The organism is Arsenicicoccus sp. UBA7492, from assembly GCF_002479615.1.
In the GTDB taxonomy this organism is placed as follows: Bacteria; Actinomycetota; Actinomycetes; order Actinomycetales; family Dermatophilaceae; genus Arsenicicoccus; species Arsenicicoccus bolidensis.
Genome location: NZ_DLOE01000044.1, coordinates 1 through 44,341 on the forward strand (window position 1 = coordinate 1; position 44,341 = coordinate 44,341).

47 protein-coding genes and 1 pseudogene are annotated in these 44,341 nt (G+C 69.5%); 29 read left to right on the forward strand and 19 right to left on the reverse strand.

Going from position 1 to position 44,341, the window contains the following annotated elements:
- Positions 1–88 precede the first annotated feature (88 nt).
- The 12 genes from B4E97_RS13310 to B4E97_RS13365 form a co-directional block, all read right to left on the reverse strand.
- Positions 89–493 carry a pilus assembly protein TadG-related protein gene (locus B4E97_RS13310; protein ID WP_286960187.1) on the reverse strand — a complete coding sequence of 135 codons (405 nt, stop codon included), beginning with the start codon at positions 491–493 and terminating at the stop codon, positions 89–91.
- Entirely contained in the window at positions 493–936 is a 444-nt protein-coding gene (locus B4E97_RS13315; protein WP_286960188.1) for a TadE/TadG family type IV pilus assembly protein, read from the reverse strand. Before B4E97_RS13315 ends, B4E97_RS13310 begins: the two co-directional genes overlap by 1 nt.
- Positions 933–1,361: a TadE/TadG family type IV pilus assembly protein gene (locus tag B4E97_RS13320; protein WP_286960189.1), complete on the reverse strand. Its 429-nt coding sequence runs from the start codon at positions 1,359–1,361 to the stop codon at positions 933–935. Before B4E97_RS13320 ends, B4E97_RS13315 begins: the two co-directional genes overlap by 4 nt.
- 8 nt (positions 1,362–1,369) lie before the next feature.
- Positions 1,370–1,558 (reverse strand): hypothetical protein, encoded by a 189-nt coding sequence (locus tag B4E97_RS13325; RefSeq protein WP_286960191.1) that lies wholly within the window; start codon positions 1,556–1,558, stop codon positions 1,370–1,372.
- Between the two features lie 155 nt (positions 1,559–1,713).
- Positions 1,714–2,607 carry a hypothetical protein gene (locus B4E97_RS13330; RefSeq protein WP_286960192.1) on the reverse strand — a complete coding sequence of 298 codons (894 nt, stop codon included), beginning with the start codon at positions 2,605–2,607 and terminating at the stop codon, positions 1,714–1,716.
- Complete coding sequence (locus B4E97_RS13335; RefSeq protein WP_286960193.1) at positions 2,604–3,467, reverse strand: type II secretion system F family protein; 864 nt, start codon at positions 3,465–3,467, stop codon at positions 2,604–2,606. The genes B4E97_RS13330 and B4E97_RS13335 overlap by 4 nt, the downstream gene beginning before the upstream one ends.
- Positions 3,464–4,912, reverse strand: a complete 1,449-nt coding sequence (locus B4E97_RS13340; RefSeq protein WP_286960194.1) for a CpaF family protein — start codon at positions 4,910–4,912, stop codon at positions 3,464–3,466. Before B4E97_RS13340 ends, B4E97_RS13335 begins: the two co-directional genes overlap by 4 nt.
- Before the next feature lie 194 nt (positions 4,913–5,106).
- Complete coding sequence (locus B4E97_RS13345; protein ID WP_286960196.1) at positions 5,107–5,943, reverse strand: hypothetical protein; 837 nt, start codon at positions 5,941–5,943, stop codon at positions 5,107–5,109.
- Between the two features lie 7 nt (positions 5,944–5,950).
- Positions 5,951–6,694, reverse strand: coding sequence for an SAF domain-containing protein (locus tag B4E97_RS13350; RefSeq protein WP_286960197.1), 744 nt, complete (start codon positions 6,692–6,694; stop codon positions 5,951–5,953).
- A gap of 27 nt (positions 6,695–6,721) precedes the next feature.
- Positions 6,722–7,264, reverse strand: a complete 543-nt coding sequence (locus B4E97_RS13355) for a hypothetical protein (RefSeq protein WP_286960198.1) — start codon at positions 7,262–7,264, stop codon at positions 6,722–6,724.
- Positions 7,261–8,160 (reverse strand): ParA family protein, encoded by a 900-nt coding sequence (locus B4E97_RS13360; RefSeq protein WP_286960199.1) that lies wholly within the window; start codon positions 8,158–8,160, stop codon positions 7,261–7,263. Before B4E97_RS13360 ends, B4E97_RS13355 begins: the two co-directional genes overlap by 4 nt.
- Before the next feature lie 486 nt (positions 8,161–8,646).
- On the reverse strand, positions 8,647–9,429 hold the full coding sequence (locus B4E97_RS13365; RefSeq protein ID WP_286960200.1) for a sigma factor-like helix-turn-helix DNA-binding protein: 783 nt from the start codon (positions 9,427–9,429) through the stop codon (positions 8,647–8,649).
- Between the two features lie 256 nt (positions 9,430–9,685).
- Here B4E97_RS13365 and B4E97_RS13370 point away from each other — a divergent pair, with 256 nt between their 5' ends.
- The 8 genes from B4E97_RS13370 (at position 9,686) to B4E97_RS13405 (ending at position 19,108) form a co-directional block, all read left to right on the forward strand.
- Positions 9,686–9,919 carry a hypothetical protein gene (locus tag B4E97_RS13370; protein WP_286960202.1) on the forward strand — a complete coding sequence of 78 codons (234 nt, stop codon included), beginning with the start codon at positions 9,686–9,688 and terminating at the stop codon, positions 9,917–9,919.
- Positions 9,920–10,150: 231 nt separating this feature from the next.
- Complete coding sequence (locus B4E97_RS13375; RefSeq protein ID WP_286960204.1) at positions 10,151–11,038, forward strand: conjugal transfer protein; 888 nt, start codon at positions 10,151–10,153, stop codon at positions 11,036–11,038.
- 15 nt (positions 11,039–11,053) lie between these two features.
- Positions 11,054–11,398, forward strand: a complete 345-nt coding sequence (locus B4E97_RS13380) for a hypothetical protein (RefSeq protein WP_286960205.1) — start codon at positions 11,054–11,056, stop codon at positions 11,396–11,398.
- Positions 11,395–11,997 (forward strand): hypothetical protein, encoded by a 603-nt coding sequence (locus tag B4E97_RS13385; RefSeq protein WP_286960206.1) that lies wholly within the window; start codon positions 11,395–11,397, stop codon positions 11,995–11,997. The genes B4E97_RS13380 and B4E97_RS13385 overlap by 4 nt, the downstream gene beginning before the upstream one ends.
- A gap of 3 nt (positions 11,998–12,000) precedes the next feature.
- A complete protein-coding gene (locus tag B4E97_RS13390) occupies positions 12,001–14,550 on the forward strand; it encodes an ATP-binding protein (protein ID WP_286960209.1) in 2,550 nt (849 codons plus the stop codon).
- On the forward strand, positions 14,547–16,844 hold the full coding sequence (locus B4E97_RS13395; RefSeq protein ID WP_286960210.1) for a hypothetical protein: 2,298 nt from the start codon (positions 14,547–14,549) through the stop codon (positions 16,842–16,844). Before B4E97_RS13390 ends, B4E97_RS13395 begins: the two co-directional genes overlap by 4 nt.
- The gene (locus B4E97_RS13400; protein ID WP_286960211.1) at positions 16,841–17,479 is read left to right on the forward strand and encodes a hypothetical protein; all 639 of its coding nucleotides are present in this window, start codon (positions 16,841–16,843) and stop codon (positions 17,477–17,479) included. Before B4E97_RS13395 ends, B4E97_RS13400 begins: the two co-directional genes overlap by 4 nt.
- Before the next feature lie 6 nt (positions 17,480–17,485).
- Positions 17,486–19,108: a peptidoglycan DD-metalloendopeptidase family protein gene (locus tag B4E97_RS13405; protein ID WP_286960212.1), complete on the forward strand. Its 1,623-nt coding sequence runs from the start codon at positions 17,486–17,488 to the stop codon at positions 19,106–19,108.
- Between the two features lie 708 nt (positions 19,109–19,816).
- Here B4E97_RS13405 and B4E97_RS13410 read toward each other — a convergent pair.
- The 5 genes from B4E97_RS13410 to B4E97_RS13430 form a co-directional block, all read right to left on the reverse strand.
- Positions 19,817–22,174 carry a heavy metal translocating P-type ATPase gene (locus B4E97_RS13410; protein WP_286960213.1) on the reverse strand — a complete coding sequence of 786 codons (2,358 nt, stop codon included), beginning with the start codon at positions 22,172–22,174 and terminating at the stop codon, positions 19,817–19,819.
- A 147-nt stretch (positions 22,175–22,321) separates the two neighbouring features.
- Positions 22,322–22,600 carry a hypothetical protein gene (locus tag B4E97_RS13415; RefSeq protein WP_286960215.1) on the reverse strand — a complete coding sequence of 93 codons (279 nt, stop codon included), beginning with the start codon at positions 22,598–22,600 and terminating at the stop codon, positions 22,322–22,324.
- 121 nt (positions 22,601–22,721) lie between these two features.
- Positions 22,722–23,633, reverse strand: coding sequence for a F510_1955 family glycosylhydrolase (locus tag B4E97_RS13420; RefSeq protein WP_334139080.1), 912 nt, complete (start codon positions 23,631–23,633; stop codon positions 22,722–22,724).
- Positions 23,633–25,126: a multicopper oxidase family protein gene (locus tag B4E97_RS13425; protein ID WP_286960217.1), complete on the reverse strand. Its 1,494-nt coding sequence runs from the start codon at positions 25,124–25,126 to the stop codon at positions 23,633–23,635. The genes B4E97_RS13420 and B4E97_RS13425 overlap by 1 nt, the downstream gene beginning before the upstream one ends.
- A gap of 27 nt (positions 25,127–25,153) precedes the next feature.
- Positions 25,154–25,393: an SHOCT domain-containing protein gene (locus B4E97_RS13430; RefSeq protein ID WP_286960218.1), complete on the reverse strand. Its 240-nt coding sequence runs from the start codon at positions 25,391–25,393 to the stop codon at positions 25,154–25,156.
- Positions 25,394–25,558: 165 nt separating this feature from the next.
- Here B4E97_RS13430 and B4E97_RS13435 point away from each other — a divergent pair, with 165 nt between their 5' ends.
- From B4E97_RS13435 to B4E97_RS13505, 15 genes and pseudogenes are all read left to right on the forward strand, one after another.
- Positions 25,559–26,284, forward strand: a complete 726-nt coding sequence (locus B4E97_RS13435) for a response regulator transcription factor (RefSeq protein ID WP_286960220.1) — start codon at positions 25,559–25,561, stop codon at positions 26,282–26,284.
- Entirely contained in the window at positions 26,284–27,402 is a 1,119-nt protein-coding gene (locus tag B4E97_RS13440; RefSeq protein ID WP_286960221.1) for a sensor histidine kinase, read from the forward strand. Before B4E97_RS13435 ends, B4E97_RS13440 begins: the two co-directional genes overlap by 1 nt.
- A gap of 167 nt (positions 27,403–27,569) precedes the next feature.
- Positions 27,570–28,214, forward strand: coding sequence for a transposase (locus B4E97_RS13445; RefSeq protein WP_286960222.1), 645 nt, complete (start codon positions 27,570–27,572; stop codon positions 28,212–28,214).
- Between the two features lie 6 nt (positions 28,215–28,220).
- Positions 28,221–28,436: pseudogene (locus tag B4E97_RS13450) on the forward strand (transposase); the annotation flags it as partial.
- A 1,318-nt stretch (positions 28,437–29,754) separates the two neighbouring features.
- The gene (locus B4E97_RS13455) at positions 29,755–30,717 is read left to right on the forward strand and encodes a hypothetical protein (RefSeq protein ID WP_286960223.1); all 963 of its coding nucleotides are present in this window, start codon (positions 29,755–29,757) and stop codon (positions 30,715–30,717) included.
- 261 nt (positions 30,718–30,978) lie between these two features.
- Positions 30,979–32,925 carry an FtsK/SpoIIIE domain-containing protein gene (locus B4E97_RS13460; RefSeq protein WP_286960224.1) on the forward strand — a complete coding sequence of 649 codons (1,947 nt, stop codon included), beginning with the start codon at positions 30,979–30,981 and terminating at the stop codon, positions 32,923–32,925.
- 32 nt (positions 32,926–32,957) lie between these two features.
- On the forward strand, positions 32,958–33,320 hold the full coding sequence (locus tag B4E97_RS13465; protein ID WP_286960225.1) for a hypothetical protein: 363 nt from the start codon (positions 32,958–32,960) through the stop codon (positions 33,318–33,320).
- A gap of 27 nt (positions 33,321–33,347) precedes the next feature.
- Positions 33,348–33,593: a WhiB family transcriptional regulator gene (locus B4E97_RS13470; protein ID WP_286960226.1), complete on the forward strand. Its 246-nt coding sequence runs from the start codon at positions 33,348–33,350 to the stop codon at positions 33,591–33,593.
- Positions 33,590–33,919 carry a hypothetical protein gene (locus tag B4E97_RS13475; RefSeq protein WP_286960229.1) on the forward strand — a complete coding sequence of 110 codons (330 nt, stop codon included), beginning with the start codon at positions 33,590–33,592 and terminating at the stop codon, positions 33,917–33,919. The genes B4E97_RS13470 and B4E97_RS13475 overlap by 4 nt, the downstream gene beginning before the upstream one ends.
- A gap of 208 nt (positions 33,920–34,127) precedes the next feature.
- Positions 34,128–35,102: a helix-turn-helix domain-containing protein gene (locus B4E97_RS13480; protein ID WP_286960230.1), complete on the forward strand. Its 975-nt coding sequence runs from the start codon at positions 34,128–34,130 to the stop codon at positions 35,100–35,102.
- Positions 35,099–35,338 carry a WhiB family transcriptional regulator gene (locus B4E97_RS13485; RefSeq protein WP_286960231.1) on the forward strand — a complete coding sequence of 80 codons (240 nt, stop codon included), beginning with the start codon at positions 35,099–35,101 and terminating at the stop codon, positions 35,336–35,338. The genes B4E97_RS13480 and B4E97_RS13485 overlap by 4 nt, the downstream gene beginning before the upstream one ends.
- 177 nt (positions 35,339–35,515) lie before the next feature.
- On the forward strand, positions 35,516–37,330 hold the full coding sequence (locus tag B4E97_RS13490; RefSeq protein WP_286960232.1) for a hypothetical protein: 1,815 nt from the start codon (positions 35,516–35,518) through the stop codon (positions 37,328–37,330).
- A gap of 67 nt (positions 37,331–37,397) precedes the next feature.
- Positions 37,398–37,556: a hypothetical protein gene (locus B4E97_RS13495; protein WP_286960233.1), complete on the forward strand. Its 159-nt coding sequence runs from the start codon at positions 37,398–37,400 to the stop codon at positions 37,554–37,556.
- Positions 37,553–39,229, forward strand: a complete 1,677-nt coding sequence (locus B4E97_RS13500; RefSeq protein WP_286960234.1) for a hypothetical protein — start codon at positions 37,553–37,555, stop codon at positions 39,227–39,229. Before B4E97_RS13495 ends, B4E97_RS13500 begins: the two co-directional genes overlap by 4 nt.
- 2 nt (positions 39,230–39,231) lie before the next feature.
- A complete protein-coding gene (locus B4E97_RS13505) occupies positions 39,232–40,542 on the forward strand; it encodes a GmrSD restriction endonuclease domain-containing protein (RefSeq protein WP_286960235.1) in 1,311 nt (436 codons plus the stop codon).
- Positions 40,543–40,615: 73 nt separating this feature from the next.
- Here B4E97_RS13505 and B4E97_RS19230 read toward each other — a convergent pair whose 3' ends face one another.
- Complete coding sequence (locus B4E97_RS19230) at positions 40,616–40,708, reverse strand: Lsr2 family DNA-binding protein (protein WP_422652880.1); 93 nt, start codon at positions 40,706–40,708, stop codon at positions 40,616–40,618.
- Positions 40,709–40,798: 90 nt separating this feature from the next.
- Positions 40,799–40,948: an Lsr2 dimerization domain-containing protein gene (locus B4E97_RS19235; protein ID WP_422652881.1), complete on the reverse strand. Its 150-nt coding sequence runs from the start codon at positions 40,946–40,948 to the stop codon at positions 40,799–40,801.
- Between the two features lie 235 nt (positions 40,949–41,183).
- Here B4E97_RS19235 and B4E97_RS13515 point away from each other — a divergent pair, with 235 nt between their 5' ends.
- The 6 genes from B4E97_RS13515 to B4E97_RS13540 all read left to right on the forward strand — a co-directional run bounded on the left by B4E97_RS13515 (position 41,184) and on the right by B4E97_RS13540 (position 44,276).
- Entirely contained in the window at positions 41,184–41,516 is a 333-nt protein-coding gene (locus B4E97_RS13515) for an Lsr2 dimerization domain-containing protein (RefSeq protein WP_286960236.1), read from the forward strand.
- Between the two features lie 85 nt (positions 41,517–41,601).
- On the forward strand, positions 41,602–42,657 hold the full coding sequence (locus tag B4E97_RS13520; protein WP_286960238.1) for a hypothetical protein: 1,056 nt from the start codon (positions 41,602–41,604) through the stop codon (positions 42,655–42,657).
- Positions 42,650–42,868 carry a hypothetical protein gene (locus tag B4E97_RS13525; RefSeq protein WP_286960240.1) on the forward strand — a complete coding sequence of 73 codons (219 nt, stop codon included), beginning with the start codon at positions 42,650–42,652 and terminating at the stop codon, positions 42,866–42,868. Before B4E97_RS13520 ends, B4E97_RS13525 begins: the two co-directional genes overlap by 8 nt.
- 2 nt (positions 42,869–42,870) lie before the next feature.
- Positions 42,871–43,308, forward strand: coding sequence for a hypothetical protein (locus B4E97_RS13530; RefSeq protein WP_286960242.1), 438 nt, complete (start codon positions 42,871–42,873; stop codon positions 43,306–43,308).
- 174 nt (positions 43,309–43,482) lie between these two features.
- Positions 43,483–43,755, forward strand: coding sequence for a hypothetical protein (locus B4E97_RS13535; RefSeq protein WP_286960244.1), 273 nt, complete (start codon positions 43,483–43,485; stop codon positions 43,753–43,755).
- A 74-nt stretch (positions 43,756–43,829) separates the two neighbouring features.
- Positions 43,830–44,276 (forward strand): metal-dependent hydrolase, encoded by a 447-nt coding sequence (locus tag B4E97_RS13540; protein WP_286960246.1) that lies wholly within the window; start codon positions 43,830–43,832, stop codon positions 44,274–44,276.
- The last annotated feature ends 65 nt before the right edge of the window (positions 44,277–44,341 follow it).

Sequence of the window (44,341 nt, forward strand, 5' to 3'; positions counted from 1 at the left end):
GGGACCAACCGGGCACCCCACACGCCCCGAGCGACGGTGCCGGTGCGGGTGCGGTGTCCTGGCATGATCGCCTCCAGGTCGTGGGTGGTCAGGTGCGGATGGTCTCGGTGGTGGCGGTTCCCTGCATGGCCTTGCCGCCGATGGGCAGGAAGCGGGGGGACCACGGGACGCTGGTGGTGATCACCACGTCGCGTCCCTGTACAGAGACGTTGCCAGAGACTCCGATCTGGGCTAGGTAGTCCTGGGCGGCGGAGGCGCCTTCGCCGGGGTCGACGTCGGCGAGCTTGCCCTCGATCGCGGCAGGTGTCAGGTGTTGTCCCGCGGCGCGGGCGGCCTCGTTGGCGGCCAGCTGCGCCATGCGCGCGGCGCGGATCTTGCTAGACCCGTCCGCGACCAGGCCGGCGATCATGAACAGCGCGCCGACGACGACGGCGAACCAGATCGTGCTCGAGCCTCGCTCGTCGACGAGGATGCGGCGCAGCCTGGTGATCATCAGCTCCTCCCCCGGTAGGTATCGATCACGCTCGTGTACCGACCCGTGAACGCCTTGGTCGAGGGCAGGCCAGGTACAGGCAGGTCCCCCAGCTCGGCGTTGCACGTCACGGATACGGCCACTAGCGCGGTCTGCCCCGGCTCAGTGCCGAACCCCGAGGTGTCCACGCTCACTGACCGGTTGTCGCAGGAGACGCCATCCTGCGCAAGCTGCGCGGCGGCCGCCGCATCGGCGGCGCCCTGGGCTTCTCCCCCGGTCCGTGAGATCGACGCCGCCCGCGCGGCCATGAATGCGGCCGCATCGACGGAGGTGTTGGCCTTGGCCATCCGCCCGAAGGCAATCATCAGTGGGATGAGCAGGATCACCGCAGTCACGGCGATCGCGGTCTCCACGGGACCGAACCCGTCCTCGCGACGCAGTAGCGCTACCAGTCGGGAGGTCATGGCTGGGTGATCCTCTCGGCAGGCCCGGCTGCCACCACATCGATGCGTGGCATGGGGAAGCCGGGCACGAGTGACGGAGCGTCAGCGGTGACGCGTGCCGTGACCAGATCACCGCGGCTCACGCTTACGGAGATGCCTCGGAGCAAGCCGGGCGCGACCTGCTCGATGTTCGACAGGGCGGCGGCTTGCCCCGCTCCCCCATCGGAGTCCATCGTCCGAGCAGCCTCCACCCCGACCTGCGCGGCACCAGACGCCACGGCCCTGGCATGTCCGTACAGGCCAGCCTGGATGATCACGAAGGTCAACAGCAGCACCGCCGGGGCGATAACCGCGGCCGATGCCGGCCCGTCTCCCCGCTCGTCCCTGAGGGATCGGCGAAGTCGCGCCACCAGACGTGAGGGCGCGAGCGCGGAGAGGTGGGGCATGGGTCGGCTCAGAAGTGGGCGTACTTGGCGACGGCGGCGGTGATGAGGCCGACGAGGGTTACGCCGGCTGCGACGCCGCCGGCGATGATGACGGCGTTGTCGGTGGGGCCGTCACCGGTTTCGTCTGTGGCGGCGGCCTGGAGTCGGGAGTTGACGGTCATGGCGGCGGCGGTGACCTTGGCGCTCAGGTAGTCCATGGGGTGCTCCTTGTGAATGATCCTGACGGACTCCTTCATTCAAGGTGTCGTGTCAAGAATTTCCGGGGTGCGGCCACAGAGGTTGAGGCCACGTAGGGGAATTGTCACATGTTGACGTGGTATGTGCAGGGGGCGGGCGTGCTGGCCGAGGGCCCTTAGGAGGCGAGGGAGACGGCGGCCGGGAAGATCAGCAGGATCAGCAGGACGCCGATGAGTGCGGCGGTGGGGATCTGCATCGCTGTGGTGGCCTTGGCGGCAGCGACCTGCTCGACGGTGAGCATTCGGTCGCGCAGGCTGGCCGCGCGGGCCATCAGCCCGCCCGTGACGCCGGCACCGTCGCCGGCCAGCCGCGTGATGTCGGCGACTTCGCGCAGCTCTGGCATCTTGAGTCGGTCGGACAGGTCGTCCAGCGTGGCCCAGGGTGTCAGACCGGCGTAGCGGGCCAGGCGCAGCTCCTCGCGGATCCGCAGGAACATCCAGGCCTCGCTGACCGAGGCGGCTCGCTCCATGGACGCGACGATCCCTGTCGACGCTAGGCGCTGGATCGCCACGAGCCGCAGGTAGGAGATCGTCGCGAACGCGAAGTTGCGGCGGGCGTCTCGGGCACGGTTCCGCACCCGCTGATTCGGGACGTGCCACAGCAGGAGGGCCAGGACGATGCCCTCGAGGGGAAACACCGGCCACGGCAGGGGCAGGTCCAGGACGACCGAGAAGAGCCCCAGCAGGCCGGGGAAGACTAGGCCGATCAGCGCCCACAGGGTCTTGTCCGTGTAGAAGCGCGTCGTGGAGATGCCTAGCAGGTCCAGATCGGCCTTGGGCGTGGTCACGCCGGGCAGGTTGGACAGGTGCTGGGAGGACCAGCTGCCCATCTTCTCCGACCACGACGTCGGCACGGCCTCCTCGCTGCCCCGGAAGATCAGGTTCCGCGGAGCCAGGTTCTCAATCGCGTCACCCGCCCGAGCGTGACTGGGCCAGAACTCGCGCACCACCAGAGCCAAGCCGAGCCCTACGACCAGACCGCACAGCGTCAATGCCATCAGTGTGGTCATGACAGCGTCTCCCGCGGAGTGACTAGGAACCGCTCCGGGCTCGCCACCACCGACGCGGCTCTCATCCACGCCAGGCACCCCGCGAACAAGCTGGTGATCAGCGCGAGCGCGAGCTGGCCGATGGGGGTGGTGTAGACGCGGCCGTAGGGGGTGAAGAAGATGACGCCGATGGCGATGAGGATCATGATCACGGAGACGGCGCGGCAGGTGGCGAAGGCCTTGGCGTGCTCGATGCTGATGTCGCGTCGGGCGCGGACCTCGTCGGCGACCTCGATGGCGATGGCGTCGAGGCTGCGGGTGAGGCCGGCGCCGGAGACGTTGGCGGACATGACCAGGGCGGAGACGACGAAGTCGCCGATGGGTGAGTCGAGGTCGGCGGCGAACTGGTAGAGGGCGGCGTCCAGGGGGCGCCGGGCTTGGATGCGGGACACGAGTCGTTCGACGTCGTCGCGGATGAGAGCAGGGGCGCTGGGCAGGGTGGCGACGATGGCGGTCTTGAGCTGGGGGTTGGCGACGAGGAGGCCGTGGAGGGCTCGGACCCACTCCTCGATGGCCTCGAGGTGCTCTGGGGTCTCGCGGGGAGGAGGTGACAGGAGACGGGGTAGGCCGATCGCGACGAGGGGGGCCAGGACCAGGAGGATGAACCAGCCCTGGGTGGCGGCCATGACGATGGCGAAGACAAGGGCTGTGGACCCGAGGATCTTCTCCAGGCGGGTCAGGCGTGTCCAGGTGGGGCGGGGCCTGGGGCCGGCAGCGGCCGCACCGGAGGGTTTGACGTCGGTGGGGGTAGCGCCGATGGCAATCATGAGCAGGCCGAGGACGATGAGGACGCCGATGAGGGCGCCGGCGAGGGTGGTCATCGCAGGGTGCCTCCCATGGGGATCTTCAGGTCGAGGGCGTTGGGCCAGCGGGATGCGGTGGGGGTGAGCCAGCCGCGGTTGAAGCCGTGGCGCTCGAGGTCGCGCAGGCATTCGGGGTCGTCGCCGGTGGCGGTAGCGCGGCCGTCGGCGCCGCGGTCGAATACGGCGGTGTAGGAGATGGGGTCGCCTTCGTCATTGCCGGACAGGGTGAGCTCGTAGATCTGGTCGATGAACCGGTGGACTCCCCCGCCGACGTGGTGCTCGTCGACGTAGGCGCAGTGCACGATGAAGTCGACGTTCTGGGCGATGAGGCGGCGGGCGTAGTCGACGCCCACGTTGGCGCGGGCACGGGTGACGAGGGTGACCATGCGGTCGACGGTGTCCCGGGCCGAGCTGGCGTGCATGGTGGAAAGGGACGCGCGGCCGCCCTGCATGGCCTCGAGCATGGCGACGACCTCGTCACCGACGACCTCGCCGACCACGATGATCTGCACGTTCTTCTGCAGGGACAGCTCGACGAGACGGATCAGGCTCATCTCACCAATGGGCTTGCCGTCGGCGCCGATCTCACCCCCCTCTTGGGCCTCGGCCGCCCAGACGCGGTGGTGACGGTGGGGCATCTGGTGCATGAGCAGCTCGTACTGAGCCTCGATGGTGGCGATGCGGATGCTGGGGTCGAGAGCAGCCAGCACGGCGCGGGCGAGGGTGGTCTTGCCGGCCGCCGGGTCGCCGGCGATGACGATCGTCTTGCCAGCGCGGACGGCGGCTGCGATGAACTCGCGCAGGGCGTCGTTGATCGAGCCCATGGACTGCAGCTGGTCAAGGTCGGTGTCCACGAACCGGTGCTTGCGGATCGTGACCGATGGGCGGGGGGTTATCCATGCCTCGGCCGCGAGGCGGGACCCGTCAGGCAGGGTCATGCGCAGCTTCTTGGTGGCGATGGAGAAGTCCTTCTCCCCCGTCACACTCATGCGGGCCATCTGCTGCAGGTCAGCGATGAGCTGCTCGTCGGTGTCGGCGACGGCCGGGCCGCGCTCGAGGCGCCCGTCAGCGAACTGCAGCCAGACGTTGTCGCAGCCCTCGATCTCGATGTTCTCGATGCCCTCGCGGTCCAGGAGGGGCTGCAGCCGCCCGGCACCGAACAGTGCGTCCCACACGGCCTGCGCCATGGCCTGGCGGGCGTCGTAAGACAAGGCGGGCTGGCCGGCATGGACGATGCGGTTGGAGTAGTCAGTGATCTCTCCGGCGATCAGGTCGCGCATCATGTCGCCGTGCACGTCCGCGTTCAGCGCGGTACCGGCACTGACCCGCGCCTGGAACGCCTCGGTGACGGTCTTGCGGACCGCCTGCACCTCGGTGTAGTCCGGCACGATCGCGTCCTCATCGACCTGCACCACGCCCGCGGCCCCCGCCTCCGCGGCGGCGTGCTGGATGGGCTCTGCCACAGGCGGGATGCTGGGCTGGGGACGGGAGACCTGCGCGGCCTTGCGTAGCCGACCGGGAGCAGCACCGGCCAGGCCTCGCGCCTGCGGGCGCCGGGCAGCCTGAGTGGCCGAGGCTGCCCGGGCCGCGAACAGCGGCAGGGATGTGGGACTGGTCTGGTCCTGAGGCGCTGGGTCGACTTTGGGGGTCTTGGGCGTCACGCCGGATCTCCTTCGAGCGACATGATCGAGCGGGACGTGGCGGCGTGCTCGTGGGCTGCATCGATGAGGTGCCGCACGGTACGCACGTACGAGCGGCGGGCGTGCAGCCGCCCGGCCTTGAGCCCGTTGGAGTAGACCGCAGCCTGCCGCGCCCGGTGCGGCAGCGTCGCGACCACCCGGGTGGGATCGGCGACCTCCCGCACCTCCCTGCCCGCATACGGAGCCACTCCGAAGTCGTGCATCCCGAAAGGCCACCACCGGAACTCGCGCGGACCACCCTGGACTGCCACCACCCCCAGCCGCTGCGCCGTCCCGGACGCCGTCAGACTCTCACGCAGGTCAGGCAGCGCGATCGCGAGCGCGTTGAGGGATTGGAGGTTGGTGCGGGTGAGGACGAGGATGGTGTCGGCGGTGTCGACGAGGGCCCATGGGGAGTCGGCTTGGGTGATGCGGCCGGCGTCGATGAGGACGTCGGTGCCGGTGTCGGCGATCTGGCGCAGCGTGGAGGCCAGGGCTGGCCAGACGGGCATCATGGCGACGGACTGCTGTCCGGAGCCGATGGCGGGTAGGACCCAGCGTTGGGTGAGGCCGGGTAGCTGGAGGGTGGAGGTCCAGAGCCGGTCGATGAACTCGCTGGCGGGGTAGTTGGCGAGGTCGAGGACGGAGCGGTCGTGGCGCTGGGCGCCGTCCCAGAGGCCGGCGAGGATGGCGGAGCCGCCGGTGGGGTCGGCTTCGACGATGAGGGTGGGGCGGGTGGTCAGGTAGGCCCAGGCCAGGGCGGTGGTGGTGACGCCGGGTGAGCCGGTGATGGAGGTCAGTGCGTGGATCGCCATGGGGGCGTCACTTCCCGGTGGTGGAGTCGAGGACGAGGGTCAGTGCTCCGGTGCCGCCGGCGGTGGCGGCTTGGCGGGCCTGGTCGGCGGGCAGGAGGACGTCGACGGTGCGGATGCCGTCGCGGTTGGCGTCGCCGACGCTGACGATGCTGCCGGCCCAGGCGGAGCCGGGCTTGATGGTGGAGGCGGTGTTGGTGTTCTGGCTGTTGGCGGAGACGACGATGTGGACCTGGTCGCCGGCCTTGAGGCCGAGCTGGGGGTACTGGCCGGGCTTGACGCCGATGCCGACGACGCTGCTCCCGGTGCCTGGCACGATGGCGTCGACGATGCTGGAGGGGTTGAGGATGGTGCCCGCGTCGATGCGGTTGGTGACGGTCTTGCCGACCAGGGAGGCGCGTGCTCCCTCGGGGAGGGTGGTGGCGCCGTCGACGGTGCCGATCTGGACGGGCTTGAGGTCCTCGAGGGTGATCTTGTGACCGGGGTCGAGGCGGTTGGCGGTGACCAGGACGCTCTGGGGGGTGCCGCCGCGCTGGGCCAGGTAGGCGCCGCCGAGGCCGCCGAGTGCGGCGAGGGTGACACCGAGGGCGATGAGCGCGGGGCGTCGACGCTGTCGGATGGTGGGGGTGGGGGCGGCGGGAGGCTCCGGCTTGCTGCTCGCTGGCTCCGTTGCCCCGCTGGTGGGTGGGGTCGTGGGTGCCGCGGCCTGGTGTGGGCCGTGCGGCTTCCTGGAGGGCTTGTGGGAGGGCGTCATCGCGTCTCCTGGTCGTGACCGGGTCGGTCAGGTGGGGTTGTCGCTGAGGTAGGCCCGTAGCGCCACCGAGATCATGTGGCTGCGGTCTCGGGCCCCGGTCTGGGCTGTGAGCTCGTTGAGCTTGGTGGTCTGGTCGATGGTCGGGTACAGGGATAGGAGGGCCTTGTCGGTCCTGTCTTGGTCGGGGATGTCGAACAGGCCGCCGTCCTGGGGTGGCTTGTGGCCATGCAGGTCGGCTGTGACGAGATCCTTTAGCTGCGTGTGGGTCGCGTTCATGGCCATGAGGACCAGCGCGGTGCGGGTCACGCGCAGCTGGGCGCAGCGCAGCTCGATCGACCGCTTAAGGTCAATCGGGTAGAACACCGTGATGCGGCTGGTGAGGACCTTGTCGGCCTGCTTGCTGGCTGGCTCGTCGGTGGGGTGGGTCCTGGCGGAGGTCTTCGTCGTGGGGGCGGTTTTGCGGGCGGGTGCGCGCAGCTCGTCGGCGGACGGGACGCGTCGCGGAGCTGAGCTGCTGAAGGCACCCTTGAGGTCTCCCAGGCTCGTGTCGAAGCCGGCGTCGCTGGTCATGCTCGTGCCTCCTGCAGCTGGATCGCGCCCAAGATTTCACGCGACAGTGACATGTAGTCCCCCGCGAGGTTCTGTGCTGAGCGCGGGACCCCATTGGCCTCGACCTCGCCGCGCAGAACCTTCAGCCCGTCCTGCACCATCCCGGCCAGCTCCGTCGCTGACAGGCCACGGGCCCGGCTGTCCAGGGCCGCGGCTCCGGCGTGACGGATCACCGCCTCGAATACCGGTGCCACGTCGCCGAGCTCGTCCTGCAGGAATGTCCGCACCCGCGCGCGCATCTTGCTGGCGTTGGCGTCGACGTCGAAGAGCGTGAAGCCCAGGATCGTCAGGTGCGGGTTGAGCTCGCGGGCCAGCTTGTACTCCTCGGCCAGCAGTGCGATGCCCTTGAAGCTGGAGGAGTCGGCCTGGCACGGCACCACCACGTACTGCGCCGCCGTGAGGGCCTGACGCTGGATCGTGGTGGAGAACGGGGGGCAGTCCAGCAGGATGAAGTCGTAGTCGTCGGCGACGTCCGTGAGCGCCTCCGCCAGGCGCGAGTCGGCGATGTCGTTCAGGCGTAGCGCGAACGCCAGGTCCTCCCCCGCGACCGGTCCGCTGTTGATGACATCGAGGTTCTCGCGCACCTGGTGGATGGTCGGCCGCAGGGGCTGTCCGGTGACCAGTGCGTTGAACAGGGTCTCGCCCTGGTCGCCCTGCCCGGTGGAGGTGTAGCCGAGGTTCTCCCCCGCGTTGTCCTGGGGGTCTAGGACGACCAGCAGCACCCGGAGCCCGTTCGCGGCCAGGATGACCCCGAAGTTGCAGCTCACGCTCGTCTTTCCTACGCCGCCCTTGCCGATGGCGAACGCCACCACGCGGGCCTGCTGGTGTAGCCCAATGACCGGATCACCTGTCGGCATCCTGCCCTCCATCCCTCGTCGTGAACACGTGCGCTTCACTGTATGGCACACCTGTAGTGAGTGCAATGACTGGCACCTGGTGGCACACGGCGTGACAAGCATGTGATCAACCAGGGCATTAGCCAGGTTGGTTCCTAGATTGTTTACGTGTGACGCGTCAAGGGACGCATCCGTACTGACGACATGTGGGACGACAAGGTGCAGAGCAGGTGTGGCACACGGGTCAAGGACCGTGGGACAACACAGGGGGGCAGCGAGGGTCTCAACGTGGGGACTATCAAGTGAGGCGCCTACGCGGACGCACAGGGCCACGACATCTGTGACCACGATTAGGGCAACCAAGGTGGCGTACTAGTGGGCACACTGGTTGACACACCGGTAGTCATACCTAGTTAACCCACTAGTTAACCCACTAGTTAACCAACTAGTTAGACCTCTAGTGAGACTGCTGGCGAGTGCTGCACCCCGGCCACGCAGGCCAGGGGCTCACGCAGCCATGTCCGCTCGCACGGCCTCAGCCAGTTTGCGCACCGCCCGACTGTGCCGCTGACGGACCGCTGCTGCGGACAGACCCAGGTGCTGGGCGATGGCCGTCAAGGAGGCAGGCATCGGCCCCAGGTGAGCCAGGGCCAGAACCTGCGCGTCAACCTCGGTCAAGACCCCCCGATCTTGCGCCCACGTGATCACCGCCGTTGCGTCGGTGGACGGCACGCCGTGCCCCAGCGACGCAACGACGTCGACTCGCTGGTCGTCCAGGCGTCCCTGAAGCTGCGCCCGATGGATCCGCTCGTCCAGGTCGTCGCTCGCCGGCACGTCGGCGCGCCTGGCCGTCGCCAGCCGCTTGAGCGCATCCATCTTCAGGTTCGCTGCCACGCGACCGGTCCGGTGCAGGGGGTAGCGGCGGATGGTGACCCACATGGCCTCACAGGCCGCTGAAGCGCTGTCCTCCAGCATGCGCGAGCGGGCGGTGCTGGCAAGCCACTGGACGGTGCCGAGCATGGTCTGCAGGGTCGCTCGTGCCGCGGTGTCGTCGCCGGCGGCGGTCAAAGAGAGCAACGCGTGCAGGATGGCATCGCGGCGGGTGCTGTCGGCATGGAGGATGAGGTCGAGGAGCTCTTGCAATGTGGTGGGGCCCTCGAGGGCTGGGTACGTGGCCCACGTGGGGGAGGGGTAGGGCCGATCGGCGTAGCTGGTGACCCACTCGGCGTTGAGGTGGCCGAGGTAGCCGGCGCGGATGTATCGGTGGGCGATGGTGCTGGGTGCGGGCATGGCGGGCGCTCCTGGCGGGCGGTGACTGGTGTCGTCACCGTTGCGAGAGGCCCCGGGTCGTGTTCCTGTGCGCGGGGGATCGATGGGGTGGGCCGCGACCTGTACGTACAGGAAGAAGTGCGCTGGTCAGAGCCATCGAGTGGGCTGAATGGGTGAACCTGGCGGGCGGGGTAGGGGTGGCCGTGTCACGAATGGCCGACTGGGGTGGCTTACACGGAGATGTAGGGATTCGCCACCACCGACCTCCGAGGTGCTCATGCCAGACATCACCGACGACCTGCTGCCGGCGGACGAGATCGACGTGTTCCGGGACTCGGCGCTGGTGGTGGCGGTGCGTCAGGAGTGGGACGAGCTGCTGGTGCAGGCGCTGGTGGCTCCGGGGCTGGGCGTGGAGGCCGCACATCGCGTCGTCTCGTATGTCACTGGTCCGCGGCTTACTGAGGCGACGGAGGCGCTGAGCCGCATCGCCTCATGGACCCAGGAGAGCTGAATGACCATCGCGGACAAGATCCGACGCTCGCCGTCGGACCATGAACAGCGGCGAGGGCTCGCAGGAGACCTGGCGGGCCTGGGGAGCCCTCGCCGCGACGATGCGCCATTGGAGGGCGCGACGCGCCGTTCGTTGCTCAGACGGCGCAAGGACGAACGAGCCCCGGCGGAGCCGAGCCTGGCGGCGACGTGGACGACGGGGTCGAGGCTAACCACGCGGACCTTGCGGTGGGTGATCGCCGGGTCGATGCTGGCGGGACCGACCGCGGTGGCGCTGCACTTCCTGGATGCGCAGGCGCCCCCCGCCCCGGTGGCGGCCACGGGTCTGGACGAGCGACTGATGTCCAGGCGCAGCGTGGCCTCGGAGGTGGCTGCTCACTGGGTGCAGCTGTGGCTGACGACGCCCCAGGAGCGCGCTGACGACCTCGCGGCAGTGTTTCCCGGGCCGGTGCACCTGCCGAAGACGGCTGCGACGGTGGCCAACGTGCGGGTCCTCGATGCGTTGCCAGCCGCGCCCGGCGCGTGGGCGGTGACCGTCGGGGTGGACGTGACCCCGCCAAACCAGCCCGTCGTGCGCCGGTACTACCAGGTGCCGGTGGCGGTCTCGGGGGAGGCTGGTCAGGTGTCGGCGGCGCCGGCCGCGGTCCCGGCACAGGTCAGCGGACCGAGATCAACCGATGCATCCCAGGGCGCCTACATCGCAACCGTGTCCACCACGTCACCACTGGGGCAGACCGTCTCGGCGTATCTGACGTCGGCGCTGACCGGTCAGGGTGACGTGGCTCGGTACGTAACGCCAGGGCGTCCCCTTCAGGCCATCGCCACCGGGCCCGGTGTTTACGCCTCGGTGCAGGTCCAGTCGATCCAGGCCTCGCAGCGGGTCCCGGGCGCCGTCGACGACGCCACCCCGCCCGAGGGCGACACCGTGCACGTCCTCGTCCAGGCCGTCCTTGCCGAGAAGGGCGCGCCGCAGGGGGAGGGGCGGGCCACGACCTACCCCCTGACGCTGCGCGCCCGGGACGGCCGCTGGGAGATCTCAGCCATCGACGCCGCGCTGTATCAGCCCGACGACGGCACCCGCTCGGGTGCCTCCACCTCGAGCGCCACCTCGGTGCACTGACCCAAGGAGTTCCTCATGCTCACGACCATGACCATCACCGCCTCCCGCGTCCCGGCCGCCGACCTGTTCGGCACCAGCACCAGCCTCGGCGGCAAGTTCGAGACGGCGTGCATTGTCATCGCGGGCGCGTTCGTCGCCTTCTTCCTGCTCAAGCAGATGACCAAGATCAACACCGTCATGGGGGGTGTGATCGCGATCGCCGGCGCGTTCCTGCTCTTCTGGCTGCTGGACAACGTCAACAACGCACAGCTGCGCAAGCCCCTCGACGACACGGTGAAGGACAACGTCAAGGGGATGAGCCAGGTCCACCCGGACGGTGACCGGGCCACGACCTTCCTGCAGACCGGGAGCAGCGCATGAGCGCCCCCACCGGCGACACCCTGCGGTGGTACACCCGCGGCCTGCGGATCCCGAAGTTCATCGGCCGGCTGGCCACCGGCGAGTTCATCAAGGGCGGCCCCTACCCGCAGAACCAGGTCGCGACCTTCGCCGCCGTCGTCGTCCTCGGCATCTGGTCGATGGACCTGTGGGGACCCCTGGTCTCCGACGGCGACTACGCGTTCTTCGCGCGATACGGCGCCTTGATCGTGCTTGCTGCGGCGCTCAGCATCGCCGTGCGCGCCATGCCCCAGACCGCGGTAACCCCGGTCGCCATGGCCTCCGGCGCAGTGCGTAGCGCCACTCGCCCCAACCGTCAGCTCTACGACCGGCGCCCCCTGACCTCGGGACGCAGGAGCACGGTGCGTGTCGCCGCGACCGTCACCGACCTCGACCTGCAGACCTGGCTGCACGAGCAGCAGACCCCCCAGCCCGATCACGCAGCCCCGACTGCCCCGACGGGCGCACCAGCCCACCCTCAACCTGCCCCCGAGCCCACACCTGCCCCCACAGCGACGCCTCGGCACCCCACCCGCGTCGAGGACAAGCTGGCCGCGCTGCTCGTGGCTCAGAAGGGATGAAACGTGAGCAAGCACCCGCTGACTGATCTGGCCGGCCACCTGATGTGGACCCGCGACGGCACTGTGTGGGCCACCTGGCGCATCAAGCCATTGGCTTACAACAAAGCCCTCGATGACAAGTACGCCGTCATGAAGCTGCACCGGATGCTCGTGCGGGCCATCCAGGGCGAGGCGCTCATGTACTCCACCCTCGTGCAGGAAGACCCTGTCAGCGTCATCGACCGGATGATCGCCGACCTCGACCTGGAGCAGGTGCCCGCATGGGTAACCGAGTGCGAGGCCACCCTCGACACGCTGTCAGCTATCCCCCTTGGCCAGCGCCACCACTGGCTGTCAGTGCCGCTGAGCAACACCGGATCCCAGCGACTTACCACCCCCGCCCGCGCCGTCATGCGCAACCTTCGAGAGGCTCTTGATCTGCCCCTGGACCGGCCCCGCCCAGAAGACCTAGCTGCCCGCGCACTGCAAGCCGCCCAGATCGAGGACCTGATCCCGGCACCTTTTGAACCCACCCGGGTCAGCGTCGCCGAGCAGATCTGGTACCAGACGCACTGCCAGCGCCGCGGCCAGCTCGATATCCCCCTGCCCGAGCCCGGCAGCACCAGCGAGGAGCTGCTCGAGCTCGCCGGGATACACCTGCCCAGGCCGATCTTGGACGAAGGCGCCCGCAGCGACGAGACCACCGCCTCGCGAGCCAACCTCCTGGCCCAGCGCGTCCTAAAGATCTCCGACGCAGCAGCCCTCGACACCCTCGACATGGCCCCCAGCTACCAGGCGCTGATGGCCGTCTCCGAAGCCCCCGTCGGCGGCCTGATCTTCCCCGGCAGCGAGGTCCTCGACGGCCTGGACAAGACCGGCCTGGACGTCGACTGGGCGATCCGCCTGCGCATCAACAGCCGGGACAAGGTCCTGGCCCGCAACCGCAAGGCCGTCCGCTCCCTCAACGAGCAGTACCTCCAGCGCGAGCGCGAGACCACCACGGGGCTGCATGACCTGCGCCTGGCCGCGGAGCTGCTCACCGAGTACGACGAGCTGTTCGCCAGCGACAAGTTCGAGGTCGAGGTGGAGCACACCATCGTGATGGCGGTCGCTGCGGCCGCGACGGGGGAGGACAGCACCCCGGAGCAGATCAACGCACTGGCCCAGGACCAGGCCAACGCGCTGGCCAAGCTGATGTACTCCACGTCCGGGATCAAGCTGGAACGGCTGCCTGGCCACCAGGAGGATCTGTGGTGGGCAATGCAGCCAGGTACGCCTCGCTCCTCGATCGTGCAGGCCTACCGGCAGTACACCAGCAGCGGGCACTTCGCCAAGCTGGTCCCTTACGTGTGTTCCCGGCTCGGCGGCAGCTCGGGCCCGGTGCTGATGCTGGACATGTCCAGCAGTCGGCCCCGCCCGGTGCACATCGACCCGTCCGGCTACCCCGAGCTGGACATGTCCGGATCGATGCTCTGGGTCGCCGAGCTGGGCGCCGGCAAGACCGTCGGGCAGAAGACCGTGTGCAGTCACGTCGTCGACCAGGGCGGGCAGTTCTGGGCCGTCGACAAGTCCGACGATGGTGAGTGGGCCCGCTTCGCTGCCACCTTCGACTCGCATGCGATCGTCGACCCCTGGGAGCCCGCCTGGTCCATGGACCCCTTGCGGATCATGCCGGTGGAGACAGGGTCCGACATCGCCCGCAACGCGCTGGTGCAGCTGCTGGACCTCAACACCCAGGACCGCACCGGCCTGGACCTGGCCCGCGTCCTGAGCCCGGACTTCCTGACCAGCCGGGGCCTGGACGGGCTCGGCGACCTGACCCGCCACCTGCTTGAGACCGACGAGCCCGGCCTGTCGGCCGGCAAGGACCTCGGCGAGCGCCTGGCGCTGTGGGCCGATAATCCGCTGGCGCGGGTGTGGTTCGACCAGGGGCTGCCGCCGGTGCCGTTGGAGGTGGATGCGACGGCGTGGTTGACGCGGGGGCTGGGGCAGCCGACGGCTGACGAGCTGGCGAACCCGAACCTCTTTCGGCAGTTGCCGGTCGAGAAGATCTTTGGGCGGGCCTACTACCGGCTGCTGACGGGGTTGGCGCGACGGCTCTGCTTCGCCGATCGGTCGCGGCCGACGGTGTTCAACATCGATGAGCTGTACGACTTCACGCAGAACCCGGCGAATGTGGTGGACCTGCAGCACTTCGTGCGTCAGGGCCGGCGGCCCAAGGCTCTGGTGTGCGGGGGCACTCACGACGTGGGGGACACCAATGATGAGGTGCTGTCGGGGTTGATTCCGACCCGGATCTTGATGCGGCACCGTGATGGTGCGCTTGCGGCGCGGGGGCTGCGGTGGCTGGGGCTGGACGAGGCGGACCCGGAGTTCGCGATGCGGCTCAAGCAGGTGCGTGAGGACATGTCGCCGGTGCTGGGTGAAGCCGGTGTGCCGGCGGGCCGTCGGGGGGAGTGTCTGGTGCGGGACGCGTTTGGGAACATCGGCTTCGCGAAGGTGCTGCCACCGAGCAACCCGCGTCGTCGGGTGGCGGTGCTGAGCACTCCGCCGAAGGCATCGGTGCGGCGATGAGCGTCGTGGTGGCCCGTCTGGTGGCGGACCTGGCCAGTGTGCGGGTGCGGGTGCAAGGTCGTGCTCGTCGTGCGCGGCGGCACGCGCGTGCTCGTCTGGCGGTCCGGGTGCAGGCCGTCGTGGGTGCGGTGCTGGTGCTGAGCGTTACCTCGTCGGTCGCGGCGTATGCCGCGGACGGTGCGACCCCGGCCGGGAATCCCTTCCTGGATGCGTTCTTGGTGAAGGACTCGCGGGGGATCTCGATCAGTCAGTACGAGCTGTCGATCGGGGGGGACGCGGGGTTCAACCCGGTTGCCGGGGCGATCCAGGGGACCGCCGGGTTCTTGCTCGGGATGGGGTGGGACATCTATCGGATGTGCGTGGCGGTGTCGCTGTGGCTGTTCGACTTCGCGCTCCAGTTCAAGCTGCTGGACGTGTTCCGGCCGTTGGCGGCGCAGATCGCGACGGTGCTGGCCACGACGATCGGCAAGGTCGGGATTGTGGCCGGGCTGACCGTGGTCGGGTTCATCTTCGGGGTCGTGGCCATCAACCAGGGCCGTACGGCGCTGGGCATCGCGGAGATCTTCATGGTGATCCTGTTCAGCTGGGCGGTCACCTCGCCGCTGGCCAACCCGGTGACGATGATCGCCGGCGGCGGGGGCACAGACGGGTGGCTGCGCAACGCGGCAGACTCCGGGATCGCGCTGTCTTCTCAGATCACCTCCGGTGGGCAGAACACCACCACGGACCCGGAGGCGCTGAAGGCGCAGACCAGTGGGCAGCTCGTCGACATCTTCGTGCGGGCACCGCACCAGCTGATCAACTACGGTGCGGTCCTCGACAAGGACAGCAAGTGCGTGGCGGTGTACGACCAGGTGCTCAAGGCGGGGCCCTATGGGACCGAGCCGACGGCGCGGGACAAGGTCGGGGCCTGCAATGAGGGGTACAAGAAGGCGGCCGACTCGCCCCAGCAGGGGTTGCTGGGGCTGTTCACGGTGGGTCTCAGCTCACCGGTCCTGATCCTGCTGGTCGTCGTGCTCGCGGTCGGGTTGACGTTGCTGACCATGCTGGCGCTGTTCGAGGCGTCGACGTTCGTAGTGCGGCTGCTGAAGGGCATCATCCCGGGCGCCTCGCGCACCGAGGCCGTGGAGGCGATCGGGGTGGTGCTGGTCGTGTGCATCACGATCGTGGCCAACCTGTTCGCCATCGGGGTGTTCAACGCGGCCATGAAGGCGTTGTTCTCGGCCGACACCGGGTGGAACGCGCTGCAGATCTTCATGGTGCTGGACCTGGTGCTGGTGGTGGCGCTGATCTACCTGACCAGCAGCTTCCTCAAGGCGCGCAAGGCGGGCAAGAAGTGGGGCCAGCGAGCAGGGACGGGGCTGTCTCCGTCGGCTCGGTCGGCGAACGACCCCGCACGGGTCAACCCGGTCGGGGTGGCGGCCCGCGCTGTCACTGAGCACGCCCGAGCCAAGTACCTGGCGACGCGGGGCGCCAAGACGGCGGTCACGGCCGCCGGGATCGGCGCGGGTGCCCGCGAGGGCGTCGACCAGGCCCGGCAGGCTCACCCCGCGATGCGCGCTGCTGCGGGCGCGACCAAGATCACCGGGACCGCGGCGAAGGTGGCCCTGCAGTCCACGATCGGCGCGCCGGTGTACGTGCCGCGAGCCGTGGGCGTGGCGAAGAAGGCCGCCGCCGCCCGCAAGGCCGCGATGGCCGCCAAGCTCGAGCACGCCAAGGTCAGCGCGTACGTCAAGTACGACGACACGAAGAAGGACGCGAAGGCCTTCGGGAAGGAGTACGCGCACAACGTCGGGACCACGGCCCGGACCGTGTCGCGTGTCAGCGGGGCCGCCAAGCTCGCCCAGGTCGCCGTCGGGATGGGCGCCGGACCCGCCGCCGCGGGCGCCCTGGCCGGGGCCGCGTACTTCGCGCAAACCCAACCGGCCAAGAAGACCAACCAGGACACCCGGCAGGTCCGGGCCGACACGCGCCCAGCCCCCAGGAACCCGGTCACGCCACGGGTGCCGGCGGTCCCCGTCAGGCAGGCGCAACCCACCCCTGGCCACAGGCAGAGCCCAGACAGGCAGACCACGACGAAGGCACCCTCCCGCCCGGCCGGCACGAGCGCTGGACCCGCCACGCCTGCGCCCGCACCCAACGGAGGCCAGCACCGGCAGCGCCCGCTGCACCCCTCCGCGACGCGCATCCGCAGCCAGGCCGACATCGAAAGCTCCAACAAGGCCTTCCTGAACCAGCTGCGTGAGCGCACCGCCACCCGACCCCGCCCCAGCAGGATCGGAGACCCGCGGTGAAGGCACTGTCCCGCTTCGTCGTCCCCGCACTGGCCCTGCTGGGCATCGTCCTGCTCACGCTGGGACTACGGCAGACGCCCGCCACCCAGTCGAGCCCGACCAGCCCCGAGACATCCCTGACATCCCCCAGACCCACCTCGAGCGCTGCGGTGCCCGGGACAGGGTCCGCGACGGCTGCGCGACCACCGGCCTCAGCCTCGTCGATCCCGGCACCGGCTTCCACGGTGGGATCGGCGAGCGCGACGAGCTCGGCGCCGACGGGGGATCTCGACGACACCGGGGTAGAGCTGACGGTGCCGGCCGCGCCCGGGCCGGTCGATCGCGCCGTGATGGGCTCGGCGAAGCGGTTCATGCAGGTCTTCGCCCGTCCGGGCGCGGGGGAACAGGCGTCGTGGTGGGCGAGGGTGAAGCCGTTGCTGACCTCGCAGGCAGCGCTGGACTACGAGGGGACCGATCCCGCGGCGGTGCCGGTCACGACGGCGACCGGGCAGCCGATGCTGGTGCCGATGCCGGCGGACAGCCCCACCAACCTGGTCGCGATGGTGGCGGTGCCCACCGACGTGGGGGTCTACACGGTGCACGTGCGGACCGTGGCGCCCTACCAGGTCACGCGGATCACCCCGCCGCGGCGGTGAGCGGGGATGCCCAAGCGACTCGTGATCGCGGTGGTCGCGGCCTTGGCCGCGCTGGTGCTGCTGGCACTGCCGGTGCTGGTCGTGCTGGTGGTGATGACCTCGATCACGGGGGTGCAGGCCGCGGCCGCGGCAGGGCCGTGCGGTCCCGCCGGGACGGGTGGGCAGAGCGTGGTGGTGCCCTCCGGGCCGGTGCGGTTGCCGTTCACCGGTGACTTCACCGTCACCAGCGAGTACGGGATGCGGATGCACCCCACCATCCACGTGTACAAGCTGCACACGGGGATCGACTTCTCGCCGCAGCCGCAGTACGGGCCGGTGCTGGCCGCCAAGGCGGGAGTGGTGCAGCGCGTGTTCACGTCCGCCGCGGAAGGCAACGTCGTCGAGATCGACCACGGGGCCGGCCTGGTCACCCGCTACCTGCACCTGTCGTCGACCACGGTCAAGGACGGGGACCAGGTCGTGGCCGGTCAGCAGATCGGCCTGGAGGGGAGCACGGGGCGCTCGACGGGGCCACACCTGCACTTCGAGGTGCGCATCAACGGGGCCCCGACCGATCCCCGCCCATGGCTGGAGGCCCAGGGTGTGCGCGTGCCGGCCAAGGGCGTAACGGCCACGGCGCCCGCGGCGGCGGCCACGCCGAGCACGGTGGCGGCGCCGACCGTGCTCGGCTCCGGACCTGCCTCCGCGGCGACCGGGACGGCCTCGGCGGTCGTCGGGGCGCTGCCGACCCGGGTCGGGTCCTGGCAGGGCGAGCAGGTCACCAACGCAGCCCAGATCATCCGAGCCGCGCAGGCCCGTGGCATGGGGACCTGGGAGACCACACTGGCGGTGAGCGTCGCGATGAGCGAGTCCAGCCTGACGAACCTCAACCACGGTGACGCCGCGCGCAACGACACCATCGGCCTGTTCCAGGAGGGCCCCGAGCGAGGCCCCTACGAGCAGCGCATGAACGCCGCCGGCGCCACGAACATCTTCCTCGACTACCTGCTGAAGGTCCCCAACTATCGGTCCTTGGCGCCCACGATCGCCGCCCACAAGACGCAGGCCAACGCCGACCCCTATCACTACGAGCCGCTGTGGAACGACGCGGTACAGATGGTGTCGACGCTGACCGCGGACCCGAACCTGCTCAAGAGCTTGCCCACCGGGGCCGGCGCACAGGCCCCCTGCGCCCCCGGCAGCGGATCCAGCGACCTGCCGCCAGCCCCGGGAAACCTGCCCGGCCTGGACGGCGGCGCGTGCCCGGCCACGACCAGCCCCGCCGAGCGAGGACTGAGACCGGCCACGCTGCGCGTGCTGCGGTGCGGCGCGAAGGCCTTCCCCGGCGTCAAGACCTTCTACGGGGTCGGCGGCCGCCCTGGATCCTCGGACCACCCCTCGGGGCTCGCCGTCGACCTGATGATCGAGAACTACCGCACCCCCCAGGGGCGGGCCTACGGGTGGCAGGTCGCGAACTGGACCCGCGCCCACGCCCACGAGCTCGGGATCAAGAACGTCATCTACGACGCCCGCATCTGGTCCCCCCAACGCGACGGCGAAGGGTGGCGGCCCTACGAGCACATGCTCGGCAACACCGACGACACCCTCGCTCACCGCGACCACGTACACATCTCCCTCAACCCCTCCTGACCAGCGACGACGACCACGTACAGGGCGGGCGTACCGGGGGGCCAGTCGTCCCTGCGGGCGCCGCGCGCGAGGCCGGCTCCGGTGGGTGCCGCCACCTGAACCCGGGCGCATCAGGAGGGGGACTGCGACGAAGACGGCTCCAGCAGGACCCGTCGCCTCCGACTGCCGCGCACGAGGGCCGCTCACGACCCGCTGCAGAGCCACCCCCACCGCGGCGCCCCGGCCGCACCGCCACGTCACCACCGATGCCGCAGGCACTCACAGCGCGCAGCGCGCCGCCCGGCCGGAGCCCACGCCCGTCGGCACCACCGCCGACGAGCACAACGCCCAGGGCGTTGACTAGTGCACAGGCTAGGGGCCTGACTAGCGCCCCGATCAGGGACTCGACTAGGCAGACGCCCACCGCGCCACGGCAGCAAGCCACCACCGCAGTCAGGCACGGCAGCAACCACGCCGAGACCGTGCTGTCGAGATGCAGCCAAGACTGCACGATGTCGTGCGGCGTACATTGCAGAGATCGGCCCGCTCGGTGGGGTCGTGCAAGATCGCCCGCGAGTGATCTGGAGAGGTCACGTCCTATATGCGGCCAGAAGAGCGCGTTCCTCGCAGCCAGCTCGCCGTCGTGAACGACCTGCGAACAGTCGTCGGGGTGACAGTCCGGTAACGGTGCTTCTGGCCTGACGCGCCAGTCCTCGAGTTTGCTGAGGGTCAGTCGATGGTTTGTGCGCGGAGGCGTAGGGCGTTGGCGATGACGCTGACGCTGGAGAGGGCCATGGCGGCTGCGGCGATGATGGGTGAGAGCAGGAGCCCGAAGACGGGGTAGAGGACGCCGGCGGCGATGGGGATGCCGAGGGCGTTGTAGACGAACGCGAAGAACAGGTTCTGTCGGATGTTGCGCATGGTTTTCTCGGAGAGTTCGCGTGCACGGACGATGCCGGTGAGGTCGCCCTTGAGGAGGGTGACTCCAGCGCTCTCCATGGCGACGTCGGTGCCCGATCCCATCGCGATGCCCACGTCAGCGGCAGCCAGTGCGGGGGCATCGTTGACGCCGTCGCCAGCCATCGCGACCACGCGGCCTTCGCCCCGGAGCTTGGTGACGATGTCGCTCTTGTGGTCGGGCAGGACTTCAGCTTCGACCTGGTCGATGCCGAGCGTCTTGGCCACAGCGTGGGCGGTGACGCGGTTGTCGCCGGTGAGCATGACGATCCGAATGCCTTCCTCCCGCAGTGTCTTTAGCGCGGCGGGCGTGGTGGCCTTGATGGGGTCTGCGATCGCGAAGAGGCCTACGAGCCGGCCATCGGCTCCCATGTAGATGACGGTGGCTCCGTCGCCGCGCAGCTCATCGGCACGGTCCTTGAGGTCGGTGGTGTCGATGTGGTGGGAGTCGAGGAAGTCGGAGCTGCCGAGGACCAGGACCTGTCCTTCGACGGTGCCTATGACGCCGCGGCCGACTGGTGAGTCGAAGTCTGTGACGTCGGGGATGGGCAGGCTCCGGGCGGTGGCGGCTTCGACCATGGCCAGGGCGAGCGGATGCTCGGAGGCACGCTCGACACCGGCGGCGAGGCGCAACAGGTCGTCCTCGGAGTGTTCGCTGGTGGTGACGATGTTGGTGACGGTGGGCCGGCCCTCGGTGAGGGTCCCGGTCTTGTCGATCACGAGGGTGTCGACCTTCTCCATACGCTCGAGGGCTTCGGCGTTCTTGATGAGCACGCCCAGTCCCGCGCCGCGTCCGACTCCGACCATGATCGACATGGGGGTGGCCAGCCCAAGCGCGCAGGGGCAGGCGATGATCAAGACCGCGACGGCGACGATGAGCGCGTGCGCCAGTTTGGGGTCGGGTCCGACCAGCGCCCACACGATGAACGCGACGACGGCGATGACGATGACGGCCGGCACGAAGATGCCGGCGACTTTGTCGGCCATGCGCTGGATGGGGGCGCGGGAGCGTTGCGCGTCGGCGACCATGGCGACGATCCGGGCGAGCATGGTGTCGCGGCCGACCTTCTCGGCGCGCATGATCAGGGCGCCGCTGCCGTTGATGGTGCCGCCGATGACGGTGTCTCCGCTGGTCTTGGTCACGGGCATGGATTCCCCGGTGACAAGGGACTCGTCGACTGCTGAGCGGCCTTCCTCGACTCTCCCGTCGACGGGCACGGCCTCGCCGGGGCGGACCCGCAGCCGGTCCCCGAGTTGGACCGTGTCCAGAGAGATCTCTTCGTCATCGCCACTGTCGGTGATGCGGCGGGCGGTCTTCGGTGTCAGATCCAGCAGGGCCTTGATGGCTCCGGAGGTCTGTTCGCGGGCACGCAGCTCGAGGACTTGCCCGAGCAGGACCAGGGTGGTGATGACGGCAGCGGCTTCGAAGTAGACATCGACGGTGCCCGCGTCGCCGCGGAAGGAGGCGGGGAAGATCCCGGGCGCGACGGTCGCGATGACGCTGAACAGCCACGCGATGCCGGTGCCCATCGCGATGAGGGTGAACATGTTCAGGTTGCGGGTGCGGACCGAGGCCCAGCCGCGCACGAAGAAGGGCCACCCGGCCCACAGCACCACCGGCGTGGCCAGGATGAGTTGGAGCCAGACGGAGGCACGCGCGGAGATCAGGTCATGCAGGAAGGGGACGAAGTGGCGGCCCATCTCGAGGATCACGATCGGGATGGTCAAGGCGGTGGCGACCCAGAAGCGGCGGGTCATGTCGGCAAGTTCCGGGCTGGGACCGGTGTCGGCGGTGACGGTGACCGGCTCGAGAGCCATCCCGCAGATCGGGCACGACCCAGGACCGGGACGGCGGATCTCGGGGTGCATCGGGCACGTCCACTCGGCAACGTCTTCGTTCACGTCATGGTTGCGCGAGGCCGCGTCGTCGGAGTCTTGTGGGGGCGTGAGGAAGCTGGCCGGGTCGCCCTGGAAGCGGTCGCGGCAACGCTCAGAGCAGAAGTGGTATAGCGTGCCCTCGTGATCGAGGGTCAGCGCCGTGTTGGGATCGACCTGCATCCGGCACACAGGGTCGGTCACGGAATGGCCGGTCTTGGTGACGCTCTGGTGGTGCTCATGGTCGTGCTGCATGTCCAGGTCTCCTCCGGCAGAACTCGTGCCGCCCGTTGTGGTCGCCACGGCTGGGCGTGGGTCAGTTGCGGCGGGCGGTGTAGCCGGCCTCGACGGCGGCGCTGACGACAGCGTCGTCGGAGACGTGTCGTGGGGCGGTTGGGGTTCTCACGGCTTGTGCTCGTGGTTGGTGCCGTGGTTCATCCAGGCCATCATCACGCCCATAATGAGCAGGCAGCCCAGGGCGTAGAGCAGGCCGCCGGCGCCCAGGCCGCCGGTCGCGATCAAGGTGCCCACGATCAGCAGCATGGGCACGCACATGAGCCACATCAGCCAGTGGTGGCCGCTGCGGCGACCGGGCTCAGTGGGGGATGACTCGGTGGGGGTCGGCTCGGCGGGTGGGGTGAGGGGTGCGTAGGTCGGGTTCGGGGTGTTCTGCTGTTGCATGGCTGCTCCCTTGGTCTCGGTTGCGGTGCTCGGGGCTGTCCCCGGGTGCTTTCAGCCTGCGAGGTCGATGTGGCCCTCGGGTCGTGGTTCGGTGAAGATCTGGTCTAGGTCTATGCGGGCTTCACAAGAGCTTCTCGACGGTGGCGCCCCCGTCGACGGTGCGCAGTACTGCGCCGTCGGCGACGAGGATGGTTTCGATCTGGCCGTCGGTGCCGCGTTGGGCGAACAGGGCCTGTGGAGCTCCGATGCGCTTGGGTTGCAGGGTCCAGGTCGCTCCGGTGTCGTTGCTGGTCGCGATCTGGCCGTTCGCGGTGGCGATCACGATGGTTTGCTCGTCGGCCCACGCAGCGAGCAGGGCCGTAGCGGGTGGGGTCAGGCCCTTCCAGGAGCGGCCGTCGTCGGTGCTGTGGAGGAGCCCGGTTTCGGTGGTGGCCAGCAGTGCTCCGGTTTGCGGTGACGCGGCCAAGGTGCGGGGGGCAGCCGGGATGGTGCGGGTGCTCCAGGTCTCGCCGTCGGTGGTGCTGCGAAGAGTGCCATCGAAGCCGACCACGCTGGTTGGGCTTGAGGTGAGGGCGTGGAAGTCGGACTCCCCGCCTCGAGAGCTGACGCGCCACGTGCGACCGGAGTCGGTGGAGGTGATGAGCCCGACCGGCTGGGGCAGGTCGACGCCTGCGCCGGGGTGCCCGGAGGCGTAGTAGGTGCCGTCCGGGGCGACGGTGAAACCCATCAGGTCGATGACCGGTCCGTTCTGGAGGAGTTCGCCGTTAGCGTGGCGGAAGAGTCCCTCATGGGTGGCCAGGAGTAGGTCACCGGTCTTGGGGTCGCGGGCGACAGCGTGGATGTGGGTGATCGCGACCGGCGGTTGGTTGGCCGCAGATGCTGTGGAGGCTGACCCTCCTCCGGCCACGGTGGGGGTCGCGATGGACGTCGTATTGCCGGTAGGTGTGGTCGTGACGCCACACGCGGCCAGAATCGTCGTGGTCACGAGTACGCCCCCTGCGACGAGGACGCGGCGTCGGGTGGTGGTGATCATCAGCGGTACTCCAGGGCGATCATCATGCCCGCTTCTGCGTGGTAGATGTTGTGGCAGTGGATCATCCAGTCGCCAGCGTTGTCGGCGTCGAGGTCGATCGCGAAGGACTGCATGGGCGCCATCAGCACGGTGTCCTTGCGCAGCCCCGAGGGCAGCGCGAAAGTGTGCCCGTGCAGGTGCAGCGGGTGGGTCATCATCGTCATGTTGGTGGCGTTGATCCGCAGCCGTTGCCCAGCCCTGACGGTCAGTGGCTCGTTCTCGCCGTACTTGGCGCCGTTCATGCCCCACTGGTAGGGCTTCATCGAGCCTTGCAGGGCCAGGTCGACGGTGGCGTCCGGCTCCTTGCCCGGCAGCTTGGCGGCTTCGGTCGGGCGCAACTGTGAGCCGATGAGGACCTGACCAGCCAGCTCGCTCGGGTCAGCGGCAACCGGAGGAGCAGCGCCGGCGCCGGTACGGACCACGGCCATGGCCTGGCCGCCGCTGGTCTTGCCGAACGGTCGGGCCACAAGGGGGAAGGCGCCGTCAGCGAGGGTGACGATGGCGTCGTACCGCTCGCCCATCCCGATGTAGAAGGCGCCAACCTCGGTGGGCTCGACCGCGTGCCCGTCACTGTGGGTGATGGTGAGCCGGTGCCCACCAAGGGCCACGGCGAAGATGGTGTCGGAAGCCGCGTTGATGACCCGCAGCCGCACCTTCTGGCCCGGCTTGGCGGCCAGCACGTCCGGGTCGGTCGGGGGTTTGCCGTTGATCAAGAACAGCGGATAGGTGATGTCGCCGGCGTCACCCCACGGTCCGGTCCCCATCGACATCCCACCCATCGAGCCGTGGTCCATCCCGCCCATTCCGCCTCCGTTGGCGGGGCCACCGTCGGCGATCAGCTTCTTGAACACCTCGTCGGGGGTGGTGCCGGTGCCATCGATCCAGTCGTCGAGGACGAGGATCCACTCGGCGTCGTAACCGCCGGGGTCGCCGGGGTCGTCGATGATCATCGGGGCGTACAGCCCGCGGTCGAGTTGGACCCCGACGTGGGGGTGAAAGAAGTAGGTGCCCGGATCCGGAGCGGTGAACTCGTACACGAACTTGCCGCCGGTCTTGACCGGATCCTGGGTGAGGCCGGGGACGCCGTCGGCGGCGTTGGGCAGTCGGATGCCGTGCCAGTGAATCGTGGTGTCTGCGGGGAGCTGGTTGTCGAGCGTGAGTCGCAGGAAGTCACCCGCGGTCGCTCGCACCAACGGGCCGGGAAGCGCACCGTCGTAGGCCCACGTCGCCACCGTCCGCCCGCCCAGGTCAAGGCTGACCGGCCGGGCCGTCAACGTCTTCTCGAGTACCTTCTGTCCCGGTGAGGGGGAAACTGGCGTCGGGGGCCCGAAGGTGCGCGACGGCATAACCCCCGTCCCTGACGAACTGGAGGTGCACGCGGCCAACGTTGCGGTCGAGGCCAGGCCGAGCCCGCCGAGAAGGATGTTGCGGCGGGAGAGCAAGGGCGAAGTCATGGATGCCTTTCATTGGGTGGGTCGCAGTCAGTGGCCATCGACGATGAGGCGGCGGCGTTGTTCGTACTCCTCCAAGCTCACCTCGCCGCGGGCCAGGCTCTCCTTGAGGAGAGTGAGCGGATCCGGTCGGGCCGATTCCTGCCTGACGCGCCCGGCCGGAAGCAGGGCCCGGATCACCAGCACAATGACGACCCAGAAGGCGAGGGCGCCGCCGCCCATCACGAGCCACATCCACCAGCCCATCCCAGCCCCGTTGCCCCACATCATGAGCGCTCTCCCGTCCGGTCGTCGCGGCGCACTGCGCCTGTCACGATCCACAGTGCAGCCCGACCCTCAAGGCCAGGCCGTGAACAAGTTGAGGTTTGACGAAGATCTGCTCCCGGGCCGTGCGCGAGACCGGCATACGGGCGGAAGGGCAGAGACACTGAGAGGGTGAGCACGACACCACCACAACCGGGCGCTCGGGTCTTGATCATCGAGGACGAAACAACGCTGGCCGGAATGATCGCCGCCTACCTCTCCCGCGCTGGCTATGACTCCACTGTGGTCCACACCGGCCCGGACGGTGTCCGGGCAGCCCGTGACCTGGCACCTGATGTCGTGATCCTGGACTTGGGCCTCCCCGGGCTGGACGGCATCGAAGTCTGCCGTCAGATCCGCACCTTCACCGACTGCTACGTCATCGTCGTCACCGCCCGAAAGGACGAGATCGACACCCTCATCGGGTTGTCCGTAGGCGCGGACGACTACGTCACCAAACCGTTCAGCGTCCGCGAACTGGTCGCACGAGTCCAAGCGGTGCTGCGCCGCCCTCGTACCGGATCCACCACCGCCTCCGAGACCGCGTGTAGTGAACCGACCCGGGTGTTCGGTGCACTACGTGTCGACCGGGACGGCCAGCGTGTGCACCTGGGCGACGTCGAGGTGGCCCTGACCCCCACCGAACGGGACCTTCTCATGGCTCTGGCGCGCCGTCCGTCGATGGCGTTCTCCCGGCGCCAGCTCATTGACGACATCTGGGGACCCGACTGGGTTGGCGACGAGCACCTCGTCGATGTTCACGTTGCTCACCTGCGCCGCAAACTCGGGGACGCCCCCGACATCGGCCGCTACATCACCACTGTCCGAGGCGTCGGGTACCGGATGGGACAAGGGTGATGGCACCAGCGCGCACCTACAGCACTGGGCTGGCGACCCGCCTCCTGGCTGGACAGGCCATCGTGCTGGTCGCCGGTGCCCTCACAGCCGGCCTGGTCGCCGCCATGATCGGCCCGCCCATCTTCCACGACCACCTCGTCGAAGCCGGCCACCAACAGAACTCGCCTGAGCTCGTCCACATCGAGCTGGCCTACCGAGATGCGTCCTTGATCTCCGTCGGGGTCGGTCTGCTGATCTCACTCCTCGGTGCTGGCGCGGTGACATGGTTCCTCACCCGACGGCTCCGCCGTCCTCTCGAACAGGTGACCACCGCTGCGCAGGAACTCACCCGTGGGCACTACTCCACGCGCGTGCCGACCATTGCCTCAGGCACCGAACTGGAGACCCTCGCGGCCGCGTTCAACACGATGGCCAGCAAGCTCGAAGGCATCGAAGACACCCGACGACGGATGCTTTCCGACCTCGCCCACGAACTGCGCACACCCATCGCCACCCTGAGTGCTTACCACGAAGGGCTCCACGACGGCATCGCCGCCCTCGGGCCAGAATCTCGCGCGGCCCTTGAGGAACAAACCCGCCGGCTGGCGCGCCTCGCCGACGACATCGACGAGGTCTCCACAGCCGAGGAGGGCCGACTCGCGCTCGACCTCCACCCACACCACGTCCCAGATCTCCTCTGGGCGGCCCACGAGGGCATGCGTGATGCCTTCGCCGCCAAGGGAGTCAACCTCGTCGTTGAGACACCAACCGCTCCAGGGCTCGACGTCCACGTCGACCGCAACCGCATCGGACAGGTCCTGACCAACCTCCTCACCAATGCACTCCGCCACACCCCCCCAGGAGGAACCGTCATCCTGGCCGCCAACCGCCAAGGTGAAGAAGCGGCAATCTCCGTGATCGACGACGGCGACGGAATGACCCCCGAACAACTCGAGCACGCCTTCGAACGGTTCTATCGAGGTGACGCCGCCCGCACCCGCGACCGCACAGGTTCAGGCATCGGGCTGACCATCAGCAAAGCACTCATCGACGCCCACCACGGAAGCATCTCCGCCAACAGTGACGGCCACGGAGAAGGCACACGACTCATATTCACCCTCCCACTCCCCGGGCGTTAGCCAATATTCGAGACTCGACTCCGGGGATCGCCTCACCTCCGCAGCCGCACGGCCTGGCTCGGCAACTGCGCCAGCGCAGCCTCTGCGACTCACAAGACGCACTTAGGTGGGACACCCTGCGCGTCCTTCGCTCACAGCGGGAATCTCTTGTCCTGCGAAGGGTTCGGTTGCTGACCGAGGCCGAGCCGGTCCTATGCGCCCTGCCCGTCGAGATCCGCGACCAACTGCCCGCGACCAGCCGCGTCATGGCCGCACTCAAGACGATACGCATCATCGACACCGGCGCCCTGTCCCGCGCCGACACCGCCCGAGTCCGGTGGCTCCAATCCACACTGGCAGCGGTCGAAGCCATCACCATCGGCCTCAAAGAGATCGACGCTGAAATCCCCGCGCTCCTGAGCGAACTGGACTGCACCCTCACCGAGATCGTCGGTGTCGGCGTCGTCACCGCCATGACACTGCTCACCGAGATCGGCGACCCGACCCGGTTCACCACCGAAGCCCAGTTCGCCCGATGGTGCGGCGCCGCGCCCGTGGCCGTGTCCTCCGGGGAGGGCCACGGCCAGCCCCGACGACATCGCCTCGACCTGGCAGGCAACCGTCAAGTCAACAGCGTCCTGCACATCGTCCACGTCACCCAGGCGCGGATCCACGAGCCAGCCAAGACCTTCCTCGCCAAGAGCACCGCAACGGGCAAAACAGCCCGCGGTGCCCGCCGCGCCCACAAGCGTCACCTCGCCAACGTCATCATCCGACGCATGTGGACCGACGCCAAGCGAGCCCACAGCGCCCCCTCGACCGTCGCCGCTTGACAAGAGAGCTTCGAGTCCCTGAACTCCCGCTACCGGCGGGCAGTCACGGCCCGGGGCCACTTCCCCACCGAGCAGGCCGCGCTCAAGGTCCTCTACTTGGTGACCCGGGGCATGGACCCCAAGGGCACCGGTCAGGCACGATGGACCATGCGCTGGAAGCCCGCACTCAACGCGTTCGCCGTCACCTTCGCCGACCGCATGCCAGCAGCAGAAACCCTCTAACAATGAACGTCAGAAACACCGTTCATCGGACAGCCCCCACCTACGAAGACATCGTCGCTCTCTGGACTCCACACCTCACGATGCTGCTCGCGCTCGATCGCCTCCCCGAAGCGCAACGGGAGGCACGAGTGCGGCTCTCCGTCGCAGTCCTGGTCGGGCTGAGCCTGGACTACCTCGGCAGCGGGAACGCTCACGCCTACGCCGACGCATACCGCGACTGGGTCAGACTGAACCTCGGCATCTAAGCGCACCTCGGCGATCGCGAGTCCCGGATCACGGCGCGCACAGACCGGGATAGCGATGCCAGAGCGCTACTGGCACTGCCCACTCGTCCCATAACACGCTGGGCAGAAGCCCTCCTAATCCATAACGCAGCGTTTATTTTTCATACAAACTGCGTTTGTGACATCTTCGCTGCATCTCGACAAGTCGACGTTCAGAACTTGCCGTTATCCATAACGCATCGTTTATGTTACATAGGGGAGACCGCTGCGCAAGATTGGCTGCAACTCGACACGTGCACACGGCCCAACAGCACCACCCACGGGCCGCCATCCAGGGGCAGCATCATGTGAGTGGCGGGGGATGGACGCTCAGTCCGCTCCACTCGCTGCTTCGCAGCCGCTACGCGTCTGAGCGTAAAGCCCCTGTCAAAGGAACCCCCGAGCGGGCCCGAGCCACAGCTGTCGGATCCCATCGAATTTGGCTGTCGGATCTCACTAGATGTCGCAGTCTCATTGGACATGTCGTAGGGCCACGCTTTGAGCATGGTGGGAACAGCCGTAGCGGAGACGCGCGTCGCGTTCGTGGGGAGTTCCGGCGAGCACGTGGAGGGTCCGATCAACGAGGTCGATCTGGCAGGCCTGGAGCGGGGCATGGACCAGCCGCCACGGCCGGACCGGGCTGGTGCCGCACCACGTCGTGGCGCAGATGGCAGGCCGCGACAGAGGGCTGGCGCAGGTACTGATGGATGCCGGGCTGTGGCGGCGGCAGGAGAGCGGCTACCGGATGCTGCGCGGACCCTCACGCGACCCAGACCAGCCGATGCCGTTGTGGCGGTACGGCGACAGCGACCTGGGAGGGTAACTCCAGGTGATGGATGACGCACCTGACACGTGAGGCTCGACGCGGCTGTCACTGTGTGACGCAGGCTGAGGATGATCACAGGAGACGCCATGCCCACACCCCTCGCCCAACGCAACCACCCTCCCTCGACGCCGTCGCCGCTGGCGCCGCGGGGGCGAGGGTGATGTGCTGTCTGTCCGGGGGCCGCGCACCGGCGAGCCCCTGGCTCGATCCGCACCGGGAGGCACTGTCGATGGTTCAGACCGCCGGCTACGTCCTGTCCTGGGCGCTGCTGGTCGTGGCTGGATGCTGGGCCGCCAGCATCCTCGAGATCGTCGCCGTCCGCCGCGGCACCTGGTCGCGACAGTCGAGCACTCGCCTCGGGGTGCTCACCACGTCGTTGATCGTGCCTGCGGCCGCACTGACCTGGCGTCAGCCCTGGGTCGGGGCCTTGGCGCTGCTGACCGTGAGCGTGTCAGCGCTGCTGGTCGCCGTGCGTCATCGTCCGGCGGTGGAGGACCCAGCCGAGCCGGGAGGTGTGGTCGCGAGCGACGCGGACGAGGTGGGGCACGACGAGCCGGGCGACCATCAGGCACCCTCGGCGCAGGAGCTCGGTCCGTTGCAGGACCGGTGGCCCGGGGTGCGGTTCGCGATCGCGCGGTCGGCCGAGGCGACCGTCGTCTCCTGGACAGACGGACCACCGGCCCCGGACGTGGCCCGCGTGTGCGGCCAGGCATGCCCGGGGGAGCGGATCCACACCCGTCGCTCCTACACCCCCGAGACGACCGCCCAGCTGCTGATCACTCTCGCCGACGCAGGGGAGTGGAGCCTGCTCGCGTGGCCCGCCGTGCAGCAGACCGCCGCCGACGACCGCACCTGGATCGCAGTTCCGGGAGACGACGCGCGCCAGATGACGATCATCAGCGGGCAGTCCCACGGGCGGGCTCTGACCTACAGCATGTGGCGGGCCCTGCAGGCCGTGCGGCCCGAGGTCGCAGACCGGCCCGAGTTCGCCGACCCTGTCCTGGAGACCGATCTAGCGTTGGCCGCACGGTGGCCGAAGACGGTCTTCACGATGGGGATGCAGGTGGACTGCGCGCCCGTACTGTCGATCGCCTGGACCGAAGGGCCCACCCCGGAGCAGGTACGCGAGCTCCTGGACGACGTGGTGCCCGGCATCACCGTCTGGACCGACCGTCACACCGCGCAGGTCTAGCCCGCCGGGCGCGTCGGAAAAATTGGCCGCGATCGCGGCGTCACACATGTCACTGTCGGTCGGCTTACTAGGAATCAGAGACACATCTGATCCCTAGGAGCGACTTTGACCATCCCTCAGGCAACGTCCACCGGATCGTTCCGCGGCCGTGCTCGAGGCGGTGCGACACCTCGAGGGGAGATCGCCCGAGCGGTCGCAACGCCGACCACCGCGGCCGCCGCGCTGGCGGGCGCAGGCTTCGTGCTGGCAGGGATGACCCCGATGCCCGACACGGTCCAGATCGCCGGCCTGGGCCTGGGTGGGATCGTGCTTGCCTCCGGCGTACGAGCGGCACGCGACCAGGCCCGCCAGGAGCTGGTGATGACGACGCTGGCCGGGTTGGCCCCGCTCGTCGGGCGCGGGGACCACGTGTCGATGAGGGCCCAGCGATGGGGAAGCCAATGGGTCGGCACCCCGGCCCGGGTGACCCTCACCTACGACCCCGCGGTGGAAGCGACCAAGGAGACCTGGCTGCCCGAGCTGCGGCGCAAGCTCGCCCAGCTGCTCGGCGACTACGAGGTCGTGAAGATGGACTCGCGCCGGTGCCGACTGACGCTGCGGGCCTGCGCCTCACCCGAGGAGCCCATCGCCAGCGCCCCCGACCCTCGACTGGCCGCTCGCGCCACCGAGACCGTGCAGCACCTGATGGGCAAGGACGCCACCGTTCACGCGACCTGGCAGGACGGGGCCCTGGTGGCGGTGGAGGTGGCGCACAAGCGGGGCATCATCTTCAGCCCCAGCGCGCTGGCTCGAGCCAAGGTCGAGCGCACCGTCACCACGATGCTGCCCGGCCGGTGGCGTGCCCGCTGGGATCTTGAGCACGACACCGTGCGCCTGGAGCTGCGCCCCAAGATCCCCGACAGCCTCGAGCGTGACCTGACCGTCCCTGAGGGGGCGGCTCTGACCCGGCTGCCCTACGCCGTCGACGAGGACGGCCACGTGCTGTCCTGGGACCTGTCCAGCAAGTCGGCCACCCCCCACTTCCTTGTGGTCGGGTCGACCGGAACCGGCAAGACCGTCGTCATCAGAGGCGTGGTGAAGGAGAGCGGCCGACGCCTCATGCGTGTGATGATCGGCGACCCCAAGCGGGTCGAGTTCTCCAGCATGCGGGACTGGCCCAACGTGGAGGTGGTCGCGACCACACCCCAGGACATCGTCGCGATGATTCACCAGGCGTACCTGCTCATGGAGGACAGATACGCCAAGATCGAGGCCGGCCACGCCACCGACGACGACTTCGACCACGTCCTGGTGGTCCTGGACGAGTACCGCTACTTCTACTCGGTCGTGAACGCCTGGTACGCCCAGGTCAAACTCAGTGGCGGTTCCAAGATCTGCCCGATCATCGAGGAGTTCAACCGCATCGCCGTGCTGGGGCGCACGGCCCGGATCCACCTGCTGGTCGGCACCCAGCGACCTGACGCGGCCTTCTTCGGTGGCGACATGCGTGACCAGTTCATGGGCCGCTGCAGCCTCGGCCGGCTCTCGCCCGACGGCGCCAAGATGATGTGGAACGCCCACCACATCGGGGTGGCCGTGCCCCGCGGAGTCCCCGGTCGTGGCACCGCCGTCGGTGTCGACGGCGAGCCGTGCGAGGCCCAGTCCTACTGGGCGCCGGACCCGCTCAAGGCCGGTGGCCGCGACCTCGAGCTGATCGAGGCCATGCGCCCCGCGGAGTGTCGATACCCGCGCCGCGTGTTCGTGCCCCCACCCACCGAGGACGAGAACGGCGAGCCCATCAATCCCCAGGGCCGCTACTACGACTACCTCAACGCCGAGTACGTCCTGGCCAGTGAGCGCCCGGACCTGGTCGCTGGTCTGGTCTACAGCGGCCCGGCGCAGGTGCTGATGGCCGATGAGGAGCCGGTCGAGGACGGTCCGAAGAAGGATTCCTACGCCGAGGCCCAGACCGTCCACGCGCGGGCGTTGGAGGGCAAGGAGGGTTTCCTGCTGCTGGTCGATGAGTCGCAGGACCTGTGGGCCGTGATCGAGGCTGCCGAGCCCGACCTGAACGACGACCAGCAGATCAATGTGTGCTGGCGCAGCGACCAGGACGGCGACGACTTCGGGGTCATCGCGATCGATGCGGGCGAGTTCGTCGAGATCCGTGAACCGCTTGACGACGTGGGTAGAGACAACACGCACGGTTATGTCAACAAAACTACTTGACACTATGGCACTGAAAGGTCAGGATGGCGGGCATGGTCACACGGTTGGCGAGCACCCAGACCCTGGAGCGCACCACGATCCAGGCGCTGGGCCTGCGAGCCCTGTGGCTGCACCTGCAGCTGACCGGGGTGGAGGCGCTGGCCCTGGCGCCGCGTGACCGCGAGCTGATCACGCTCGTGGCCACGCGTCCCAGGGGAGTGCCCCTGACCGACCTGCTCACCCGGATGCGGACGACCTCGGCCCTCAACGCCGAGGCCGGCAGGCACTGGATCCAGCGGCTGGTCGACCAGGGCTGGCTCTCAGTCCGCGAGGACGACCAGGGCCTGAGCATCGACCTCGCCGAGGAGGACCTGGCCTGGATCACGGCCCAGGACTCACGGCTGACCACCCCCTGACCGTCGACGCTTCCGAAGGAGGACGACATGCAGACCCCGTGCCGCGACGGCTCTGACCCGACACGCGGAGATCTCTGGTTCGCCGAGGGGACCGCCAAGAAGGAGCAGGCCAAGCAGCTGTGCAAGCAGTGCCCACTGCGGCTGCAGTGCCTCGAGGTCGCCCTGCAGGCGCAGGAGCCCTGGGGGATCTGGGGCGGCACCGACGTCGACGAGCGCCGAGCCATCCTCGCCGCCCGAGGCCTCGGCCTGGTCATCGTGGAGGTCGCGGCGTGAGCAACGACGAGAACGAACGCGTCCTCGGCCTGCTGTTGATCGGCCTGCTGCTGATGACGATCGTGCCCACCCTGGCTCCCCGCACCGCAGCCGCGTCCGGCACCTGGCTGTGCGAGCACGGCATCCTCGTGGCGCCCCCGCACGCCACCTTCACCATCCCCTTCCTCGGCGCCGGGCCAGACACGAACCGGCTGCTGCTCGTCGCGCTCCTGGCCATCGCGGCCATCGCGCTGACGGTGCCCAAGCGCCGCCGGGACAAGCAGACCAACAGCGCCACGGACCACACCCGGGCGGCGCAGGTCGGCAAGCGAGGGCCCCGTGCCTGACACCCCCACCACGGCTACCCTGATCAACGACCCGAGCCACGGAACTCCTTTCCCGGCCTCGAGTTGGACAGCATCGCGACGCGATGCACGGTCCGGGCACCCCGGGACTCGTCATCCCGACACGGGTGCCCGGACCCCCCACTCCTTCACCGACCAGGTCCGCGCCGACGCCGCCCGCGAGCGGGTCCGCCAGCTGCTGATGGCCGGGATGCCCAAGGCCGACCTCGCAGGCCAGGTCGGCTTCGACGGGCCGACCTTGGACCTGCTCGTCGACACGACACATCCCCTCGAATGGATCGATGCCGACGTCGAGGCCCGCGTCCTCACCACGGTGCTCGACCTGGACCAGCTGCCCGACGACGCGACGATCCACAACGGCGGCACCGTGCGCCGCGTGCGCGCTCTGGCCTTCCAGGGCTGGAGCTACAGCGACCTCGCCGAACAACTCGGCACGACCACGGCCACCGTGCGGTACGCCCTCGACGGACACACCACCACCGCCGGGCGGGCCCGCCAGATCCGAGACCTGTACGAACGGCTCAACGCACTGACCGGCCCCAGCCAGCGCCCGCGCAGACTTGCGATCCAACGCGGCTGGGCAAGCCCCGACCAGCTCGACGCCTCCACCATCGACCTGCCCGACACCGACCTCACCGCAGGAGGCGACGGCCAGGTCGACCACGCCCGCGTCCTGCGCTTCTGCGACGGCGAAGCGCTCACCCTGAACGTCCGCGAGCGCCGGCTGGCCGTGGCGGGGCTGGCCAGAAGGGGGATGGCTGACTCGGTGATCGCTGCTCGTCTGGGAATCAGTGTGCGGACGGTGCTTCGGGTGCGTGAGCGCCATGACATCGGTCCCGGCTGCATCCATGCCCGGCAGGGGTACGGGGCTCGGTGGGGCAGCGAGCGGTCAGTGGCGGCGCAGCTGGAGCCGGGTGAGGACCTGGTGGACGCGCAGAAGGTGCGTCGCTACTGCGCGGGCGAGGACGTGGCCCTGAGCGGTCGGGAGCGGGCGAGTGCGGTGCTGAGCTACTGGCTGGCGGGGTGGCCTGTGGGGCGTATCGCTCGGCGGATGGGGTGTGCCCGCTCGGTGGTGCTCGAGCTGCTGAGCCGGTACGCGATGCCTGGGCCGGGCTGGGATGCCCTGGGCACCGGGTGCAACGACGACGAGGAGGTCGTGGCGTGAGCCAGCGCATCAATGAGAACCCGATGTGGATCAGCGGGGCGCTGTGCGCCCAGACCGGCCCGGACGTGTTCTTCCCAGAGCAGGGGGGGACGGCCGAGCTGGCCAAGCAGGTCTGCTCGGGGTGCCCCTACAAGGACCCCTGCCTGCAGTACGCCCTGGACCACGACGAGAGGTTCGGCGTGTGGGGCGGGCTGGACCAGGCCGAGCTTCGCAGGCTGCGCGGCCGCGCCGCGTGACCGAGGGTGCCGCGCGCGGCTCCCTCCCTTCCAGACCAGGCCCGCCAGCCACCCATCACCGCACAAGAGGAGAGCAGGATGACCAGGGATGAACCGGCGAGCCGTCGTCGTAGGCATCTGATCGGCGGGGCCGTCGCGGTCGCGCTGACTGCGTCGGTCGGGACCGCGGTGGCGTGCGTGCCCACCGAGGCCGAGGCGCGCGAGAACGCGACGGTGCGCCTGGTCGCTGGTGACCAGGACGTCACCGACGCGGCCGGGCGCACCTGGCGCGCCTACCGTGGTTACGAGGGACGGGCCACCTTGGAGCGCGTGGACCGCGGCCGGATCGACTTCCGTGACCCCGACCTGGTCGACATCGTCGCCCGCGGGGTCCAGGACGTGTACGTGCCCGTGCAGGCCAAGGGGGAGTACACGGTGCGGGTCCTGGCCGGCCCGCCCCAGGCCGGCGGCTCGGGCGACGATCCGCGGGTGCCCTCGGGCAAGGCCGGGCACAAGCGGGGGCGGGGCGCCGACCCGGCACCGACCCAGACTGCGCCCACCGAGCCCGGCGACACCGTGCCGGTCCAGGGGTCGGCAGCCGCGGGTCGGGGCGAGCCCGTCGCGGTGGGCGAGCCGGACCCGAACGCGTCGCCGGCGACCGAGCCCGGGCCGGAGCCCTCGAGCGAGCCAACCACCGGGGGCGGGTCGGGAGCGCCGCCGTCGACGACTCCTCAGAGCCAGTGGGTGTTCCTGGAAGGACGTCCAATGGCGGCACCCATGACCTCGAACGGCAATGCAGTCCTGGAGCAGGCGTACACCGTCCAGATCGACGACGGATCCCTGGACCTGCAGCTGTTCGCCCCCAGCGGGACCACGTTCATCTCCGCGGTCGAGGTAGCCCCCGCCGAGCCCTCCTCGGCCCCTACCGCGACTGCGACCTCGTCGCCCAGCAGCACCTCGAGCGCTCCTGCCCCCACGCCCAGCGGTGCCGCCGCGGCCTCGGACGGGCCCTCGTCACCGGTCCCGCTCCCTGAGGCCACGAAGCCCACCCCCACCTCCACGACCGCCCCGGCCGGCACGACCTCGCAGAACACCACCGCGGTGCCGTTCGGGCCCGGTAACCCCTTCACGACCAAGATCCCCGAGAAGGCCGAGATCGACCCGCGCACTGACGCGCTCACCAAGAACCTCGTCGCGCAGGTCGCCGAGCGGTACAGCGGCGTGGCCGGGTTCAACGCTTACCAGTACAACATGTCGCTGTGGGTCGCCGAGCCGGGCACCAAGAAGGTCGACGTCAAGTGGAACAACTGCCAGGGCAAGGCCGGCGCAGACCCCGACTACTTCGACGGCACCGGGATCTTCAAGGGCGTGCCGGTCCCGGCCGACGCCCAGCCTGCCACCGGCACCGACGGCGCGATGAGCATCTGGGACCCCACCACCGACCAGCTGTGGGACTTCTGGGTCATGCGCAAGGACAGCCAGGGGCAGTGGGAGGCCTGCCACGGCGGGCGCATCGACCACGTGTCCCAGTCCACCGGTCAGTTCCCCGGCTGGTACGGCACCAGCGCCTCCGGGCTGGCGATGGCCGGCACCGCCATCACCCCTGCCGAGGCCCGCAGCGGGCGCATCCAGCACGCACTGAACGTCGGCCTGTCCTACACCAAGGCCGGAGAGCACGTCTGGCCCGCCGTCCGCAACGACGGCAACACCCCCGGTGACCTGCAGATCCCCGAGGGAACCCGGTTCCGGGTCAAGCGCAGCGTGAACGTCGACGCGCTGCCGATGAGCCGGCTCGGCAAGGACATCGTGCGCGCCGCCCAGGAGTACGGCGTCCTGGTCGTGGACACCAGCGACGGCGTCGCCCTGTCCGCGGCCGCCGGCAAGGCCGAGAAGGCCCAGACCGGCGTCGACCCCTGGGACGACCTCCTCCAGGGCAAGAACCCCATGGAGGGCTTCCCCTGGGACCAGGTCGAGTTCCTGCCGCCCGGCTGGGGCGCCCCCACCACCAAGTAGCACCACCGGTGAGGCCTGCGCACCCCAGCTCAGGCCTCACCGGCCCACCCAGGAAAGGCGACAGATCATGACCACCGCCGACCCGACAGCCGCCAGCAGGCCCCCCGCGCTCGACCTGGACGCGCTCGTCCTGCCCACCGACCTGACCGAGCGCAGCCTGGATGACCTGCTGGAGTCCTACGACCTGCTTCAGGAGACCCGCCAGGACACCCTCGAGGACGTATGAGCAGCACGACCACCCCCGCTGCGGCCCTGCCACGCGTTGACAGCCTCCCCGCCGCGGGCAAGGGTGAGGCCGTGGCACGCACCCTGACCAGCGTCGACGAGGCCACAGCCCTGGCCCACCATGCGCTGGCCGCCACTCGTGAGCACCCCCTGGTGTGCATCACCACCGCCACCGGGCACGCCGCACCCTTCGTCGACGCCCAGCAGATCACCGACGACCTCAACGGGCTCGCCGAGGTCGTGATCATGCCCACCGGCAAGATCGCCTGGGCCTTCCACGACGCGTTACCGCCCGGCGGGGACGTCTACGGCGGCGCCACCCGCATCTACCCGCCCGGGAGCGACTGGACCCACGACACCCGCCGAGCGCCCCTGTGCTACGCCTACGGCGAGACCGACCGGGCCCGCGCCGGCAGCCAGATCGTGCGCGCCGCACTGGCCATGGTCCGCACCAGCACCCCCACCGCCCCCCCAGCTCGCCCCATCGTCGCCGGCGGCCACGTCCTGGGCGTCGCCGGCGGCCGGGCCCTGGTCGACATCAGCCTCGGCTCCAGCGGACAGGCCACCATCTGGCCCGAGCTGATCGCCGACATCGACGCCGACCACCTCCTGACCGCCCACATGCCGGTGTGGGGAGCCTTGGACCTGGCATCCCGGCGCCTGGACGTCACCGGGATGAGCCTGGACCCGCAGGTCGCCCTCGCCGACTACCAGCCCGGGGCCACCGTCCTCGCCCGCGTCGCCCTCCTCGACGACCAGGAAGCACACCTGGAGCTGTGGCCCGGAACGCACGCCACGATCACCCGCAGCGACATCCTCCCCGGCCAGCACATCGACCCCCGCGAGGCACTCAGCCTCCACGAGGTCCTGCCGATCCGCCTCACCAGCACCGCCCCCACCTGGCGGGCCACCCTGCACGACACCGACGCCCCGATCCCCGCCGCCCCCATCCTCGAAGGCGGGCCCGCCTGGCTCGAACCACCAGCCACCGACCCCGGCGAGCAGCCCGACCAGAGCACCGACCACGCTCCAGACAACCACCCCGAACCCGCCACGGCCCCGACCAGCGACGCCGACGCGTTGCGCCTCGAACGCGACGAGCTCGCGCACCTCCTGGCCCACACCAACGAGCAACTCGACCGCGAGCAGGCCACCACGACCCGGCTTCGCACCGAGCTACGACAAGCCCGCGAGCGGGAGGCCCGCCTGCGCTCGACGTCGGACAAGGCCACCGAGGCGCTGCGCGTCCTGGAAGCCGACCAGACGTTGTTCCTGTCCCCGCACGAGCAGCTGCGCTTCGAGGTCCAGGTCGCGTGGGCCAGGCGCACCGAGCCGGGGGAGAAGGCAGACCTGCCGCTCAAGTCCTGGCGGCTGGGCCCGGACTTCCTGTCCACCTGGGACGCCGTGCACGGCATCGACCGCGCCAAGGTCATCGACGTCCTGGTCGACATCCTCACCGGCCGCGCCGCCACCATCCCCGCTCGACAGATGCACCAGCTGCGCAGCTCCATCGGCGGGAACTCCGCCCCCGTGGTCCGCGACGACGGGGCCACGTGCTGGCGAGTCGCGCTGCAGACCAAGACACCCTCCGCGCGCCGCTGCCACTTCTGGTCCCTGCGTGACGGATCGATCGAGCTGTCCAGCATCCGCCTGCACGACGACCTGCGTCCCTGACCATGACCATCCCCGCCCTGATCGCGACCCTGACCGCCGTCGGCGCCGCCGTGGGCTGGCTCGAACACTCCTGGCTCACCGGCGGCCACTACCTCAAGGACGGCGACCGCCGACGCCTGACCCGCACCCCACCGCGGATCCTCACGTGCGCCACCGTGGCCGGCCTGTTCGCCGCCGCCGCACACCTGCCCACCAGCGCACTGGCCCCGGTGCTGCTGCTCGCCACGGCCGCGCCCGCACTGGCCTGGATCGACTGGGATGTGCACCGGCTCCCCAACGCGATCCTGGGGCCCCTGACCGGGGCCATGGCCATCATCATGGTCGCCACCAGCGCACTGACCGGCCACTGGCACGACCTGCTCACCGCGCTCGCCGGCGCCGGGATCGGGCTCGGGTGCGGGCTGCTCCTGGCCGTGCTCAAGGTCGGGCTCGGGGCCGGAGACATCAAGCTGCTGGTGCCGCTGGGGCTGGCCGGAGGGTGGATCTCCTGGACCACGCTGATGCACGTGATCACCTACGCACTCGTGGTCAACGGGCTGCTCCTGGCGGCGCTGCTGGCCGTCAAGGTCATCAGCCGCGGCCGGGCAGCGATGGGTCCCGGGCTGCTCCTCGGCGCGCTCGTCGCGCTGCTGCTCAGCGGTTGCCTGCCTGCCAGCCCTGCCAGCCCTGCCAGCCCTGCGGGCCGCGGCGCCGCGGCGGCCGCGGCGGCCGCCGGCGACGCGCGGCGCGTGCTCGAGGCGCTGCCCGTGCGCGACGCGGATGCCGACGACGGCTACACCCGGGCCTGGTTCGGCCCCAAGTACAGCGACGACCTGTCCGCGGCCATCCCCTCGGCCCGCAACGGCTGCGACCAGCGCAACGACGTCCGGCGCCGCGACGCGCTCACCAAGACCATCCGCCCCGGCACCCGAGGCTGCGTCGTGGCCCAGGGCACCTACCACGACCCCTACACCGGTGCCGTCGTCGACCAGCCCCACACCCAGCTCGAGCACGTCGTCTCCCTGCACGCCGCCTACGTCACCGGCGGCCGCCACCTGCCGCCCCCGACCCGCCGTGACCTCGCCGGCGACCCGCTCAACCTGCTCATCATCTCCGGCAGCGCCAACGCCTCCAAGCGCGAGAGCGACACCTGGGAGCCGCCTAACCGGCAGTTCCGGTGCCCGCTGGTCGCGCGTCAGATCGCGGTGAAGGCGAAGTACCGGCTGTGGGTGACGCCGGACGAGCACCGCCACATGGCCCGGGTCCTGGCCGGGTGCCCGGCCCAGCCGCTGCCGACCGAGGCCGACGTCGCCCCGCCCAGCCCCCGCCCATGAGGGGCCAGCGCCCGGCAGGACTCACAGGGAGACGCCCCTTGGGGCCGGGCGGCTCCCACCGGCGTGATGCTGGTCAGTGGGCCTGGTCGTACTGATCCTGCAGCGCGGCCGGGATACGGCCGCGGTCGCTGACCTGATGGCCGTTGTCGCGCAGCCACTGCCGCACGTCGTTGGTCGCGCCCGTGGAGCGGGACGGGCGCGACCGGCGAGCCCGCGCCGCGGCGGCGGTACGCGGGGCGCGGCGCGCATGGGTGATTCAGTCGCGCAGCGCCGACCGCAGCGCCTCGGCATTCTTCGTGGACAGGTCAATCTCGTAGGCGACCCCGTCAAGACTGAACTGAACTGTTTCCTCGGCTGCGCCGCCGTCGAGGTCATCCTCCAAGACGATGTGAATCCGCTGGACCATCGGGTGCCACCTCTCGTTGAGAATGCTCTGTGCCGATCGAAATATATTTACGGCCCATTACCGAGCGAGCGCAATCGCGTGAGGTCGGCGATTTTCGCAGGGGTTTGCACGGCCGGCGGGCAGCGAGACGGCGCGGCGGGCGCGGTCGAGGTCGTCGCCCAACGACCACGTCAGGGGCCATAATCCGGACAGGGCGCGCGGTGCGCCCCACAGGATGACGCCGTGAAGGGTGACGATGAGCGAGGGTCGGGCCGAGCAGGACGCGGCGCGAATGCGTGACGCACTGACCGGCGCGCCGGCGGCGGAGGTGGTGCGGTTCGGGATCGACGGTGTCATCTACGAGGTGCCCCTGAGCCGGTCGAACGCGGCCAGGCTGCGGCGCTACCTTCACGAGTTCACGACGGTGGCGACACCGGTGAGGACCTCCAGCGGGGCACCGATCCGCCGAGCCGAGGGACGCGACGAGATCGCTCGGTGGGCCCGCACCAAGGGCTACCGGGTGGGAGACCGAGGACCCCTGCCGCAGCGGGTGCTCAATGCCTACCGCGAGGCCCACGACAACACTTGACACTATGGGAACAGGAAATAGGGTTGACTGGTCGATATCCTCGGGCTCAGAGAACACCTCTGCAGCCCGTCGACGGGACTGACAGATGAGCCCGACGAAGGGGGTGAGAACAGTGCCCAGCAGCAGCACCTACCGTGATCCCAAGCTGCTCGACCCGGACTACAACAAGGCCCAGGCGCTGGTGAACAAGGCCGGCCAGCCGATCACGCCGGCCGAGCTGGCCCGGCGGTTCGAGGACCGTGACGGCAACCGCGAGCTGGACTTCCTGGTCCAGCACGCCCCGAAGATGTCGCAGGCACACAAGGACGCCCAGCGAGCCTTCCCCCTGGACGAGACCCAGCCGCTGGAGGACCTGCGCAAGGATCGCTCCCTGCCCCAGCCCGGCGAGATGCGGACCCTGCTCAGCTCGCGCCAACGCAAGGAACGATCCAAGGACAAGGTCGCCGCACAGTCCACCCTGTCCAACGCACAGTACGAGGACCTCGGCCGCCTGATCCGCACCGACCGCGGCGACCACTGGAACGAGATCAACGACAAGCTGCACGAGGTCAAGGGCAACGCCACCGAGCTCGACGACGCCACTGCGCGACGCGTGCGACGCATCGACCGCGCCATCCGGGCCTACGAGCGCGACAACGACCGCGGGCACCTCGTCTACTGCAACGTCGACATGCCCCGACACATCAACCGCACCAACCTGAACGGCTACGCCCGCAACCAGTTCGAGCCCGGCACCCTCGTCGAGTTCGACCGATACACCGCCGCAACCCACTGCCTGCACGAGGTGGAGCCGTACGCCGATCCGGAGGCGAGCATCGCCTTCGAGATCACCACCCGGCGAGGCATGTACCTCGGCGGGTCCGACAGCGCCTGGTACACCCCACACCTGCTGCCTCGAGGGATCCGCCTGTACTCCCACGGCCAGCAGGTGGTGCAGTACCAGCGCCCCGACGGCACCACCGGCAGCCGAGTCGTGGTCCAGTTGTCCGAGGACCCACCCCAGGGCGTCGACGTCATCACCCCCGTCGACCGCCTGATCGAGAACGAGAAGCTGATGGAGAAGCGCGCCGCCCGCCAGCGCCGCAAGGCTGAGCGCGAGGCCGCGCTGCAGCGTGCACGTGAGGAGAATCCTGATGAGTGAGCAGACCGACGCCGACGGCTTCCGGACCACGACCGACCGGACGGTGGTGGCCGACGACGGGACCGTGCACGAGGTCCCGGACTACGCGCCCAAGCGGGTGCGGCGTGACCGGCACGGTCGCCCCGAGCTGTTCATGGATCCGGCACTGCTGGGCGCAGCGGCCGCCGTCGGGCGCACACGCCCCCCCAAGAAGCCGACGAAGGCCTCCTGACAGTGCCGGGACTGCAGCACTGTGAGCTGAGCCAGACCCATTACACGCAGGAGCAGCTGTGCCAGCGGATGCTGGAGGTGCTCGGGCGGGCCCCGTCGCGCTACCAGCTCGCCAAGGCGCGCAGCGCTGAGGAACGACCTGTGCGATCGGGCAGGCCGCGGCTGACTGCGGGCATGCCGGCCCCGGACCAGCGGGTCCAGCAGCCGGCGTGGAAGGTCAAGGACGTCGAGGAGTGGTTGAGCAACCACCCGGTCAAGCAGATCCAGCGCGCCAAGGAGCTGCTCGAGGTGCAGCTACAGACGGTGGGCGCCACGCACGCTGTCGCTGCAGCTCGGGAGCAGGGCCTGTCCTGGGAGCAGATCGCCGAGGTCCTGCGACGCGTCGAGGGGCGCCCCACCCTGACCCGCCAGGCCGTCATCCTGCGCTACGGGCGGACCTAGTCGCGCGGTAGGGTCAGGGACACTACGAGTATGCCCGGTGATCTGGCGCCCACCGCTGGGGCGCCAGATCAGCCATGTCAGAGACAGATTCGTCATGGCAGGACCGCTCACCCAGGCACCGCTCGATGTCACTGTCGTAGGGGTGGGGCGCCGGGACGGTGATGGGATCTACCCATGAGCGAAGACGCCCGAAATGTCCGGCACCCCACCAGGGGCCCGGAGGCCGGCTCCTGGACGTGGCCGGCGCTGGCTGACGCCGTCGCCGCCAAGCGGCTGGCGATCGTCCAGGCCACACACATGGGGGCCCCGCTGGACGCCCAGGCCCGCGCCGACGTACGCCGGCTGGCGGCGGTCGGTCGGCTGGTCGCCAAGAGAGCCGAACCGCTAGAAGCCGTCCTACAGCTGTGGCAGACCCTCCCGGCGCCTCGCGACGGCACGGGCGCGTAGGTGCCCGCCACCGTCACCCGCGAGCTCGACCAGGCCGTGGCCGGCGACCCGCCAGCTGGTAGTGATGCCCTGTGATGGGCCCCAACCACGTGCTGAGCGGTCTGTGCGTCGGCGTGGCCACGCTCCCGCTCGCCGGCCGCCAGGACGTCGGCTACCAAGCCCTGTGGGTGCTCGCCTGGGGCGGTGCGGCGCTGCTGCCGGACCTGGACCAGGAAGGCTCCCTGGCGCCCACCATGTGGGGCCCGATCAGCCAGGTCCCGTCCTCGCTCATCGGGGCACTGGCCGGCGGCCACCGTTGGGGTACCCACGACCTGCTGCTGGCCCCGATCGCCTTCGGCGGCTTCTTCTGGGTCGCGCGGCTGGTGCCCCAGCTGCACCTGCTCGCCCTGGCCCTGATGATCGGTCTGGTCGTGCGCGGCCTCGTCGCGATCGAATGGTGGCGCGCCGGGGCGTTGGTCAACATGGTCCTGTCCTGGGGTGGAGCCTGGTGGCTGAGCAGCCACGGGGGCTTGGCGATCTAGAGCTTGTCAAGATTTCTGTGTAAGTGATGTTGGTCACGGTGGGTTTACAGGTGGGGGTTGATGCG

Excerpts from the sequence above, each read along its gene's own strand:
- B4E97_RS13460 (WP_286960224.1), top strand. The coding sequence starts at position 30,979 with ATGCCCGACACGGTCCAGATCGCCGGCCTGGGCCTGGGTGGGATCGTG.
- B4E97_RS13495 (WP_286960233.1), top strand. The coding sequence starts at position 37,398 with ATGACCACCGCCGACCCGACAGCCGCCAGCAGGCCCCCCGCGCTCGAC.
- B4E97_RS13440 (WP_286960221.1), top strand. The coding sequence starts at position 26,284 with ATGGCACCAGCGCGCACCTACAGCACTGGGCTGGCGACCCGCCTCCTG.
- B4E97_RS19235 (WP_422652881.1), bottom strand. The coding sequence starts at position 40,948 with ATGGTCCAGCGGATTCACATCGTCTTGGAGGATGACCTCGACGGCGGC.
- B4E97_RS13420 (WP_334139080.1), bottom strand. The coding sequence starts at position 23,633 with ATGATCACCACCACCCGACGCCGCGTCCTCGTCGCAGGGGGCGTACTC.
- B4E97_RS13335 (WP_286960193.1), bottom strand. The coding sequence starts at position 3,467 with ATGACCACCCTCGCCGGCGCCCTCATCGGCGTCCTCATCGTCCTCGGC.
- B4E97_RS13320 (WP_286960189.1), bottom strand. The coding sequence starts at position 1,361 with ATGCCCCACCTCTCCGCGCTCGCGCCCTCACGTCTGGTGGCGCGACTT.
- B4E97_RS13415 (WP_286960215.1), bottom strand. The coding sequence starts at position 22,600 with ATGCAACAGCAGAACACCCCGAACCCGACCTACGCACCCCTCACCCCA.
- B4E97_RS13370 (WP_286960202.1), top strand. The coding sequence starts at position 9,686 with ATGCCAGACATCACCGACGACCTGCTGCCGGCGGACGAGATCGACGTG.
- B4E97_RS13425 (WP_286960217.1), bottom strand. The coding sequence starts at position 25,126 with ATGACTTCGCCCTTGCTCTCCCGCCGCAACATCCTTCTCGGCGGGCTC.
- B4E97_RS13480 (WP_286960230.1), top strand. The coding sequence starts at position 34,128 with ATGCCCAAGGCCGACCTCGCAGGCCAGGTCGGCTTCGACGGGCCGACC.
- B4E97_RS13330 (WP_286960192.1), bottom strand. The coding sequence starts at position 2,607 with ATGACCACACTGATGGCATTGACGCTGTGCGGTCTGGTCGTAGGGCTC.
- B4E97_RS13325 (WP_286960191.1), bottom strand. The coding sequence starts at position 1,558 with ATGGACTACCTGAGCGCCAAGGTCACCGCCGCCGCCATGACCGTCAAC.
- B4E97_RS13525 (WP_286960240.1), top strand. The coding sequence starts at position 42,650 with ATGAGTGAGCAGACCGACGCCGACGGCTTCCGGACCACGACCGACCGG.
- B4E97_RS13430 (WP_286960218.1), bottom strand. The coding sequence starts at position 25,393 with ATGATGTGGGGCAACGGGGCTGGGATGGGCTGGTGGATGTGGCTCGTG.
- B4E97_RS13350 (WP_286960197.1), bottom strand. The coding sequence starts at position 6,694 with ATGACGCCCTCCCACAAGCCCTCCAGGAAGCCGCACGGCCCACACCAG.
- B4E97_RS13520 (WP_286960238.1), top strand. The coding sequence starts at position 41,602 with ATGAGCCCGACGAAGGGGGTGAGAACAGTGCCCAGCAGCAGCACCTAC.
- B4E97_RS13365 (WP_286960200.1), bottom strand. The coding sequence starts at position 9,429 with ATGCCCGCACCCAGCACCATCGCCCACCGATACATCCGCGCCGGCTAC.
- B4E97_RS13455 (WP_286960223.1), top strand. The coding sequence starts at position 29,755 with ATGGTTCAGACCGCCGGCTACGTCCTGTCCTGGGCGCTGCTGGTCGTG.
- B4E97_RS13380 (WP_286960205.1), top strand. The coding sequence starts at position 11,054 with ATGCTCACGACCATGACCATCACCGCCTCCCGCGTCCCGGCCGCCGAC.
- B4E97_RS13345 (WP_286960196.1), bottom strand. The coding sequence starts at position 5,943 with ATGGCGATCCACGCACTGACCTCCATCACCGGCTCACCCGGCGTCACC.
- B4E97_RS13465 (WP_286960225.1), top strand. The coding sequence starts at position 32,958 with ATGGTCACACGGTTGGCGAGCACCCAGACCCTGGAGCGCACCACGATC.
- B4E97_RS13395 (WP_286960210.1), top strand. The coding sequence starts at position 14,547 with ATGAGCGTCGTGGTGGCCCGTCTGGTGGCGGACCTGGCCAGTGTGCGG.
- B4E97_RS13505 (WP_286960235.1), top strand. The coding sequence starts at position 39,232 with ATGACCATCCCCGCCCTGATCGCGACCCTGACCGCCGTCGGCGCCGCC.
- B4E97_RS13315 (WP_286960188.1), bottom strand. The coding sequence starts at position 936 with ATGACCTCCCGACTGGTAGCGCTACTGCGTCGCGAGGACGGGTTCGGT.
- B4E97_RS13500 (WP_286960234.1), top strand. The coding sequence starts at position 37,553 with ATGAGCAGCACGACCACCCCCGCTGCGGCCCTGCCACGCGTTGACAGC.
- B4E97_RS13410 (WP_286960213.1), bottom strand. The coding sequence starts at position 22,174 with ATGCAGCACGACCATGAGCACCACCAGAGCGTCACCAAGACCGGCCAT.
- B4E97_RS13310 (WP_286960187.1), bottom strand. The coding sequence starts at position 493 with ATGATCACCAGGCTGCGCCGCATCCTCGTCGACGAGCGAGGCTCGAGC.
- B4E97_RS13535 (WP_286960244.1), top strand. The coding sequence starts at position 43,483 with ATGAGCGAAGACGCCCGAAATGTCCGGCACCCCACCAGGGGCCCGGAG.
- B4E97_RS13355 (WP_286960198.1), bottom strand. The coding sequence starts at position 7,264 with ATGACCAGCGACGCCGGCTTCGACACGAGCCTGGGAGACCTCAAGGGT.
- B4E97_RS13360 (WP_286960199.1), bottom strand. The coding sequence starts at position 8,160 with ATGCCGACAGGTGATCCGGTCATTGGGCTACACCAGCAGGCCCGCGTG.
- B4E97_RS13515 (WP_286960236.1), top strand. The coding sequence starts at position 41,184 with ATGAGCGAGGGTCGGGCCGAGCAGGACGCGGCGCGAATGCGTGACGCA.
- B4E97_RS13470 (WP_286960226.1), top strand. The coding sequence starts at position 33,348 with ATGCAGACCCCGTGCCGCGACGGCTCTGACCCGACACGCGGAGATCTC.
- B4E97_RS13405 (WP_286960212.1), top strand. The coding sequence starts at position 17,486 with ATGCCCAAGCGACTCGTGATCGCGGTGGTCGCGGCCTTGGCCGCGCTG.
- B4E97_RS13540 (WP_286960246.1), top strand. The coding sequence starts at position 43,830 with ATGGGCCCCAACCACGTGCTGAGCGGTCTGTGCGTCGGCGTGGCCACG.
- B4E97_RS13385 (WP_286960206.1), top strand. The coding sequence starts at position 11,395 with ATGAGCGCCCCCACCGGCGACACCCTGCGGTGGTACACCCGCGGCCTG.